This window comes from Paraburkholderia sp. 2C, assembly GCF_054589215.1.
Genome location: NZ_BAAILL010000065.1, coordinates 6,745 through 64,415, shown reverse-complemented (window position 1 = coordinate 64,415; position 57,671 = coordinate 6,745). Strand labels below are relative to the sequence as shown.

The window sequence follows — 57,671 nt, the reverse complement described above, 5'->3', positions numbered from 1 at the left end:
CAGACGTGCGATAGGAGCGACGTGTGCGAGCGTCAGCGCGCTCAGTGAGTAAAAGGGCGAACCCAGATGCCGCAAGAGAAGCGAGGAGAACCGTGGGGGCTTGGCAGGCGGCGACTCATCGAGCGCGTCTCGAAGCTCGCCTAGATAGTGGCGGCGATGATCAAGCACATCTCGCTGCAATCGTTCCCGGTCGGCGCCGTCGAACAACAACAGAGCGTTCTTTGCCAGCACATGCAACAAGGCAACGTAGATATGATCGCCCAGCGTGGCCTCGCGCCCGAGTCCGCGCAGTTCCCTCGCAGCGAGGAGTAGCAACTGCCGGAATACATCATTCTCGATCTCGCGCGGAATGTCTCTCGCCAGCCGCGCCGCCTTCTGCCGCCCGTCGGAGAACAGAAGCGACTTTCGTCCGCCGTTGGGGGAACTGTCCGTCTTCGGATGCGTGATTGGCTGTAGCTCGACCTGCGTGCGGACCAACTGCGCGAACGGTGCTTCGCCCTTCGTCGCCAAGTCCATGATCTTGGTCGATCCAGCTCGCCAGCGGCGCGTGCAAACGGGACATTCACAATTGAAAGACAGCGCCTGCTGTCCTGAAATCGTCACCGCCCCGTCGGGCCGAAGCAGCGCGAGATATTGGCCAAGCTCCGCTTTGGCCGGGGGCGCCGGGACTAGTCTTCCGGTGGACTTATGGAGCCATACGTGAGCGCCCTCCATGCGCCCATGCGTCCCGGCGGCGCGGCGCTCGACCTCCACGAGGAAATGCGCTTCCATCAACCCGCCCGTTCCCCACAGACCACTAGAAGGCTGATGCCAAAGGAACATTCCGGACTGGTCCTGAATGTAACCTCGAATGAATGCCGCGCCGCAATCGCGATGCGTCAGCACTTCGTAGACCCTGGCCCCACACTCGCATTTGAGCATCGGCTCGGCATAGAGCTTTCCGAGCGTTCCGGAGGGAATCGAAGGATCTCTCGCGCTACAGTTCGCATCGGTGCAGGCATAGATACCTGCGATGCCACGGAAGAACAGGTGCGAGCGCACGGGCGCGAACACTCGTCCGCTATCCCGCTCTTTTGCGAACGACATGAGCGCCAGCGTTGCCTCCATCGCCGCCTCGGCATCGGGCGCTCCGGGAAAGGCCAAGGCCGCAACGGCCCGTAGCTTCTGCGGATGAGCCGTCACTAAATTCGCAACAAGTGATGCCGGGCCAAACGACTGGAGCCATTCGTAGACGGCTTGCCGAAGCGCTACCTGCTCGTCTCCCGCAGCCTTCATCGCTTCTTGGCCCAGCGCTTCTAGCAGCGAGGCGAACCCTTGTATCGCTTTGCCCGGGTTGATCGCGGAATCGAGTAGCGCTGCGATATCAAATCGTGCTAAGGCAGCCGCCTCTTGTTGACTCGCAGGCCGTTCCCCTAATTTTTTTAACTGCTCACCCCGGATAAGCGTGAACTGCCGCTGACTAGCACCGAGACCGCTCAAGTCTGCGGCGAAAGACTTCATTCGCGCGACCGCCTCGGCCGACTTGCCAAGGCTTGCGCTGGTCAGGATATACCGCACTCGGTCGCGGCCGACGCCGAGGCGCGCATGAAGCCGCCGCAGGAGATACGCGACCTCGGCGCCCCCCGAGCCGCGATACATGTGGGCCTCGTCGAGCACGACGGTGAAATAATTGAATTTGTCGGCCGCCAGCCACGCCGCTGTCTGATCAAAGATGCTCCGCTCGATCGGCCGCAGTAGCATGTACTCCAGCATCGAATAGTTGGTGATAAGCAGGTCGGGGCAGCGAGCCTGCATCTCGCCGCGCGACAGCATTTCCGAGTCGTTAGTGCCCGTCACAAAGGAGGAGGCGATGAAGCCATCGAGATCCTTGGTCGGCCACTTACCTTCCCGATCAAGCCGTTCCCTGGCATCCGGCGGAAGATCGAGATATGCATGCTGCACAAGTGGCCGGAGACGCGATTGATCACGCGCTCTGCTCGTGACTCCGGGATACGGTGTTCGGCTCGTGTACATTCCGAACGTCGCCCGCCCTGACCGCCGGCCGCGAATGTATTCGGCAACGTCTCGTTGACCCATCAGCCGCCGCAGTCGCGAAAGCTGATCGTTGACCAATGCATTCATCGGATAGAGCAGCAGCGCGCGACAACCTGGATTCAGCCACGATTCCGGCCGCTCGGAAGACTCGGCTGCCAGCGATCCTAGAATCGGCATGAGGAAGCACTCAGTCTTGCCGGAGCCGGTGCCGGTGGCGACGATGATTTCCTCACCGCGACCAAGGAACGATTCGAGCGCATCCGCCTGATGCTTGTAGGGCCGCTCGGGAATGCCCGTTCCGGCGTGTTTGGCCGCGAGTTCAAGCACGCCCTTGGCCGCCGCTGAGATCTGCATCTGGGAGTACGTGCTACCCGTGGCGTAGAACGGTGTCGCCTCGATACGGGGCTCCTGAAACGTGATGCCCTCGGACTCCAGCAGTCGCTTACGCGCCTCGATCAACCCCTCATCCCAAATGTGGTACTGGGCTTCAAGATACCGATGCAACGTCCCCTTCATCCCCTCGAAGACGGCGCGCGCGGAGTAGATTTTCGGTTCACTCATGGTGTGCAGTTTCGCATTTGAGTTCTTGTATCGCTCCCAGGAGAACCGGCAAATTGACCGGCTCGCGGCAAGTCCAGACGCGCCCGAACGATTTGGGATCGGCATCGCAGAGCGCGACCAGCAGGCGCCTCACGTTTCGGGGCGGAGCCAGAGGCAGAGAAATCGATGTTGCGCCGGACACCGCCGTAATCGTCGCGGTCATCGGCTGACGCTGTAAAGCCGCGAACCCGAACTGCAACCGCGCCGCATCCTGAACCGGCGGCCCTTCCAGGAATTCCTTGCCGGCCTCGTACTTTCCAAAGAAATAGCGATAGCGTGTCGCTCCCGTCCGAGCGCGGAAGAGGCCGATGCCACGCCATTCACACGCGGTATCGCTTCCCGGCTCTACCCATGCAGGTTCGCGACGCCGCCCGCTCGCGATCCGCGTACCGAAGACCTGCAGACTGTCGGCAACTAGCGACGACGCCAACTGTTTGAGCGCCGAATCGACGGCGAACTGCGTCCACACGCAGGCATCGCTCCCGTCGCTGCCCCGCCAAGCTTCCAGCGACTGGCGAGGTAACTCCGGCACGTCGGCACGATCCATCACGCGGCCGGCGCCTGCTCGGCGCACGTCAGCAAAGTGTCGCTGCAGCTCGGAAGTTGGCTGTGGGCCCACCAAGAGGCAGCGATCGGAGCCGAGATCGACAGTGCGCACAGGAGTGGGAATCCAGTATCCCCCGCCCAGCGGTTCCGCCTCACGCAGAAACTGCATGGTCCCAAGTGCGTCGGCCATGGTTGCCGCCAAGCCTGCCCGCTCGAACAGGTTATGAAGCGTTGCAACGTGCGTCTCGCTGGCTGCATTCGTTGCGACGAAGCTCGCGGCACATAGCGCGCCGCGAGCGAATTCGAGAGAGTCGACGACCGAAGCTTGCACCTTGATGAGATGAGGTAGCGGAAGAACATGAGACACTTGCGCGCCCTTATGCAAGCCGGAAAGGTAACTGCTCGATCACATCGCTGGCCTGTCCTTGGCGCAGCTTGCCATCGCCCTACCCTCCCCCTTGCCCATGCCTGAATGGGATTGCCAAGCTTTGTCGATTTTCCCATATTTATCCGGTTATGACTAAATTGGGAGCGGAACCGACCTAGGCTGTGTTTAAACTAATTTCGCACGCACCAGCCGACGAACTAGGTTCACCAGATCGCCGCGTACGGGATTCGAAGCGGTTCAGGGTAAAGTAACACCCGAAAACCGGCTCGTTTACAGTTTGCACATAGCCTAGACCCATTGCGGCCGTTTGGGTTTCGTTGAACAACGTTTGCTTCGCAGCGTAAGCCGTCATTTAAGCCGCTAAATGCAGCAGTCCACATCCTGCGGTGTTGTGCGCGGCAATACTGAACGCTTCGAGCGTGTCGCCGATGTAGTGAACGTTCGGCAGCAAAGAGAGCTTCTTTCGAGCCGCATCAATTTGCTCGGATGACAGTGGGCTCTCAGGCGAAACAATCTCAGCGAATTTTTCGATGAGCTGACGGATGTACTTCTTGCTAGACGTGCCAGCGGAGAGGTCCGTGACGACATCGTGAACATCGTCGTTGAAGTGAACGTTGCTGAGAACCGTGATTTCACGACACTGATCACCAAATTCGACAGTGTGCACGAACAGCTTGCCCGCGATGCTGTTGCGGATCGCCTCCAACTTCTCTTCTGTATCCAGCGCACCTGTCTTCTTGAGAGAGAACACTTCCGCGACATCCCATTGCTGGTTTGCCTTACCCTTGGTTTTCACTTGGAAGAAGTGGTAGTCGACCACGCCCGCCACGGTTCTGCGCACGACAAAGTCATCGTGATAATCGCAGTAGACCCGGTCGATCTCCTTGCCGCTCAGGATCTCAAGCGCCGCATAGGCAGCTGCTTGGAACTGCATACGGAACCTTGCAACGGTGTTGCGGCCGACTGTCTCGCGCGGCTTTTTATCATGGATGGCGTCCAAGCGAGTACCCCATAGCCGTCTATGCCGCGCTACGGGAAGTCAAGGCCCGAAGAGCAGGGACTGAACCGGCCAATCGCCATATTGAGATGAGGAATCCAGATATGAATATCCACCAGATTTTTGCTGAAGCCTTCAAGGACTATGGTCCGCCCTTCGATCGCACGCCCTTCTTCGAATTGGAGTCCGCCGGCTTGCAGGAGATTCGCGCGCTGCTACGACACGCGTTGTCTCATCAATGGCGTGCCTATGGCGAGCGCGGGTTGATCCATCTCGACTTCATCCACAACCAGGGATTCAATGCACTGGCAACGAGGAGCAGGGACCACGAACTGATCGCGATCTTCTCCGGAGCCCTGCGAGCGATCTACCAGTTCTGGTTCTCCTTCATGTGTGACCCGCTGGCGATGCCGCATATCGGAGATCCGACCAAGGAGTCGACTGATAAGGCGATCGCTGTGGCGATCCGCGGTGGCGACCTACACCCGACAGCGCTTCAGCATCCTCACGACGAGACCCGATACGTTGCCGCGCAAAACCTGGCGCTCGCCACGTGCTTCGTGCTGGCGAATCATGAGGTCGGGCATATTGCAAGCTGTCATCCACACTACCTCCAGGCCATCAGCCCTCGGCGCGGCGTATATGAGGAGTTGCCTGCCGTGCCCAGGTCGAATCGGGCGCAGAAGCTCAGACAGGCGATGGAGTTGGAGGCGGACGAGTACGCTGGAGGAGTGTCCTTCCAATGCCTGCACTTCATCAAGGGGATGCTGCATGGCGTGGGAAATCTGGACATGGGATACGTCTGGTCGGCAGCATCGACAGCGCTCTTCCTGATGATCCACAAACAATCCGGTCGAGGAATCGAGGAAGCCAGCGCGACCCATCCAGCCCCTGTTGACCGATGGCTCTTGTCGCTGGAGATGCTCCTGAAAAGTGAACGCTGTAAGGCGTTCAATCCCGACACCGCTCAGATCGTTGCTGGCTTCCAGCAGGTCGAGGCGTTCTGGCATCGACACGCTCTCTTGGATGACGGGCAAGCATCGGCAGGCGCCGCAGGCGCTGGGGGAGCTTCACACGCCGGTGCGGAGAGCATCTTGATGAACAGACGCATGTCAGAGGCCGCCGCACGAATCAACGTGACGTTGAAAGGGCTACGGAAGATTGGGCCCACTTTGAACGCCATCGGTGCGTACCGCGTCCAAGCTGCTGCCCGTTACCGCGATGACCATCGCGCGGTCGCGCATGAGGCACTCGTGCAACAACTAAAAAACGGCGCGGTTCGCCGGGAGCCAGCGCCCGCGCAGATGGTCAGCGACCCGGCTGCCGCCGACCCGGCGACGCGGATAGCAGGCGGCTCGTGACAGTGACGCTGCAACAGCGGCATCCAGAGACCGAGCCAAACCAAGTCAACGCCTCACCATCGCTGGCGGCGTCGGGCGATCGGAAACTAAGCGCACCTCACGAGCGGATTTCAAGTGCCGTCCTTTAGTTTGATGATGCCTTTGCACCATCGGTCAAGGAGTTTTGCTAAGCGTTTGAGACTGTGGCAACATCGTCCCAGAAAATAACTCTGCGGCTGGGGGTCTGCTCCACAGGTCGCGACAACGATACCAAGGGGATCGACATGCCTATCGTGTTCGTCCACGGCGTTAACAATCGAGACGGCGATGCTTACCGGGAAAACGAGATGGCGCGGGATGGATTCCTACGCGAGTACCTGGCACCGGCACTCGGGTTGAGTGCCGACAAGCTCACGGTCACCAGCCCTTACTGGGGCGAGTTCGGCGTCAAGTTCGCCTGGAACATGGCGGTGCTCCCGGACTCGTCCACGAAGGTCGCGTCTTTCGGAGTGGACCAGGAAGCCCAGGCTCGTGCCCGGGTGGCCGGCCTGCTCGCTGAATCGAATCAGAGCGGGGATCTCGTCGCGCTGGCCAAGGCGGATCTATTGGCGGCAGTAGATCTGCTCTATGCCTCGGCGATGGCAGGCGCCAAATCGCAGGACGAGGCGCGGTATTTGGCAAAGTCGTACGACCTCGCCAGTGCGTATGCCGAGGCCAACCCTCAGCCGGACTGGCTCGCGGCCGCGGGCCCGAAGAACTTTGCCGACCTGCTCGTGAGCAAGTCCAAGGCTTCCGAGGTCCAGAGCTTCGGCCCCCTGAGCAGGATCCTCGACTCGATCAAGGAAGGCGCATCCCGCTTGGTCAACGCAGCGCCGGACGTCACGACCGGGCTCGCTGGCCGGCTCCTGCGCAAGAAGCTCAACAACGCCGTCACCCGTTTCGCTGGCGACGCATTCGTCTACTTGAACGGCCGCGGCACGGTCGATGCTCCCGGTCCCATCGTCACGACGATACTGAAGACGCTGCAGGACGCTCAGGCCAAGCGCACCGAGGACGACAAGCTCATCGTCGTGGCGCACAGCTTCGGCGGCGAGATCGTCTATGACATCCTGACCTACTTCGACCCGACCCTGAGCATCGACTGCCTGATCACGGTGGGCTCCCAGGTCGGTCTGTTCGAAGAGATGAAGCTCTATAAGGTTAGCGATCCCAAGATCCCGGTCGACCCGAAGACGGACCACGTCGCTCTCCCCAAGGGGATCAAGCGCTGGCTCAACGTGTTCGACAACAATGACGTGCTGAGCTACCAGCTCAAGCCCGTCGTCGACGCCGTGACCGACTTCAGCTACGACACCGGCTTCAGCACATTGGGCGCCCATGGCGGCTACTTCGAGCGCCCGAGCTTCTATAAGCGCATGGCTGCGCGTCTGACGGCTGCCGGTCCCACGCCCGGAGCTGGCGCCCAGTGACGGTCCTGCTGAACACCACGGTAGCCGGCCAAGCCGGCACGCACGTGCTGGCCATTGGTGTCGGGAAGTACCCCCATCTGCTGAACGGAACCGCCAAGCTCGCCGCAGACCCGATGGGGCTTGAGCAGCTGGAGTCCCCGCCGGTCTCGGCCAAGGCGCTGATCGACTGGTTCCTTTCGCCGGTCGCGGGTGCCGGGGTGTTCGAGAACCCGGACGCGCCACTGGCCTCGATCGAAGGCCTCGCGTCCGCCGAGCAGCCAGTGGTCATTGCCACGCCGGATGGCCCGATCACGCTCGCCGAGGCGACGCAGGACGCCATCCAGCAGGCCTTCGAGGACTGGCTGGATCGCCTCAAGAGCCACCGCGACAACGTCGGCATCTTCTATTTCTGCGGCCACGGCGTGATGGTCTCCGACCACTATCTGCTCGCGCAGGAGTTTGGCCACTCCGCGCAGCCCTGGACGAAGGCCTTCAACGTCTCGCTGACCGTCCGCGCCATTGAACGAGAGATCCAAGGGTCGGTCTTCTTCTTCATTGACGCCTGCCGCAACATCCCGCGCGCCTTGGCCATGACGCTCGGGGCGCAGCCGCCACCGCTGCTGCCGGCGGACCTCGGGACGAACGTATCGCGCAAGCATGTCACCGTGATCCATGCGACCGGCGAAGGCCAACTTGCCTTCGCGCCGCCGGGGCCTACGGTGTCCAGGTTCACGTCTGCACTCATCTGCGCGTTGTCGGGCTACTGCGGCACCAAGGACCCGGGCCAGCAGACCTGGACGGTCGACGGCGACAATCTGTCGGTAGCAGTGCGCACCCTGCTCGCGCAGAACGAGCCAGACCAGGCCGATGCCGGCACCAACAAGCAGGTCTCCGAGCAACTGGTCACCGGCCCGGTAGTGCCCCTCATGCGGCGAGCGTTCGTCCCCAAGGTGAAGGTTCGCTTGGACCTCGCGCCGAGCCAGCGACGGGCGCTGTACGAGATGTACCTAAAGTCATCCAAGGGCAACAACCGGGTCGCACAGACGCTGCTGGATCAAGTCTTCAAGGTGGAGCTTCCTCGCGGCATCTACGAGGTCGGCGCGCTGGATCCTGCTGGCGCCCTGCCCCACCTCCTGCACGCCGACGAGGAGTTGGCGCCCCCGATGTACCTGTTCACGATGAAGTCGCAGCCATGAGACACATCATCGTCATCCTAGACTACCCGACTGATGATCGCCTACGCGATCAACACGAGGACCCGGGCGCAGCGCTGCCGATGAAGGTGCTGGACGCCGAAGGTGCCGTGCTGGCTGTCGCAGCCACACGGGTTCGAAATCAGGTCAGGTTGAGCGTCCCCGACGAGGTCGAACTGGCCTTCGTGCGCCTGACTTGGCCGTCCGGGCGTACCGTGACCCAACGCGTAGACATGAGAGTACCCTCGGATTCGGCCTCGGGCGATTACCGCGTGGTCTTTGAGCCTGCGTATGCACCGGCCAATGAATGGTCAGCCTGGGCCATCCCCAAGCTCAACCCGCGCAGTCGTCTTGCCAGTCCGCAAGCAGACCTGGATCTCGGCATGGATGAGTTCTCGAGGGTGTGGTTGCGATTGTGGAAGTTACAGAATGGCGAGTGGATCCGGGTGTCCGTGGAACCTGTGGAGGCACACCGCAGTCGCTCGGCCTGGCAGATGGACCTGCAGTTGGACGCGTCGAATTGGCTGATGCAGATCGGGGGCTCCAAGGTCACTTGGCGCTTCGTCGCACTGCCCGGGAACGGGCGCGCGCGCGTGCTGATCACGCCCAAGGATTCGAGCGACCCGCGCGCGGATGAACTCAAGGTCGTCGTGACCGGCTTCCGCTCCGGGGCGGAGACGCTGCTTGAGTTCCTGTCGCGCGACGCGATCCGGTCGATGAACGCCGTCGCCGATCCGGTGAACGTCGCGCGGGAACTTCTCCGCTCCAAGTTCGACGATCCGGTCGGCGCGGTGACCGCCGCCTACTTCCTGCTGCGGGTCAATGCGGCGGACCAGGTCCCCCTAGCTTGGTTCGAGAACCTGTCGCGCTACTTCCGCTGGCTGCCCGATACCGCCATCGTGCACTGCGCCCGGCTATTGCGCGATGGCCGCCACACGCACACGAAGGAGTTCAACCCGCTCAAGCTCTTGCGAGAGAGCCTGTCCAACGGCTGGCCGGTCTTCACTGAGGGGGTCAGCCTGCTGCAGGAAGCGGCCTCGCTACTCGGCAACTCGCTTCTCGAGGCTGATCCTGTGGCCTTTCACAAGGTCCAGGCGCTCGGTGCAGGCAAAGGCTGGGCGGGCGCGTTCACCAGCTTCTACGGACGGTATCCCGGCGAGCCCGACGTGCTTCGATGGGGCGGCATGCCCCGGGCGCCGCGACGCCGGCAAATCATCCCGCAGTTGGTCAAGTACCGGCTGCCACAGGACGCAACACTGAGCTTCTCGACAGAGTTGTTCCAGGCGTTGCCGCGGCGTCAGATCGAGCGCGCTCGGACCTTGCCTACATTTCCGACGGTTGAGATCCCATCCAGCCGAACGCCTACCGTTCAGATCCCGTCGGCTGGCGAGTTTGCTGAGCTCCCTGCCGCCACGGGCAAGCGCCGGCGGGTGAAGCGTGAGCCAGACGAAGGCGAGTTCCTGCTCGGGAGCGTTGCTAACTAGTCAGGTGCGTCGCGCCACGTCATCCGTGTCGTACAAGCCTTCGAACGCCTTCACCGCCTCGGGGGCGACCATGTCCTTCAGCAACATGTTGGCCGCCAACAGGTCAGCCTCGTACTCCCAGATCAGGCGCAAGCGCACGCTCGGGCCTGCTGCAAGAGCTCCTTGGCAAGACGGCTCGATCACCTGGATGGATAACGCGAAGATGAAACTGCTGCTGGGTGCGACAGGATTGGTGGGGAGCAGAACACTGACGCTCGCGCTTGCCACCGTCCGGGATTCCGTTGCGCTTTTGAAGCAATTGCTTCGATGCGTATGAATGTCTCATGTCGGCGAGACAGCGGGCTAGTGCAGATCTTGACTGAATGACGCAAACGGGTCGGAAAGAGCCGACCACAGGATGCCATTTTCCAACGCTGGACGTCGTCAGACCAGATCGCTCAGAGCTGCGAAAAGGGGGAGATTGTCTACGAGCAGCCGCCTTGGCTACGAACATCGGACGTCGGCAGTTTAGAGCCTCGAGAATTTCGGCAGGATAACGCGTAGCAGCTTTAGAGAACAGGGAGCAAGGCAGAGGACCTCGACTGACGCGCCTTGGTGCACCGCGCATTTCCGTCTGATTTCCGTACGAACTTGCCTAGCGCTAACAGCGCGATACCAACCCCTTGATTTTCATGATATTCTTGGCGCGCCCGGCTGGGATCGAACCAGCAACCCCTGCCTTCGGAGGGCAGTACTCTATCCATTGAGCTACGGGCGCGTATCGGGAGGGGAGAATCTGCGCAGGCGCTGAAACCTGAGACGGAGAGAAACGAAAAAACCAACCAAAACCAGCGCCAGGCAAGTCCGAAAGCATACCTTGTTTCGCATGACCCGTCCACCGCGGCGGCTGCGCGGAGCCTATTCCATCAGCATCAAATTCCCCCCAAACCCACCCCAAATCCCGCAACAAAAGAACCAAAACCAAACCGAATCTGCGGGTAAACGCCTGCTGAACACCCCCGCCCCACGCTCGCCCCCACCGAAACCTTCCGCTTATAATCGACCGTGGCCTGATCAACAATAAAAGTCGTTGCCGTCGCGCTGTACCGCTCACAATACTCACGGGAGACGAGACAAGCATGAGCGAAGCACCACACGGAGCCCCGATCAAAACCCCCGGGCAGCTGATTGCCGCAATCGTCGCCAGCTTTGCCATCCCGATTATCGTCATCGTTCTGCTCGCTCATTACGTCGACAGTTCGACCCGCACCGGCGCCGGTACCGACGGCCTGTCCGACGCGGAAGTGGCCAAGCGCATCGCCCCCATCGCCCAAGTCGAGATCCGCGACGCGAACGCGCCCCGCACCTACAAGACCGGCGAAGAGGTCTACAAGGCCGTGTGCTCGGCCTGTCACGCGTCCGGCGCCGCCGGCGCCCCGAAATTCACCAATACCGCCGACTGGGCGCCGCGTATCTCGCAAGGCTTCGATACGCTCTGGCACACCGCGCTAACTGGCAAGGGCGCCATGCCGCCGCGCGGCGGCACGAGCCCCGACGACTACAGCGACTACGAAATCGGCCTCGCCGTCGCCTACATGGCCAACAATGCCGGCGCTCACTTCGAAGACCCGCCGAAGCCCGCGCCCGGTGCGCCGGCCGCAGCCGCAGCGGGTGCAGCAGCCTCCGGCGCACCCGCCGCCGCCGCTGCGGACCAGGGCGCCGCGCAGGCCGCAGCAGCCGTCGCCGCACTCGCGAGCGTGCCGCAAGCCGCCGCGCCCGCCGCAGGCGGCGCGCAGCAAAGCGCGGATGCGTCGCAGGCCGGCAAGGCGCTGTATCAGCAAGTTTGCCAGGCATGTCACGCGGCCGGCGTGCTCAACGCACCGAAGTTCGGCGATAAAGCCGCTTGGGCGGAGCGCCTGAAAGAACCGATGGAGACCGTCTACAACTACGCGTTGCATGGCAAAGGCGCCATGCCGCCAAAGGGTGGTTCGAATGCGTCCGACGCCGATGTGAAAGCGGCCGTGGACTACATGGTCAGCGCGGCCAAATAAGCATCACAGGCAGCGAGCCCCATAAGCGAGCCGCATAGATAGGTAGGCTGCGAGCTCAAAACAAAAAATCCCTGCGAAGGCCAATCAAAGCCTCGCAGGGATTTTTCATTGAGCGAGCAAGACAGCCACGTCGCGAGCGACCGCGCGCTTCCGCCCCTTCAGCCCTTCTGCAACAACGCCTTCAAACTCGCCAACCTGTCCTTCGGCGTCATCGGCGCTTCGTCTTCGGTGGGTGGCGGCGCATCGTCGAGTCCCATCTCCGGAATAAACCGCGACGCCTCGCACACCACCGTCTCCCGCGCGCGCTTGCGCTTCTTGCACCAGTTCAGATGCAAACTGCGTTGCGCGCGCGTAATCGCGACGTACATCAGCCGGCGTTCTTCCTCGATGCGCGAATCGTCGACGGGCGTATCGTCGTCGCTGCCGCCGCGGTGCGGCATGATCCCTTCCTCGACACCGACGAGAAACACGTGCGGATACTCGAGTCCCTTCGACGCATGCACGGTAGAGAGCCGCACCGCGTCCGGGTCTTCGTCCTTGCCTTCGAGCATCGACATCAGCGCGACCGTCTGAATCAGGCCGAGCAGGTTCTTGCCGGTGTCCGCGAGACCGTCGGCGTTGTCGAAGCCCGTGGCCTCGCCGTCTTCGGTCACGTCAGGCTCGGGCTTCGTGCCCTTGCGCTTTAACCACTCGAGAAACTCGAGCACGTTCTGCCATTTCGACTGCGCCTGCCGCTCGTCGAACGCATCGTACAGATACGCCTCGTAGTGAATCGCCTCCATCATGTCGTCGAGTACCGTGGTGGCCGGGTCTTTATCCGCGCGCTCGGTGAGCCGCTGGATGAAATCGCAGAACATGCGCAGCGGCTCGACTTGCCGCGCCGACAGCCGCGCTTCGATGCCGCCCATATACACCGCCTCGAACAGCGACACCTTCGCCTGCCCCGCGAACGAGCCAAGCGCCTCGAGCGTGGTATTGCCGACCCCGCGCCGCGGCGTGGTGATCGCGCGGATAAAGGCGGGATCGTCGTCGGCGTTCGCGATCAGCCGCAAGTACGCGCAAATATCCTTGATCTCGGCGCGATCGAAAAACGATTGCCCGCCCGACAGCACATACGGAATCCGCTCGCGCCGCAGCACCTGCTCGAAAATGCGCGCCTGAAAATTGCCGCGATACAGAATCGCGTAGTCGCGAAACTGCGTGCGCCGCTCGAACTTGTGCGCGGACAGCCGGAACACGACCGATTCGGCCTCGTGCTCCTCGTCGTTGCACGGCGTGACCGTGATCGAATCGCCCATGCCGTGCTCGGACCACAGCTTCTTTTCGAACAGCTTCGGGTTGTTCGCGATCACGTTGTTCGCGGCCGTCAGAATGCGCACCGTCGAACGGTAGTTCTGCTCGAGCTTGATCACATGCAGCTTCGGGAAATCCTTGCCGAGCTGCGCGAGATTTTCGAGCGTCGCGCCGCGCCAGCCGTAGATCGCCTGATCGTCGTCGCCCACTGCGGTGAACGCGGCGCGCGGGCCGGCGAGTTGCTTCAGCAATTCGTACTGGCACGCGTTCGTGTCCTGGTACTCGTCGATCAGCAAGTAACGCAGCTTGTTCTGCCAGCGGTCGCGCACCGGTTCGTTCTGCGCGAACAGTTCGGCCGGCAGGCGGATCAGATCGTCGAAGTCGACCGCCTGATACGCGTGCAGCGTCGCGACGTAGTTGCGGTAGACGATCGCGGCCTGATGCTCGTCTTCGTTCGCGGCGATTGCCATCGCCTGCTCGGGCATGATCAGCCCGTTCTTCCACAGCGAAATGATCGACTGGATCTTGCGAATGAAGCCCTTGTCGGTCGAGCCGACCTGTTCCTGGATCATCGCGAAGCAGTCGTCCGCATCCATGATCGAGAACTGCGGCTTGAGGCCGACGTGCTCCGCCTCCTGGCGCAGGATCTGCACGCCAAGCGAGTGGAACGTGCAGACGGTCAACTGATTGACCGGCACCTTGCGGCCTTCCTTGCCGGGCGTGGTGAGCGTCTTGCCTTCGAGCAGCTTGCCGACGCGCTCGCGCATTTCCGCGGCGGCCTTGTTCGTGAAGGTGACGGCGGCGATATGGCGCGGCTCGAAGCCCTTCGCTTCGATCAGGTGCGCGATTTTCTGCGTGATCACGCGCGTCTTGCCGCTGCCCGCGCCCGCGAGCACGAGACAGGGACCGTCGAGATAGCGCACCGCTTCGCTTTGCGCGGAGTTAAGGCCTGCGGACATCGTCAGTGGGTGGATTCGGCTAAGGCGAGGGCTGTGGCCGCTGCGGCCGGCCCGGGAACGTGCTGCCGCGAGTGGCACGGGTGGCGCGTGATGCGTTTTTGCCTAGGTTGCCGCTCGCATGGGAGCCGCGATGTTAACACGGATGCGTGTCCCGGCGTGGCGACCGCGGCGGGGAAATTTTGCGACGTATTGGGGTGGGGATCGTTGTATCAATCAGCGCGTTTGCTGCTTGATCAGGCTTGTCTCGAGTGGTTAATCGGCGTGCTGAATCAGGTAATTTTGCGATGAGTTCGGTGATAGGCTGACGCCTCGATGTGAATGCAAAGGATGGCGAATTAATGCATTCCTATTGCAGCGGCATGAGCGGCAGATAAGTCGCATGGTGATCGTCATAACGCTGTGCGTGGACCAGGACAATGTAGAGGGCAAGCTATGAGCGAGCTGAAAACTGAGCGAATCATCCTTACGTCGGAAGCATATGTGCAATGCGTTAGGAGTCTTCTCGTCGAAGTCAGTGGATGGTGTGCAGCCCGTGACCTCACTATCCAAGACGGCGTGGTGAAGCTTAGGGAAGAGGGAATACCTGAATATGAAGCGCCGAGTCTTTATATATCGAAGGACGGAATGTCGAAGGCGAAAATTGTGCCTCGCGGGTTGAACATCCTGGGCGCGCACGGCAGGGTGGACCTCTCCGGCCGGGTCAAAAGGCAACCGCTGCTTTACCGCATTGGGAAAGGCCCAGTATCTTCCGCGCAGAGCGGCACCGAGGGGAGGGCCGGCGCATCTTCACCGCGCTGGCTTTCCGACGTCGAACGGGACGGCTGGTACTGGATGGAGGGCAATATTCTTAGGCCCAAGCTTGTGGATGAAAGTCTGTTTGTCGATCTGCTCACCTATGTTCTCAACCATGACCTTTGATAATCCACTGGATCCCGTCTACAAGGCTTTTCTGGTCGCAAGCGATTGCTTCGGCCTTGGCGAACGCATCATTGAAATCCAGCATGAAGAACTCATTTGCAGCACCCAGTTTCACGGCGTGTCTACCGACGAAACATATGCCGCGCTTGAGGGCGCAGAGGAGCAGGTTGCTGACCTGGCCATTCTGGCGCTGTTCGCCACATTCGAGCGATTCGTCATCGAGCATCTGCAGACGGCGAACCAGTTGCTGGCCACCGGGTATCCGTATCGTTACTCCGCCAGGCTGGCGCAAAAATTTCGGAGCGAAGTCGAGTACTGGAAATTCGACGAGGTTCTTAATCTCTTCAAAGGCGAAGTGGACGCCGATCTTATCGGACAGGTAAAGCAGATCAAGCAATACCGCGATTGGATCGCTCATCAGAATCCAAATAAGGCAACTCCGGGGCGCTTCACACCCGAAAGGGCGTTCGACGTCTTAAGGATGACGGTCGAGCAAATCCGCCTGACTCACACGCCGCCCATGGTGATGGACGCAATCGACACCGCGGAATACGTCTGAACTCAGCAGAAGCTCGTGCCACAATCAACCTGTTGTGCGCCGCCCCCGCCGCGCGCCGTTTTTGCAGGAGCAGGAAGCAGCATGACTTCGCCGTTGAAAGTTGGACTGATGGGTTATGGCTTTGCCGGCGCGACATTTCACGCGCCGGTCATCGAACACAGTGGCCGCGCGCAGCTCGCGGCAATCGCCACGGGCCAGCCGGACAAGGCACGCGCGGACTATCCGAAGGCCACAATCGTGCCGGACCTCGACGCACTGCTTGCGTTGGCCGACATCGAATGCGTCGTGATCGCGACGCCGAACGACACGCACTTCGCGCTCGCAAAGCGCGCGCTCGAAGCGGGTAAGCACGTTGTAGTGGACAAGCCGGTCACCTTGACCGCCGCCGAAGCGCGCACACTCGCGGACCTCGCAACCAGCCGCAAGCGCGTGTTCGCCCCGTTTCACAACCGCCGCTGGGACGGCGACTTCATGACCGTGCGCGCGCTGCTTGAAAGCGGCGAGCTTGGCCGCGTCACCGTCTTCGAGTCGCACTTCGACCGCTTCCGCCCGGGTATCCGTCCGCGCTGGCGCGAAGACGCGACGCGCGGCGGTGGTCTGCTGTTCGATCTCGGCCCGCATTTGATCGATCAGGCGCTTGCGCTATTCGGCGCGCCACAGACGGTCTATGCATCGGTGAAAGCGCATCGCGATCAGGCGACCGCGCCCGACTACGTGCATCTGCTACTCGGCTATCCATCGCACGAAGTGCTGCTGCACGCGAGCGCGCTAACGGCGATTATCGCGCCGCGCTTCACGATCCACGGTACGCGCGGCAGCTATGTGAAGTACGGCCTCGACACACAGGAAGACCAGCTCAAAGCCGGCTTGCGTCCCGGCGACACGGGCTTTGCCGGCGGCAACGAAGCGGGCACACTGCGCGTGCTCGAAGAAGGCGGCGATCAGGAAGTCGAGCGCGCACTGCCGACTCGCGATGGCGCCTACGTCGACTTCTATCGCGCATTGGCCGCATCGATTCAAGACAGCGTGCCGTTCCCGGTCAGCGCGCAGGATGCAGTCGATGTGATGACGGTGATCGAATTGGCCCAGCGCAGTAATGACGAAGGCGTGCGCCTGCCGTTCAGGGCGCGTTAGCCAGGCTGACAATCTGTTTTCGGTCTTGGTTGCGGTTTCCTTGCCAACGCGAAAGCCGCAACCAACAGTTACACAAACGTGACACGTCCGCGTCATCGCAGGCCGCCCATCGCCCGTTGCTTCCCCTTATCGAACAGAACAACCAACCCAATAAGGAGAGCCCTTTATGCAACGCCTCATTCGCGCACTCGGCTGCTGTGTGCTGGTTTCATCGCTGGCGGCTTGCGTCGTGCAGCCGCCGCAAGCCGAGCGTCCTGTCCCCAACCCGCACGAAGTCGCCGTGCAGCGCTTCGATCAGGTCGAAGGACGCATCAACAATATGAGCCGCCATATCGATGCGCGCGTGAATCAGGGCTACTACCCGCCGCCCGTGGGCGCCGATATGCATCGGCGTCTCGACACGATCCGCCACCAGGCGCATGAAATGGCCGCGCGCCGCGACGGCGGCATCTCCGGCGACGAACAACGCACGCTGAACGACGAACTCGATTCGACAGCGATCGCGATCAACCGCTGATTTCCTATCGGCAACGGGGCCGCGCGCGCGAGCCCACGCTGCGGCGCACAATCTGCATGCGCCGCGCGCGGCATTCGCATACCGCGCGCCTGACCGCGTGCAAACGCACGACCCCAACCTTCAATTGACAAGCGAAAAACCGTCGCGTACATTCGCCGCACGCGTCGGGAGAGCGCGCTGGCCGCATTGCAACACGCCATGCAAGCCGCGCCGCCGAAGGGGCACACCCGCAAACTCTCAGGCAAAAGGACCGACCGCGTCGAAGAATCCGTCTGACAATCGTTGGCCTATTCAGCCGACACTACCAGGCACCGGTTCTTCGCACTCTGGAGAGCGGCAGTAGCGTGCAGTGCACGCAGGCTGCCCACCGAAGGGGCGCGCGCTTACCGTGGCAACCAACGTCAGGTTGCCGTCAACGTCGGCGCAATCTCTCAGGTATCGAGGACAGAGGGGGCATGCAGGCACCACTCGTCGGCCATCGGGCCGCGAGGTTGCGCAGCATGGCTCCGAATCTGTCGAATACCCTGAGGCCGCGCCCCGATGACCGAACTGAAACGCACCCCGCTCAACGCCACGCATCGCGCGCTCAATGCCCGCATGGTCGACTTTGGCGGCTGGGACATGCCCGTCAACTACGGCTCGCAGATCGAAGAGCACAAGGCCGTGCGCACCGACGCCGGCATGTTCGACGTGTCGCATATGTGCGCCGTCGATCTGAGCGGCCCGCGCACCCGTGAATTCCTCGCTTACGCGCTCGCGAACAATGTCGGCAAGCTGCAAACGGCTGGCCGCGCACTGTACTCCTGCCTGCTGAACCCCGAAGGCGGCGTGATTGACGATCTGATCGTCTATTTCTTCGACGAAACCCACTTTCGTATTGTCGTCAACGCGGCGACCGCCGAAAAAGACATCGCGTGGTTCAACCAGCTCAATGCGGACCGCGGCTTCGGCGTGACGATCGCGCCGCGCCGCGATCTCGCGATCGTTGCCGTGCAAGGCCCGCGGGCGCGCGAAAAAGTCTGGCAAACGGTGCCGGCCGCGCGCGCCGCGACCGAGGCGCTGAAGCCGTTCAATGCGGCGCGTGTGAATGGCACGCCGTTCGGCGACCTCACCGTGGCACGCACCGGTTACACCGGCGAAGACGGCTTCGAAATCATTGCGCCGGCTTCGCATGTCGAAGCGCTGTGGAACGCGCTGCAGGCGCAGGGCGTGCGCCCGGCCGGCCTCGGTGCGCGCGATACGCTGCGCCTCGAAGCCGGCATGAACCTGTACGGCCAGGATATGGACGACGCCGTCTCGCCGCTCGACGCCGGCCTTGCCTGGACGGTCGACCTGAGCGCGCCGCGCGACTTCGTCGGCCGCGCGCCGCTGGAGGCGAAAGGCGCGCAGCAAGCCTTCGTCGGCCTGATCCTGCAGAAGGAAAACGGCAAGGCCGCGGGCGTGCTGCGCGCGCATCAGAAAGTCGACACGCCGCACGGCGCAGGCGAGATCACGAGCGGCACGTTCTCGCCGACCATGCAGGAGTCGATCGCCTTCGCGCGCGTGCCGAAAGGCGTGCAGCCGGGCGATGTCGTGCATGTGCACATCCGCGACAGAGCGTTTCCCGCAAGCGTGGTAAAACTGCCGTTCGTACGCAACGGCAAGGTGCTCGTCAGTTGAACGGCGGTCCGGCCATCGACGACGCGTAGTCCAGTCCGTCGCGTGCGTTCCCCCGTTCACATCTAACCGCATCAATGGCGCAATCAACCGCACAGGAGTTTCCGATGAGCATCCCGGCCGATCTGAAATACACCGAATCGCACGAATGGGTCCGCACCGAAGCGGACGGCACGCTGACGGTCGGTATTACCGACCACGCGCAGGAAGCGCTCGGCGACATCGTCTTCTTTGAAGTGCAGCAACTGGGCAAGACGGTCGCAGCCGGCGACACGGTCGCCGTCATCGAATCGGTCAAGGCCGCTTCCGATATCTATGCGCCGGTTTCGGGCGAGATCATCGCGATGAACCAGGCCGTGGTCGACACGCCGGATTCGGTGAACAGCGCGCCGTATGAAAACTGGCTCTTCAAGGTCAAGCCGACCGCGGGCGCCGCGCAAGACCGGCTGATGGACGCTGCCGCTTACGGCAAGTCGATCGGCGAGTAACTTTCAACAACAGGCGCGGCGGGCCGAAGCCCACCCCTCGCCGCACACGCCGCGCCAGCAGGAATTTTCAATGAAGCTCGAACACCCGGACCGTCTGATGAACCGCACCCCTCTCTCGCTCGCTGCGCTCGAAGTGCACGATGCCTTTGCCGAACGGCACATCGGCCCCGATGCCGCCGATCAGCAGGCGATGCTCGACGCGCTCGGCTTCGCCTCGCGCGCCGCGTTGATCGATGCGGTGATTCCGAAGGCGATCCGGCGTGCCGACGCGCTGCCGCTCGGCCCGTTCGCGGAGCCGAAGAGCGAAGCGGAAGCGCTTGCCGCGTTGCGCGCGCTCGCGGACAAGAACCAGGTGTTCCGCTCGTATATCGGGCAGGGCTACTACAACGCGCACACGCCGGCCGTGATTCTGCGCAACGTGATGGAAAACCCGGCGTGGTACACCGCGTACACGCCGTATCAGCCGGAAATCTCGCAAGGCCGCCTCGAAGCACTGCTCAACTATCAGCAGATGATCGTCGACCTGACGGGCCTCGCGATCTCGAACGCGTCGCTGCTCGACGAAGCGACAGCCGCCGCCGAAGCGATGACGCTGCTGCAGCGCGTCGGCAAGTCGCAGTCGAACCTGTTCTACGTCGCCGATGACGTCCTGCCGCAAACCATCGAAGTGGTGAAGACGCGCGCGACGCCGGTCGGCATCGAAGTGAAGGTGGGCCCGGCTGCGGATGCCGCGAAGGCGAACGCATTCGGCGTGCTGTTGCAGTACCCGGGCGCGAACGGCGACGTGTGCGACTACCGCGCACTCGCCGATGCCGTGCATGCAGCCGGCGGCCACGTGATCGCCGCCGCCGACCTGCTCGCGCTGACCGTGTTGACGCCGCCCGCTGAATGGGGCGCGGACGTCGCCGTCGGCAACTCGCAGCGCTTCGGCGTGCCGGTCGGCTTCGGCGGCCCGCACGCCGCGTATCTCGCGGTGCGCGACGAATTCAAGCGGCAGATGCCGGGACGGCTCGTGGGCGTGACCGTCGATGCGCAGGGCAATCCGGCGCTGCGTCTCGCGCTGCAAACGCGCGAGCAGCATATCCGCCGCGAAAAGGCGACCTCGAATGTGTGCACGGCGCAGGCGCTGCTCGCGATCATGGCGAGCATGTACGCCGTGTATCACGGCCCGCGCGGCCTGAAGACGATCGCGCTGCGCGTGAACCGCATGGCTGCGTTGCTGGCCGCCGGCGCCAAGCACCTCGGCTACACGCTCGTCAACACCACTTTCTTCGATACGCTGACCTTCGAAACCGGCGCGCGCACGCAAGCGCTGCACGACGCGGCGACGGGCAAGCGCATCAATCTGCGCCACGTCAGCGACACGCGCGTCGGCCTCTCGCTCGACGAAACGACGACGCGCGCGGACCTCGCCGATCTGCTCGCGGCCTTCGCGCAAGCGGCCTTCGCCGATAACGTGCCGACCATCGACGAACTCGACGCGCAGCTTGGCGCCTCGAATACGTTCCCGGCGTCGCTCGAGCGCACGAGCGCGTATCTCACGCATCACGTGTTCAACCGCCATCATTCGGAAACGGAAATGCTGCGCTATCTGCGCAGCCTGTCGGATAAGGACCTCGCGCTCGACCGCTCGATGATCCCGCTCGGCTCGTGCACGATGAAGCTCAATGCGACGTCGGAGATGCTGCCGGTCACGTGGCCCGAGTTCGGCCAGATCCACCCGTTCGCGCCGGCCGAGCAGACGGTCGGCTACCGCGAAATGATCGATCAGCTCGAACAGATGCTGGTCGCCGCGACCGGCTATGCGGCCGTGTCGCTGCAGCCGAATGCGGGCTCGCAAGGCGAGTACGCGGGCCTGTTGATCATTCACGCGTACCACGCGTCGCGCGGCGAAGGACATCGCAACGTCTGCCTGATTCCGGCGTCCGCGCACGGCACGAACCCGGCGTCGGCGCAGATGGCGGGCATGCAGGTCGTGGTCGTCGCGTGCGATACGCAGGGCAACGTCGATATCGAAGACCTGAAGAAGAAGGCCGCGCAGCACGCTGAAAAGCTCGCCGCGATCATGATCACGTATCCGTCGACGCATGGCGTGTTCGAGCAGAACGTGCGCGAGATCTGCGAGATCGTGCATGCGCATGGCGGCCAGGTGTATGTGGACGGCGCGAATATGAACGCGATGGTCGGTTTGAGCGCGCCGGGCCAGTTCGGCGGCGATGTCTCGCACCTGAACCTGCACAAGACGTTCTGCATTCCGCACGGCGGCGGCGGGCCTGGCGTCGGGCCGGTCGCGGTTGGCGCGCACCTCGCGCAGTTCCTGCCGAACCAGACGTCGACGGGTTACGAACGCGATGCGCACGGTATCGGCGCGGTGTCGGCGGCGCCGTACGGCTCGGCGTCCATTTTGCCGATCTCGTGGATGTATATCGCGATGATGGGCGCGGCCAATCTCACCGCCGCCAGCGAGACGGCGATCCTGAACGCGAACTACGTCGCGAACAAGCTCGCGCCGCACTATCCGGTGCTGTACGCGGGTCCGGGCGGGCTTGTCGCGCACGAGTGCATTCTCGACCTGCGGCCGATCAAGGACACGAGCGGCATCTCGGTCGACGACGTCGCGAAGCGTCTGATGGACTACGGCTTCCACGCGCCGACGATGAGCTTCCCGGTGCCGGGCACGCTGATGGTCGAGCCGACCGAGTCGGAGTCGAAGGAAGAGCTCGACCGCTTTATCGAAGCGATGATCGCGATTCGCGACGAAATCCGCGCCGTCGAGGAGGGCCGTGCCGATCGCGAGGACAATCCGCTGAAGCACGCGCCGCACACGGCGGCGGCGGTGGTGGCGGATGACTGGAAGCACGCGTATTCGCGGGAGGCGGCTGCTTATCCGCTGCCGACGCTGATCGCGAACAAGTACTGGCCGCCGGTCGGCCGCGCCGATAACGCGTACGGCGACCGCAATCTGTTTTGCTCGTGCGTGCCGGTGGCGGATTACGAGTAAGCGTTAAGGCTTGTTTTCGCCGGCGACTGCACGCGCCTTGATCTGGCGTGCCGTTCCGGCGGCGGTGAGTTGCGGTAGCGGGTGACGTTACAGTTGAAGTCAGCGCGTTTCGATCGGATCAGACCGGATCAACGCGCCGGAAGAAAAGCGTGCCACGTCTCGACAAAACGCTCTTCGGCACGCACGTCACCGCGAGCCATTGCGGAAGCCAGTTCGCAAAACCGCGCCATCTCTGCGACACCGGGATAGCGATTCTGCAGCGCCGCCCCTATCTGGGCGAAGCATTGCGCCGCCTGCGGCGGCTGCAATTTATGCAGACGCTTGGCGGCGAGGGCTAATGCAATCCACGCCAGCAGCCCGCATTTGAAGTCGTGGCTGGCGGTCTGCTGCGTCGTTTGCGTCGGGCTGGTGCGGAAATAACCGAGCGCTTCGTTCAGGTAACCGAGTGGCTTTTTCAGGCTAGCGGACAGGAAGAAGCCAATATCCCCGAGACCTTCGAACGAAATACCTTCCATGCGCGGCTCTGCCAGCAAGCCTGCGACCTCATCACTGAACACGGCGTTCGATAGTTCGCCAAACCAGTTGTTGCATTGAGGAATCGTGGTGGCGAATACGAGATCCGACTCGAGCGACAACATGCGATGCGGGTGCTGTGCAACCGCATCGGGGCGCGGCAATTGCGCGACCGGCTGCCCCGACTCGATGGCCGTCCAGCGCTTGCTGATCGTGCAATCGAACTGGCCCGTCGCATGCATCGTCGTGTGCCGTTCGTAGAAGTCCGGGTAGATCACGTCGTCGTCCAGCAGGAAATGGACGAGCGGCGTCGCACCGTTCCACGCTTTCAGCAGATGACGGATATTGGCGAACGCACCCTTACGCGGGCCGTCGATCACCTCGATGTTCATCGCCTGCGTGGCGGATTTGAGCGGCTCGCTGCGCAGCGCAGCCTTGAACGCGCCGTTCGGGCTGTCGTCCGAGATGATGATCCGCGCCGGCTTGACCGTCTGATGATGCAGCGCGGTCAGCAGCTCGTTTAGATACTTGGGCTTGAACGCCGGAATAACGGTGGTGATTTTCATGGAAGATTCTGGATCGCACTAACGGTTGCGGAAAAAGCGAAGCGGTCAGGCGAAATGCTCGAGTACGCTGGTAGTTACGGCTTCGATGTCGGATGCGTCGAGATACGGCGCCATCGGCAGGCTCAGCACGCGATCCTGCAGATGCTCTGCAATCGGCAACGCCGGCCACGCTTCGTTCGCATAGGCTTGCTGACGATGACAGGCCGTCGGGTAATGCACCAGCGTGCCAATTCCTTTTGCGCCCAGATGCGCCTGCAGCGCGGCGCGATCGCCTGTTCTCACGACGTAGAGATGCCACACGGGATCGGCGCCTTCCAGTACATGCGGCAATTCCAGCGGCGCGTGCCCGAGCGCCTCCGTATAGGCAGCAGCCACTGCGGCACGTTGTGCGTTCTCGGCATCCAGATGACGCAGCTTCACGCGCAAGATAGCGGACTGCATCTCGTCGAGCCGCGAATTCACGCCCGCCATTTCATGCCGGTATTTCACGCTCGATCCGTAGTTGCGCAGCTTGCGCAGCGTCGCGGCGAGTGCATCGTCGTTCGTGGTGATGGCGCCGCCGTCGCCCAGCGCGCCGAGATTCTTGCCCGGGTAAAAGCTGAAGCCCGCCGCGTCGCCGAGGCCGCCGGTGCGCCGGCCGCGATAGCGCGCACCGTGCGCCTGCGCGGCATCTTCGATCACACGCAGTCCGTGCCGGCGCGCAATTGCGTTGATCGGCTCCATGTCGGCCGGCTGGCCGTACAGATGCACCGGCATGATGGCGCGCGTGCGCGGTGTAATGGCGGCTTCGATCAGCGTCGGATCGATGTTGCAGGTGCGCTCGTCCGGTTCCACGGGCACGACGCGCGCGCCTGCCTGGCTCACGGCGAGCCATGTCGCGATAAACGTGTTGGATGGCACGATCACTTCGTCGCCGGCGCCGATCCCGTACGCGCGCAAGATCAGGTGCAGCGCGTCGAGGCCGTTGGCGACGCCAATGCAATGCGCGACGCCGCAGTAGGCGGCGAACTCGCGCTCGAAGGCCGATGTTTCGTCGCCGAGCACATACCAGCCGGATTGGAGCACCCGGTCGATCGCTTCGCGAATCGCCGCATCATGCGGCGCATTGACCCGTTTGAGATTGAGAAAATCGATTGTCATGGCAAGGCGTCAGGTGTGTGCTGGACGATCAGGCCGTCACGATCTCTTTGCGTCGCGCGAGCGACAGAAACTCGTTGTGATCGCGAATGTAGTCAGCCGGGTCGTAGACTTCCGATGCCAGCACCATGCACACGCCGCCCGACGAGAAGTTGTCGAGCGTGCGCCACATCATCGGGCAGATATAGAGGCCGTAGTACGAGCGGTTCAGATGAAAGCGCCGCTGACGGTCGCCGTCGTCGAGCACGATGTCGAAGCTGCCCGACATCGCCACCACGAACTGGTGCAGTTTCCTGTGCGCGTGCGCGCCGCGATCCGAGCCGCCCGGAACGTCGTACAGGTAGTACACGCGACGGATATCGAATGGAATGTGATTGCCGCCTTCGACGAAAGTCAGATTGCCGCGCGGGTCGGTAATCTTGGGCAGCTCAACGATTCGACAATCATTCAGCGGCATCCCCACTCCCCTTTAGATTCAATTCGTAGAATTCATGGACCACGCCGCCGGCGCCGAACTCGTTCTTGAAACGGATCAGCCCTTCGTTAAGAGTGTGTCCCTGGTCTTCCGTGCTGATGCCGAAATCGAAAAAGCGTTTGCCGGCCAGCCGGCTTTGTTCGATCGCCGCTTCGAACACGAGGTCCAGCGCGTTGACCTCGTAGCCTGTTTCGCTGGACGCAATGTACTGTGCGTGCGCCACCGTGCCGGACAGGAACAGCACAATGCCTGCTTCAACCTTGCCGTCGAGCAGCGCCGCGACAAGCCGGATATGCTCGGGAAACCGTCCGGAGAGCAGCGCGATTTCGTCGAGCGTGTGGACGGGGCGCGCGTCGTGCTTGCGTTGCAGGTTGCCGGTGAGCACCTGCCACAGCGCCGCGGCATGCTCGCCGCCTGCCACGACTTCGACACCGGCACGGCGCGCTTTCTTCTGACCGCGCGTGCGGCGCTCGCTGATCGCGAGTCGATGCTGCAGGTCGATACAGCTCGACAGATCGCAGCGATAACGACGCGCGCCGAGGCGAAACAGCGCGTACAGGTCTTCCTGCGCGGGCGCGCTGTGGTAAATGTGCGGGACGGCCTTGTATTGCAGCCTCGCGTAGCCGCTCGCATCCCATAACACTGCGGCGCTTTGCAGCGCGTCCAGCATGGCCGGTCCGCGCAGACGTCCTTGATGCAGTACGCCGCCATACGTGATGCCGGGATGCGACACGATCACGTCGCGCTGACCCGGATGCTGTGCGGCGGGCATCAGGCCAAGCAGCGCGCCGTCGTCGTCTTCGATCAGGACTGAGCGGTCCGCAAAACGGTCGCCGTGATACGACAGAAAGCGGCGCGTATGCAGAAAGGTCGCGCCGTAGCAGCGCGCGCAAAACGCGTCCCATTGCTCCGTCGCGTCCGGATGGAAATAGCGTGCTTGCACTACGGCTCGACCTGTTCGGCAATGCCGAAGCCCGTGCCGCCGAAATCGTTGCCGTCATAGAGCAGCCAGGTTTTGCCGGCGGTCTGGATATCGATGCCAAATGCAACGGACTCTGCATCCCAGCCATCGTCGGATACGGTGAGTCCGATCTGATCGTCACGGCGCTGCCATTGCAGGCCGTCGGGCGACTCGGCGTAGCCCATCACATAACGCGTAGGATGGCGATTGCGGATTGAATAGAACATACGGTAGCCATCCGGTCCCTGGCGCACCACGGGCCGTCCGAAACCGTGTTCTTTGGCAAGGTCTACCGGCAACACGAGACGTCCCTGAGACGGCCAGTGAATGCCGTCCTCCGACTCGCCGTAGCGAATGTCGTACACGGGCATGCTCTTATCGCCGATCTGCTCCCACGAACCGCCCGCGATGTACCACATGCGAAAACGTCCCGCGTCCTCCGTTACCCACGGACCGCAGCGGAAATGCTCCTCCCCCGGCGACCGCTCCAGTACCGGCGTCGTCTGCACGCGCTGAAACGTCGCGCCGTTGTCCTCGCTCACCGCCAGTCCGGTCAGCAGCCGGTAACGAATGTGGTGACACAGCTCGAAGCCCACGTAATACATCAGCAGCCGGCCGTCCGACGCGCGCAGCACGCTGGTCTGGAATACGCCGTTGTCGTCGAACGCACCCGGTGCGCCGACATCCAGCACCGGCTCTTCGCTGTACCGGATCACCTTGCGCGGGTCCTGCGGATCGAGATCGACATAGCCCACGCGGCCCACGTTATGCTCGTCGCGGCATTGCACGTAGACGCGCAGGGTGTGCTCGTCGAGCCAGATCGGCGTCGGGCTGGTTGCGTGACTGCGCGCCCACCATTGGGAACCGGACGGCTTCCACACCACGCCATGTTTGAGCCACTTCATGCGGGTACTCTGAACATGCGGTTGGCCGAGACGGCGGCGGCCTCGGCATGCTCGGCCTTGAACAACGCACCGGGTTCGGTGTTCTTCATGATGACCGTGTTGGGGCCGAGCCAGTTGTCTCTGGCCAGGGTGAGATTGTTGGCGAGCGTCGCGTTGACGCCCAGAAAGCTGTTTTCGCCGACATCGCAGAAGCCCGCAACGACGACTTGCGACGAGATGAACACGTTGTCGCGCACCACGCTGTGGTGGCCGATGTGATTGCCGCTCCACAGCACGACGTTGTTGCCGATCTTCACGAACGGCTGAACCGTGTTGTCCTCGAAGATGAACACATGCTCGCCGAGCGACACGTTGCGCCACACGAACGCGCGCGAACTGACATACGATGCCAGCGCGAAGCCCTTCTCACGTGCCGTGTTGGCGAGCCGCGTGCGCAGCCGGTTCAATTGCGTGTAAGCGGTGGCCACATACACATGATGATTCGCCGGCGAAAACTGCTGCTCGAGCGTTTCAAACGGCACCACGGGCAAGCCATGCAGCTCGGTCCGCTTCAGATACGGCTGCTCGACCGAATGCGCCACCACCTGGTACTCGGAATCGTGGTCGAAGTATTCGCGCGCGATTTCCGCGAAGGCAGAATCGCCGACAATCACCAGTTTCTTCTTTCCCATGGCGGGTCCTAATGGTCATTGTTGAAAGTATCCGCGAGATCGCCGTCCGGCAAGCCGCGGAATAACCGGCAGAACACGGGTCAATTTGGCGCTTGAGCGCCCGGGCAACGACTGCCGGCCGGCGGGCACGGCCCCGCAACCCGCGCGGCAGCGTGTCGGGAACAGGCTGCGGCGGCCCGCGCGAGCGCGGTTTTTTACGCGCCTTTGACTGCCATTCCCGTACAAGACCAGATAACATTCCACCCCGGACAGGGCCAAAGGAGTTTTGCATGATGCGGCAGTGGAAAGCGATCACGAGGCATGCGCCGGAGCCATCGCAGACAAGGCCAGTCGGCGCCGCCGTCGTCGTCCTGATGGTATGCAGCGCCGTGCTGCTGCCGGCGCGGCAAGCTCGCGCCGCGATGAATTTCTGTGCAGCGCCCGCGTTGCAGACCAGTGAGCGGACCAATGCCGATCCCGGCGTCAAGGCGCTCGTTGCGAATGTGCAGGCCCATCTGAACGACTCGCCGCGCGCGCTGCCGAAATTGCACACCGAAGGCACGCTGCCGCACGAAGGCATCTACGACCAGAGCAAGGCGGCCGAGCAGGATCTCGAATTGCTGCGCGACGCGGCGCTCGCCTGGCGCGCGACGGGCGACGAGCGCTATCTGAAGTACGTCGACCGCGTGCTCTACGCATGGGTAACAACCTACCAGCCGAGCTTCAACCCGATCGACGAATCGCCGTTCGACGGGCTGATTCTCGCCTACGACATGACCGCGAGCGCGCTGCCTGTCAAAACGCGCAATGCGGCCATGGCGTTCCTGACGAAACTGGGGAATGGCTATATCGCGCAGATCGATGCGCAGCCGCGGCCACTCACCGGCACCTTTCGTAACAATTGGCAGAGCCACCGCGTGAAGCTGGTTTCGATGGCGGCTTTTACGCTCGATAACCGCAAGATGATCGATGCGGCGCAGCGTCTCTTTGTCGAGCATATCAACGACAACATCGCGCCGGATGGCTCGACCGTCGACTTCGCCGAGCGCGATGCGCTGCACTACGTGACATACGACCTGCAGCCGCTCGTGATCGCGGCGCTCGCCGCGCGCCGGCACAACCGCAACTGGTTGCCGCAGCGCGCGCCGAGCGGCGCGACGCTGGCCGCGGCGCTGGCATGGCTCACGCCGTACGCGACAGGCGCGAAAACACACGACGAATTCGTGCATTCGCAGGTGCCGTTCGATGCGAAACGCCGCGATGCGGGGATGCCCGGCTTTACGGGACCGTGGAACCCGAAGGACGCGGCGGAGCTGTTTCACCTCGCCGCGCGGCTCGACGGCAAATACACGCCGATCGCGCTGAAACTGGCGCCGACGCCGCCCGCGTGGCTCGCGGTGTGTCTGCCGTTGCCGGCGCGGGCGCAATAGCGGGCGCGGCAATCGCACGTTCATGGCGCGATAAATGCCTCGTACTTGAAGAGGCAGAAGGTGTAAAAGAAGTTAAAGCAGTTGCAGGTCGCCACCCGCGACCACTGCGGCGGGACGCTCACAAGGCCAACCGCCACGGCATCACTCATCGCATCGCAGGAGCAGACATGGCAGTCAGCGTATTCGACCTCTTCAAAATCGGGATCGGTCCGTCCAGTTCGCATACCGTCGGCCCGATGCGTGCCGCGCTGATGTTTGCTCAAGGGCTGGAGCGCGACGGCCTGCTTGAATCCACGGCATCGGTGAAGGTCGATCTGTACGGATCGCTGGGCGCGACCGGCAAGGGCCACGGCACCGATCGCGGCGTCATGCTCGGCTTGCTCGGCGATGCGCCCGACACCGTCGACCCGCAAACCATCGGCGAACGCCTCGACGCGATCCGCACCTCGCGCACGCTCGCACTGCTCGGCAAGCACGACGTGCCGTTCGTGCCGAAAGATCAGATTTCGTTTTATCGTCAGGCGCTGCCCGAGCATCCGAACGGGCTCAAGCTGCGCGCGTTCGATGCGCAAGGCGGTACGCTGCGCGAGTCGACGTATCTGTCGGTCGGCGGCGGCTTCGTCGTCACGGCGGGCGCACCCAATACGAAGGTGCTGGCCGCCGTCGACGAGCGCACGCATCCATTCAGCACCGGCAACGATCTGCTCGAGATGTGCCAATCGACGGGCAAGTCGATCGCGCAGTTGATGTGGGAAAACGAGCGCGCATGGCATACCGACGAGGAAACGCGCGCTGGCCTGCTGAAGATCTGGGACGTGATGCAATCGTGTGTCGCGCGCGGCTGCGGCATCGGCAATCCCGATGCGGATGGCACGCTGCCCGGCCCGTTCCAGGTGAAGCGCCGCGCGCCCCAGCTTTATCGCGCGCTTGCCAATAACCCGGAGCGGGCGCTGCAGGATCCGCTGTCGATGATCGACTGGATCAATCTGTACGCGATCGCGGTCAACGAAGAAAATGCCGCGGGCGGCCGCGTCGTCACGGCGCCGACCAATGGCGCGGCCGGCATTATCCCGGCCGTGCTGCATTACTACACGCGCTTTATGCCCGGCGCGAACCAGCAGGGCGTCATCGATTTTCTGATGACGGCCGCGGCGATCGGCATTCTGTACAAGCTCAATGCGTCGATCTCGGGCGCGGAAGTGGGGTGCCAGGGTGAGGTGGGCGTCGCATGTTCGATGGCGGCGGGCGCGCTGGCCGCGGTGATGGGCGGCACGCCGTCGCAGGTCGAGAACGCGGCCGAGATCGGCATGGAGCACAACCTCGGGCTGACCTGCGATCCGGTCGGCGGCATGGTGCAGATTCCGTGCATCGAACGCAATGCGATGGCCTCGGTGAAGGCGGTCAACGCGGCGCGCATGGCGCTGCGCGGCGACGGCAGCCATTACGTGTCGCTCGACTCCGTCATCAAGACGATGCGCGAAACCGGCGCCGATATGAAAACGAAATACAAGGAAACGTCGCGCGGCGGGCTTGCGGTGAACATCATCGAGTGCTGAACTGATGGCTGCAGGGTGGCGTCGTTCCCGACAACAACATTCGGAGACTCATCGCAATGCCTCAGTCGAACCCTTCCGCCGATTCTTCCACTACGACGACCGGCGCGCGGCTCGTCGTCGATGCGCTGCTTACGCATGGCGTCGAACGTGTCTTTTGCGTGCCGGGTGAGAGCTTTCTGGCCGTGCTCGATTCGCTGCACGACGAGACGGAACGTATCCAGACGATCGTCTGCCGGCATGAAGCCGCTGCCGCGAATATGGCCGAGGCGGTCGGCAAGCTGACGGGACGGCCGGGCGTCGCGATCGTCACGCGTGGGCCGGGCGCGACGCACGCGTCGATCGGCGTGCACACCGCGTTTCAGGATTCGACGCCGATGATTCTGCTGATCGGCCAATGCGCGCGCGCGCATCTCGACCGTGAGGCTTTCCAGGAAATCGACTACCGCCGCATGTTCGGTCAGATGGCGAAATGGGTCGCGCAGATCGACGACGCGCGGCGCATTCCCGAATACCTGAGCCATGCGTTCCACACGGCGACGTCAGGCCGGCCGGGACCGGTGGTGCTCGCGTTGCCCGAAGACGTACTGAGCGATGCGTGTGCCAGCGTGCCCGGTGCGCCAGCCTATCAGCGTGTCGCGGCGGCGCCATCGCCCGCTCAGCTCGAGCGGCTGAAGTCGCTGCTCGACGGCGCGCAACGGCCCATGGTCATCGCGGGCGGCAGCGGCTGGACACCCGATGCGTACGCGGATTTGCGCCGCTTTATCGAAAACTGGCAGCTGCCGATTGGCCTTGCCTTCCGCTTCCAGGACACCTTCGACAACGAGCACGCGAACTACGCGGGCGATGTCGGCCTCGGCATCAATCCCGCGCTCGCGCAACGCATTCGCGAGGCCGACGCGCTGATCGTGGTGGGGCCGCGGCTCGGCGAATCGACGACGGGCGGCTATACGCTGCTCGACATCCCGAAGACGAAGCAGACGCTCGTGCACGTGCATCAGGGCGCGGACGAATTGGGACGCGTGTATGCGGCGGACTTGCCGATCGTATCGGGCATGCCGGAGATCGCGTCCGCGCTCGCTGCGCTGCGTCCCGCCGCCGCGCAGCCGGCATGGCGCGGCGCAGCCGAAGAAGCGCACCGCGCGTATCTCGAATGGCGCAAGCCGCGCGCGATGCCCGGCGACGTGCAGCTTGGCGAGATCGTGCAGCAGCTGCGTGCGCGCTTGCCCGAAGATGCGATCGTCACGAATGGCGCCGGCAACTATGCAATCTGGTTGCACCGTCACTTTGCGTATCGGCATTTCCGCTCGCAACTGGCGCCGACGAGTGGCGCGATGGGTTATGGCGTGCCGGCGGCGGTCGCGGCGAAGTCGATGTATCCGCAACGAATGGTGGTGGCGTTCGCGGGCGACGGCTGCTTCATGATGTCGAGCCACGAACTCGCGACAGCGATGCAGTATGAGTTGCCGGTGATTTTTATCGTCGTGAACAACGGCCATTACGGCACGATACGCATGCATCAGGAGCGGCATTATCCGAACCGCGTGCACGGCACGGGTTTGACGAATCCCGATTTCGCCGCATTCGCAAAGTCGTTCGGCGCGCATGGCGAGACGGTTTCGCGCACGGAAGCGTTCATGCCTGCGTTCGAGCGCGCCGTTGCGGCGAAGCGGCCTGCATTGATCGAAATTCGGATGCCGAAGGAAGCGAGTACGCCAGGCGCGACGCTCGAGCAGATCCGCGAGCAGGGCAGGAAGCGGCGCGGCGAGTGACCGGGCGGGGAAATCGGCGAGAACCGCGGGAAGGTGCGGGGCAAACCGGAAGGGAAACTGCGCGGACTCAGGGACCGGAGTTAAACTCCATCGCGATAAAGTGCCAATCATGGCCGGCCTCAACTTTCATCAAACTGAGACCACTTTCAGGTGTTATTCGGCCATTCGGCTCTACGGGCGTCACCGATAATCGCGAGATTTAGTCTGCCGCTCGTGCGCATTTGCAGGCTGAACAGAACGGAGGGTAGTTCCGATGGTTCAAGGGTCGAACGACGACATCCCGCGCGTCGGCGGGTCGAAGGCGCTCAACGATGTCGACGTCCGCTGGCAGCAACTCGAAGTGACGGGCGCCGCCCGCGCGGCGCTGCTCGGCAGCGCGCCGTGCGTGCTGTGGTTCACGGGCTTGTCCGGAGCGGGCAAGTCCACCATCGCGAATCTCGTCGAAAAGCAGTTGCATGCGCTTGGCAAGCCGACCTATCTACTCGATGGCGACAACGTGCGGCACGGCCTGAACCGCGATCTCGGCTTCACCGACGCCGATCGCGCGGAGAATGTGCGCCGTGTGGCCGAGGTCGCGCGGCTCATGGCCGATGCCGGCCTGATCGTGCTCGTGTCGCTGATTTCGCCGTTTCGCGCGGAACGGCGGATGGCGCGCGAACTGATGAAGCCGGGCGAATTCATCGAGATCTTTGTCGATACGCCGCTTGAAGTGGCGGAGGCGCGCGATCCGAAGGGCTTGTACAAGAAGGCGCGGCGCGGCGAACTGAAGAATTTCACGGCGATCGATTCACCGTACGAGGTGCCTGAAAAGCCTGAAATTCGTGTCGAGACGGCACAGTGCGATCCGGCGACGTCGGCATCGCAGGTGCTGGCCGCGCTGCAGCAGGCGTGGCAGAACGAGTCACCGCAACCGACGGGCGCGGCGGCGAAAGGCGGTACGCCGGATGAGTATGCGGGTTCGCCGATCGTCGCCGCGGCAATGGCGGCGAAGAAGGCCGCGGCAAAGAACGCCGCATCGGAATACGCCGATTCGCCGATCGTCGCCGCGGCGATGGCAGCGAAGAAGGCGGCGGCAAGCAACACCGCGGCAAGCAGTGCCACCCACTCGCAACCGGCCGCCCCCAGGCTGCACACCCGCACGATCTTCTCTTTCGTCGTCGATGCCGAGCCGCGTTTCGCGCACGAGGGCTATCACCTCGCGCGCTCGCTGATCCAGCACAGCTGCAATCAGCCCGCCGACATCAACGTGCAGTTCACGCGCGAAGTCGATGCGCAAACGCGCGACCTGTTCCGCGAGCTCGGCTGTACGCTCCACGACATCGAGCGCTTCGGCGATGGCCGTTATTGCAACAAGATCGCGCAACTGGCCAACCTGCATCGCTTCGACTTCGACCATGTCGTGCTGCTCGATACCGACATGATCGCTGTCGCGGACATTCGTCCGTTCCTCGGCGTCGAGGCGGTCGTGGCGAAAGTCGCCGATGTCGCGGAGCCGTCGCTCGACGTGCTCAAGGAAATCGCACGTGCGGCCGGCATGCACAATCTCCCGCCGGTCGGCACCGCCGATATCGAGTATGTCGCGACATTCTCCGGGCATTGCAACGCCGGTTTCTTCGGCATTCCGAAAGCGCTCGCGGAGATTGTCGACCGCTCGTGGCGCTATCGGGCGCAGTGGCTCATCGAGCACGACGAGCCGCTCAAGCGCAGCGGCACGCTGCACCGCATCGACCAGGTGTCGATGTGGCTCGCGATCGTGATGGACCGCATTCCGTATCGCGCCGCGCCGTCGAACGTGAACTACTACGTGCATACGGACGGCGAACATCGATATGTCGACGCCAACGCGGGCATCGCGCTGATCCGCTACGACGAGGCGAAGCTGAACGCGCTCGGCAAGCTCGAGCCGCAAGCGCTGCACAATCCGCTCGAGCGTCGCGCGATTGAAGCGGCGAACCGGCAGATCGGCGAAGGTGTCGAAAACGCCGCGCTCAGGAATGTGCGCATCGCGCAGTCATGAACATGCGCTTCCGCTAGCGCTGTCACGCACAAGCGCACAAGCGAGCAATAACGAAAACGCCGTCTGCGATCGATATCGCAGACGGCGTTTCTGTTTCTCGCAGACCCGTCGACGGCCAGCCGACAGGCCACTAACAGACGGTCGGCAACCAACCGCTCTTACTGCGCGGCGACCTTGCCTGAGGCTTCCTGCTCTCGCGCATCGGTCATCGTCGCCGCTTGCGCAAGCTCCGACGCATCGAACGTCTGCGCCGGCTTGCCGTCGCACCACCTGCGCCACATCACACGCAGCGCCTGCGTGAAACCTGTCGCGATCAGTTCGGGGTTGAACATCGGCGACGCTTCGCAGCGCGCGCGCATGCCCGAGCGCAGCGAAGCAAGCGCCGCCACATCGCTCGCAAGGGCGACGGCCCGTTTCACGTAATCGTCGACGCCGTCGGCGACGAACGAGTCGAGTCCGACGTGCGACAGCGCGGTCACGCCGCTGCGGCTCGGCACCGTACGGCCCGGCATCGTCAGGGTCGGCACGCCCATCCACAAGGCCTGCATCGTGGTCGTGAGGCCGGTGAACGGGAACGTGTCGAGCAGGATGTCGACGTGATAATGCTGCTGCAGATAGACGGCCACCGACGAGCGCGGCTTGAAGTCGAGCCGTTCGCGTCCGATACCCGCATCTGCGAACCAGCCGATCAGTTCTTCGGGCACGCTGTCCTTCGGCATCGAGCCGACCATCATGCGCGATCCCGGCACGGCGTGCAGCACCTTCGCCCACAACTCGATCACGTCGCGCCGCAGCTTTTCGATACGGTTGAAGCTGCCGAACGTCACATGGCCGTTGCGCAGCGCGGGCAGCCCGTTCACCGGCGGGCAGAGCGTTTCGTGCCTGAACGGCGCCACTGCCGGCAGGTAGACGATCTTCTCGGTGAAGCGGCTGCGGAATTCCTCGGACGGCACCCAGAACCGGTCGGCCAGAAAGTAGTCGACGGCGCTCAGGCCGGTCGTGCCCGGATAGCCGATCCAGCTGGCCTGCACCGGCGCGGGCTTGTGCGCCATCACGAGCAGCCGGTTGTTGGCCGTGTGGCCCGCCAGATCGATCAGGATATCGATGCCGTCGGCGCGAATCTGCTCGGCTGCGGCGTCGTTGTGCGTCCCGAAGATGTGGTGCCAATGCGCGAAGTGCTGCCGCAGCCGGTCGGTCACCTGGTCTTCGCCGGGCGTATTCGAGTAGGCATGCAGAATCAGGCTGCGGTCGTTCGCGAGCCGCTCGAGCACCGGTTCGAGGAAGTTGGCGACCGCATGGCCGCGGAAGTCGCCCGAGATAAAGCCCACATGCAGCGGCCGGTTCGGGTCTTTGCGGTTGCGATGCGGTTTCCAGTGCTTTTTCAGCGGTTTTTCGAAGTGCTCGCCATAACGGACGTGTTCGGCGAAGAGTTCTTCCGGTTCCACGTTTTCGACGTGGGACAGACAGAAGTTCAGATTTTCGAAGGCCGTGTTGTGCGCGGGGTCCAGTTCCAGTGCGCGGCGGAATACGGTCGCGGCTTCCGCATGCCGGCCTTGCTGCAGCAGAATCGCGCCGAGCGTGACCTGCGTGCCGGACGCATCGGGAGAGGTCGCGGCCGATTTGCGCGCGCATTGCTCCGCCTCGTTCAGGCGGCCTTGCGTCAGGAGCACGATGCCCATGATGCGCTGTCCGTCGGGGTTGTCAGGCTCGATGTCGAGCATCGCCTGGCAGCGCGCTTCGGCATCCGGAAGCATGTTCTTCGCCATCAGAAGACTCACGAGCGCCTGCAGAACTTCGACGTCGAGCGGCGCCAGCTCGCTCGCTTTTTGCAGCGCGCCGAACGCGTCGTCGTATTTCGCGAGCCGGTAACTGCCGCAGCCGAGCACCTTCCAGCCGAGCGGCAGCGACGGAAACCGCTCGGTCAGCGACCGGCCGGCGGCGACGGCTTCGTCGAGCCGTCCCTTGTTGAAGTGCGCGATTGCCGTGTCGACCTCACGTTGCGACGGCATCGCTCCGCCGGCGGCCCCGGGCTGCGGCGCGCGAGGCGCGCGCGGGGTCGACGCCGTTGCCAGCGCCAGTGCCGATACGGCCGCATCGTTCTGCGCGGGTGCGACGATGCCGATGCCGTTCTGCGGCGGCTCGGTGATGGGCGCCGGCTTGATCTGCAGGTTCTGCGCGGAGATCGTCGTCATCAGGTTGATGATCGCGTCCACGGCGGGACCGGTCATGCCGCGTTGCTGGCCCATTTCGAGCGCCGCCCAGGCGGCCTGTGTCTGGCCCGATTGCAGCAACGCATCGATGTAGTTCATCCAGTACTGCGGCTGATGCGGATTGATGCCGATCGCGTGCTCGAGCAGCGGGACCGCCGTGTCGGGCTGGTGCAGGCGGATGAGCACGACGGCGAGCTTGTGCAGTCCGTCCGGGTATTGCGGGTAAAAGTCGACGACGATCCGGTAGAGCCGCTCGGCTTCCTGGTACTGCCCGGCCTGGTCGAGTACGCGCGCGTTGCGCATCGCCGTCGCGGCGTTCAGATGGTTGCGCAACGGCTCGTCTTGCGGCATCAGCCGCACCGCGTGCTCAAGCGGGACGAACGCGCCATCGAGATCGCTGCGCCGCAGCGCTGCGTGCGCGAGCGTTTTCCAGCCGAAACCGTGTTGCGGCAGCAGGCGCACCATCTGCTGCGCGAGCGCTTCGGCACCCGCGTGATCGCCTTTCGCGGTCAGCAGGGCGATCGTTTCGACGAATTCGACAGCGAGGACGTCGGCTTCGGCGGCGGTCGACGCGCCGTTCGCTGGCGTTGCGCTTATGTCGTTCGGGGCGCTCGTGACGTGACTGGCCGCATCGCCGATCGCTTCGGCTGCGTGGATCCCGGTCACGAAACCCGCGCTCGCCGGCGCGGCGCGCGGGTGGCCGGCGTTCCGTACGCGTGCCGCTTCATCGGGTTGGCCCGCTGCTTCGAGCGCATCGGCATAGTCGCGCCGGAACTCGGCGCGCTGCGGGCTGGCGTCGACCGCCGCCTTCAGGAAGGGCAACCCCATCGTGTGCTGCTCGAGCTGCACCGCGAGCATGCCGAGATGATGATTCGCCTCCGGATGATCGGGCTGCGCTCGCAGGATCGAGCGGTACAGCCGTTCCGCTTCCGCGAAAGCTTCCGTCTGATGATGTTGCACGGCCTGCTGCAGGGTGGCGTCGAGTGTCATGGGTTCTGTTCCGGGCGTGGGGCATCGAACGTCAGGGCGATATGCCTGAGCGCGCAGTGCCCCATTTACAAGTCTAGAGACTTGGGCCCCGGACGATCCGGCGAGCAGATGCGGGATTCCCCCGTTTTTCGGCGCGTAGGGGCGCATATCGGCCAACCCCGGGCCAACGCCGGGCCAACCCCGGGCCAACCCCGGGCCAACCCCGGGCCAACCCCGGGCCAACCCCGGGCCAACCCCGGGCCAACCCCGGGCCAACCCCGGGCCAACCCCGCGCACCGGTCGACTCCGCTCGATCCGACCCGCGTGCCCATAAAAAAAGCCCGCTTGAAGCGGGCTTGAGCTGAACGAGCACGCCTTGAAACCGGCGCGTTATTCTTATCGATATTCGGTCGGCATCTTGCGGCGATGCCGTCAAAGCATGCCAATGCGCGTGTACGCGTTGGCAGCCTGCACGCCGCGGACGGCGGTGCCGTATTCCGTTTCGAGTTCTTCGCGCGATGTTTTCGCGCGGGAACGCAGCGTTTCGATCGATGCCTGCACGCGGCGCAGCGCCTGCAGCGCGGCGGGCGAGGTTGGCAGCGTCAGCGATTCGAGTAGCGGCGTGCGCCGCTCCATCAGACGGGCGACGCGCGGCCAGTCGGAAATCGCCGCAGCTTCCTCGATCATCTGCGTCAGCCCGACGACTCGCTCGAGCAATTGATTCTGGTCCATGGCCTTGCGTACTCCTCGTTGAGTGAACCGCCGCTTATCTGCCGCCCGCTGACTGCATGTTTGCGCTTACTTGCTGTTCTGCGCCAGCGCGCCATTACTGTTGCTGCCGCCGAACAGCGCCGTCAGGTAGTTCTGGTTCGATTGCGCCTGCGCCATCAGCGTGTTGAGCGCGGTGAACTGGTCGTTGTACTGCGACGTCAGTTGCGCGGCGAAATCGTCCAGATCGTCCTGCTGTTTCCCGAGTGCGGTGATGTCGGCAGTGAGCGCGTTCGTGCGCAGCGTGATGATACCTTTATCGTCCGACGTGTACGCGTTTATCACGGAATTCAGCTGCTGCGCGATACCGTTCGTATCGTTGAACAGCGCGCTGATGATCGACGGATTGGTCGAGAGCACGTTGTCGAGCGTCGGCAGGTTCGGATCGGCGTCCATCTGCAGCTCCGCGAACGGCAGGCCGCCCGTGTTCAACTGGAACGAAATGCCGAGCGACGAGAGCGTGCCCTGCAAGCCGCCGCTCGACACCTTGCCGCCCACGATGCTGCCGAGGGCCGCGCCGATCTGGTTGATCATTTCGTCGCCGAGCAGCTGGCCGCCGCTGCCTTGTACGCCCGCGGTGCCCGGCGCGGCAAGCGAGTTCAACTGGTCGATCACCGCGTTGTAGGCCGAGACGAACGAAGACACGTCGCCTTCGACCGAGCTGTCGTCCGATGCGATGGTGAGCGTTTGCTTGCCGATCGTTTTGTCGTTGTTGGGATCGAGCGTCAACGTCACGCCGGGCAGCGCGCCGGTAATCGTGTTTGTCGAACTCGTGACGAGCTGGTTGTTGATGTTCAGTTCGGCATCTTGCGCGGCCGTGTTCTGCGACCAGAAATTGCCGGCCGAGCTGATGGCCGACGAGCCATCCGGAGCAGTCGAGTCGGTGGTGGTCGACGACGTCACCGCGAGTTGCGACAGCGGGCCGCTCGTCGCGCTCGAAGCGACGCTAATTCGGTTCGATGCGCCGGTCGTCGTGGACTGCAGCGTGATCGACTGGCCGTTTGCGCCCGTGATGACGGTTGCCTTGATGCCGGGGTTGTCGGATGCCGAATTGATCGCGTCCGCAATCTGCTGCAGGCTGTCGTTCGACGTATCGACGTTGATCTGGAACGACTTCGAGCTGGAGTCGTTGCCCAGCGAAAAGGTCAAGGTGCCCGAGCCCATCGCGGCCGCGTCGGCGTTCGAGAACGTACCGGAGCTGATCGACTGCGCCTGTGCGACCTGCTTCACGTCGATCGTATAGTTGCCGGTCGCCGCGCCGTCGCCCGCTTTCGCCGTAATCCCTTCGCCGCTCATCGTCGCGCTGAACGACGCGAGCGCGTTGCCGTTCAGAAACGGCGCCATGGCCGACTGCAGGCCGGACATGGCAGCCGACAGCGTCGCAAGCCCCGTGATCTGGGTCTTGTCGCTGGTCACCTGCGTCAGGATGTTGGCCGCCGGGCCCGCGGTCTTCGCCTTGACCAGCGCGGACACGAGCGAGTTGACGTCGAGGCTGCTGTTGCCGGTCGAGCCTGAGATCAGCGACTGGGCGGCTGATTGAACGGCGGCGGCGGCGGCTGCCGCGGCGGCGGCGGCCGTGGAGTTAACGGGTGAAGTCATCTGAAAGGCTCCATGCGGCCCCGTCGGGCCGGCTTATGTGCAACGATCCGGGTCTGCGGCGCGGGTCGCCGCCTTGTACTGCTTCGTTCGGGTGTTGTTTGCTTCGTCAGCGTCGCAACGACCTGACGATCGGCTTGCGCGACGATTGCGCGGGCTTGCGTCACGCCGGTGTTCGAAACGGGGCTTCGCCCGTCAAGACGCGCCCGCGGATGAGCCGTACTGCATGAATTGCCGGCTCACCCGCGTGCGTTAGTGCGTGCTGCTGTTCGCTACAAAATGCTTTCTACTTCCCTTCGATTCGCTGAGAGCGAATCTTACTGCAGAAGCTTCAGCACTTGCTGCGGCTGCGAGTTCGCTTGCGCGAGCACCGAGATACCGGCTTGCTGCAGCACTTGCGCCTTGCTCAGGTTTGCCGTTTCCTGTGCGAAGTCGGCGTCCGTGATTTGCGACTGGGCGCTCGACAGGTCGGTCGACTCGTTCTGCTGCGATTGCGAAATCGCGGAGAAGCGGTTCTGTGCTGCGCCGAGCGCCGCCTGGATGTTGGCGATTGCGGCGAGTGCGTTGTCGATCGAGTTCAGCGCGTTGTTCGCACCTTCCGTCGAGCTGATGTCGATCTGCGACACAGCCGTCGGCACGTTCAGCGTGTTGATGTTCGCGAGCGCGGAGCCCGTCGGCTGCACGCCAGCGGCGGACGAACCGATCGTGCTGGTCGGTGCCGTGCCGGCAAACGAGACGGCGCCGGTCGTGCTAACGGTCAGCAGGCCTGCCTGCGCGCTCGACGAGAGTGCCTTGCCGTGCTGGTCGACGAACTTCAGACCGCCCTTGCCGTCCGACTCGACCGTCACCGAGGTGATCGTGTTCGTGTCGCCTGCAGGCGCATCCTTACCCGTGGTCGAATCGATGTTGATGCCCGAGATCACGCCGAAGACCGTGCCGTCGGTTGCCGTGGCGGCGCCGGCACTGGCCGCGGCCGAGATCGCTGCGAGTTCGGTTGTCGGCTGGAGCGCGCTGGCGCTGCCGAGCGACAGCGACGAGACGCCGTTGGTCGTCGTCGTCGTGAACAGGGCTGCCGATGCCGCCGTCGAGATCGAGTTGCCGTTCTGGTCGGTGAACGTGAAGCCGCCGTTGCCGTCCGAAACGATGTTGATCGACGTGATCGTGCCTGCGCCCGACGTTTCCGCGCCACTCGAGTTGAGGTTCAGGTTCGTGATCGTGCCGAGCACGTTGCCCTTCTGCACGAAGCCGCCGCCGAGCGATGCTGCCGAGACGCCCTGGCTCAGATCGAGCGAAACCGTCTGACCGACGTTCGCGCCAACTTGCACGTTGATCACGCCAGCCTGGCCGTTCAGCAGGCCAATGCCGTTGAACTGCGTTTGCGAAGCGATACGGTTCACTTCCGAGATCTGCTGCGTCACTTCCTGCTGCAGAGCTTGCTGGTTGGCCGTCGTCAGCGTGCCGCCTGCTGCTTCGCCAGCCAGCGAGCGGATACGCTGCAGGCTCGCCGTGATCTGCGCGAGGCCCGTGCTGGCCGTTTGCACCAGCGACACGCCGTTGTTCGCGTTCGACACGCCCTGGTTCAGGCCGTTGATCTGCGTTTGGAGCGAGGTGGAAATGGCGAGGCCAGCTGCGTCGTCTGCCGCGCTGTTGATGCGCTTGCCCGACGACAGACGCGTGATGGCTTGCGACAGGGCGCTGCCGGAACCGTTCAGGTTTTCCTGAGCGACCAGCGACGGAATATTGCTGTTAATAGAAAGAGACATGTGGTTCTCCGTAGAGGCGTTAGTCTTGAAACATGGCAACGTTGAGATCGGCGGAAGCACTCGTTCATTGCTGGCCGCCTCAGTGAAGGTTGACGGCGTTGAGAAAAAAAACTTGAGGGAGCGAACAGGATTGCGCGTATTTATTGGAGAGCCGCGTCAGCCAAGGCTTTCCGGGCCCTTCTTGCTCCTTGGGCCGAAAATCTTTGTGATTCAGATGCTTGGAATCGGGCGCCAAACTTGTAAGAATTGGTTAATTGCGGGGTCCGCACCGGTCGAAAGATGACTGCGTTACGACCTGTTCAAGTCATGTCGCGGCGATCGGCAGCAGAGAATGGGCGCGGTGTCCTTGCGATTCGGGCTTTGATGCAGGATGCATCGTCGCGCGCATCAGGTGCGATGCGGACGGCCGTGGACGGCCGCGATCGGCCGCCGTCCGTCCGCTCCGCTCTGTCCGCAAGTCTTTGAACGGGCGGAAAAATGGCTGGTTCGCTGCCCAAAACCCTGATATGATCGCGGATTGGATTGAGATCGTCCTATGGGCGACGGCGAGTTCCACCTGCGGTGACTGGGTACGCAACTTCCACCGGCGGTGAACTTTCCCACCTCTTTTCCGGCCTCCGGGCCGCTTCGCAAGCTGTTTGTCCCGTTCCGGCCGTGTGGCTGTGAATCCAGCGGGGCATCCCACCGGAGCGCCGGCGCGTGAGCCGCCTTATCTCACGTAGTTGAAACCGTATCAATGATCGAGTTAGGAACTCCATGACGACCATTTTTTTGAAGGAAAACGAGCCGTTTGAAGTGGCGATCCGCCGCTTTCGCCGCGCAATCGAAAAGAACGGCCTGATCGCCGAGCTGCGCGAGCGTCAGTCGTACGAAAAGCCGACGGCCGTGCGTAAGCGCAAGAAGGCAGCTGCGGTCAAGCGCCTGCACAAGCGCCTGCGCAGCCAGATGCTGCCGAAGAAGCTCCACTAAGAAAGTGGCGGCTCAACCCCGGCGATAAGACCTGCTCATCAAGCTGGTCATCAGGCGCGCGCGGGGTTCAGATTCAGAAGCGGGGCGAACTTCGGTTCACTCCGCTTTTTCTTTGCCTGTCTCTTTTGTCGTTTTCCGGCTGCGGCGCTTCTTGCCGAGCGCTGCGCATTTCGCGTGAAATGCGCAGTCCGCCTGATGGTCGTTCACCATGCCGACCGCCTGCATGAACGCATAACAGATCGTCGTGCCGACGAATTTGCAGCCGTACGCTTTCAGGCCCTTGCTGAGCGCGTCGGAGACGTCGGTCGACGCGGGCGCGTGCTGGTACGACTTCCACGCGTTCTGTATCGGCGTCTCGTCGACGAACGACCAGATGAAGTTCGCGAGCGACCCATGTTCGTTGCGAATCTGCTGGACCGCACGCGCGTTGGCGACAGTCGATTCGAGCTTGCCGCGATTGCGGACAATCGACGCGTCGAGCATCAGCGTATCGATCTGCTTCGGCGTGAAGCGGGCGACCGCATCGATATCGAAGTTCTTGAATGCGCGGCGGTAACCTTCGCGCTTGTTCAGAATGGTGGACCACGACAAGCCGGCCTGCGCGCCCTCGAGCACCAGCATCTCGAACAGATGACGATCGTCGCGGGACGGGACACCCCACTCGCTGTCGTGATAGTGTGCGAGTGCTTCGCTTGTTGCCCAGGTGCAGCGTGGCGTCTCGCGCTGTGTCATGTTGCGGCTCCGGCGTGGTGAATGTGTCGAACGGGTGAAGAAAGGCTTTGCAAGCATAGCCGATCGACATCGGTTCGCAAGCTGGCCGTCCGGCCGATGGGCGGATGGGCAGATGGGCAGATGGGCCGACGGCCGATCGTCGGATGGCCGATCGTCGATGGCCAAGGCGCCGCGGCATCGTGGCGCGATGGCGGGCGTCCGCGTTCAGGCCGCCGCATCACTCTCAATGAACATTATCGATGGATACGCACTTCTATCTGATTGGCGTCGATGGTGGCGGCACCGGCACGCGCGTCGTGCTCGGCGATGCGCAGGGGCGCGAGCTCGCCATCGCGACGAGCGGCCCGTCGGGCCTCGCACTCGGCGTCGAGCGCGCGTGGCAGTCGATCGAAGCGGCGAGCGCCGATGCGTTTGCGCGCGCCGGACTCGCGCTTGACTGGTCGCGTTGCGTGGTGGGCTGCGGACTGGCCGGCGTGAACAATCGCGACTGGCTTGCCGCGTTCCGCGAGCGGGCGCCTGCGGTGGCCGGGCTCGCCGTCGAAAGCGACGCCTACACAACCTTGCTCGGCGCGCATGGCGGCGCGCCCGGTGTCGTCGTCGCGATCGGCACCGGCAGCATCGCCGCGGCGCTCGATCAGTCGGGCGTCTGCCGGATTGCCGGCGGCTACGGCTATCCGACCGCGGACGAAGCGGGCGGCGCATGGTTCGGGCTGCGCATCATCGTGCATGCGCAACGCGCGCTCGACGGCCGCGCGCCGCTCGACGATCTCGCGCGCGCGCTGCTCGAGAAGGTCGGCGCGCAGGATCGCGACAGCCTCGTCGTCTGGCTTTGCGCCGCGAATACGACCGCGTATGCCAGCCTCGCGCCGGTCGTGCTCGCGCATCGCGAGCATCCGGTCGCAGCGCGGCTCCTCGCCGAAGCCGGTCAGCAGATCGAACAGCTGGCGGACGCGCTCGATCCCGATCACGCATTGCCTGTCGCACTGTGCGGTGGCTTGTCCGTCCCGCTGCGCGAGTTCGTGCCCGCCCGCTTGCAGGCGCGTTTGCGCGCGCCGCTGTCCGACTCGGCGCACGGCGCGCTGCAGCTTGCGCAACGCGAAGCGGCGAAGGTATTCTCCGCGGGAGCATGACCGAAGGGCCGGCGACGATAAAATACGAACTCCGAAAGTCGTCTGCCGCCCACACTTATGTATAGCGTCATCGCCACCGATCTCGACGGCACACTGCTCAACGCCAACCATCAGGTCGATCCGTTCACGGTCTCGACCTTGCGCAGCCTCGAGGCCCAGGGGCTGCATTTCATCATTGCGACCGGGCGCCATTATTCCGATGTGGCCGGCATTCGCGACGTACTCGGCATTCATCCTTATCTGGTCACGTCGAACGGTGCGCGCATTCATGCGCCCAACGGCGCGATGATGCACGCGCAGAACCTGATGCCCGCCACGGTCAGGCGTCTGGTGCAACCGGAAATCACGGGCGCGCATGGACGGGTGATCGCGAATCTGTTCGCGGACGAGCAGTGGTTTATCGACCGCGATGCGCCGCATCTGCTGCGCTATCACCAGGATTCAGGTTTTGCGTATGAAGTCGTCGATCTCAATGCGCACGATGGCCGCGATATCGCAAAGGTGCTCTATATCGGCGAGCCCGACGATCTTGCCGCGGTGTCGGCCAATCTCGAGCGCGAGTTCGGCGCGTCGCTCTACGTCACGTATTCGATGCCGGATTGTCTCGAAGTGATGGCGCCGAATGTGTCGAAGGGACGCGCGCTGCAAGTCGTGCTGAACCGTCTCGATATCGATGCCGCGCGCTGCGTCGCATTCGGCGACAACATGAACGACATCGATCTGCTCGAAACAGCGGGTCATCCGTTCATGATGAACAACGCGAACCGCGATCTGATCGCGAGGCTGCCGTCAGTGCCGCGTATCGGCAATAACTTCGAGGCGGGCGTGGCGCATCATTTGCGCAAGCTGTTCGAACTGCCCGATGAAGTGATGCCTGCGCTGAGGTAATGCTCCGGCGTGATGCCCTCGTGGATCACGCTCCGGAGGGCATCGAGGAATATAAGCGCGGGCGCCGTCCATGCGCCCGCGATCGATGGCCCGGTTAGTTGTGCAATGAGCCGCGCGTTACCGGGTACGCGGCCCGCTAATCGCGCCAGTTGCCCCAGGTACGGCCGTGGTCCCAGCTGCGGTGATTATGATCCCGGTATTCCCAGCGATGATCGTCGCCGCGGTTCCAGTCGTGACGATCCCGGTCCCAGCCGCGATCCCAGTGCTGGTAGTAGACCGGCTGCGGCGCTGCATAGACAGGCGCCGGTGTGCCCAGCGAAATCCCGATGCCGACATTGCCGTGCGCCTGCGCGACCCCGCATGCGCCGGCCGCGAGACCCGCTGCGATGAGCAGATGAGTGACGATGCGCTTCATGTTGATTCCTCCCGCCAGTCGATTGGAGTGAGCGCTTTAGCGCTGACTCGGGTCCCATGCCACCACGTTGCACCATGCAATGCAGTCGGCACGACGCGACATCCTTGTCGCACAGGTTCAATCTACGCACTCCATTCGCCGCGTACTGCGACAGGATGTTACGGAGTGCAAGCGCGGCTTGGCCATTCAGCGCGCGTGCGTAAAGCGCACCGCAAGCTACAAAGCACCTGACCGGCGGGGCCTGCGGGCCCAATTGGGGCGCGCGAGACAGGCCGCGCACAGCAATCGCCGTAAGCCAGCCTTACATCTGTGCCACGCGATTAATCGTCGAGGCTCCCCATCCAATGCAAAGCCGCCCGGAATCGCGAGATGCTTTGCAGGACGAAGCGTGCAACGAATCACACAAAAACTGGTCGCGCAACGCGCCTAACGGGAACGCACGAATTTGCCGATATATCCGGATTGGAGTGCATTCGAACAGACGCATTTGGAATACGGATGTCAACTTTTGTTAATTCCGCACTTCGCGGCCCCTTATTCTTCGTAAAATTTGCAGCTCATTTAACCGTTTCTTTCGTAAAAATTATCATAGGATTTCGCGTAAAATGATAATGGTCCGTTGCGGACTTTATTAAACGACGCTAATCTCCGAACCGACGGGGTTGAACAAAAAGGGAGGCCGAAATGTCGCAATATGCTGATTTGAAGAGCCAGATCGCCAAGCTGCAAGCTCAGGCGGAGGAAGCCCGCCGTATCGAAGTGGGCAATGTGATTGCCGAGATTCAACGTCAGATAGCCGAGTATGGTCTGACGCCGCAAGATCTGGGCTTTGCCGCCGCCGCACGGCGCGGGCGTCCGCCGAAGAAGGCGCCGCTGCCGCCCAAATACCGCGATCCGAAAACCGGCAGTACATGGAGCGGGCGCGGCAAGCCGCCGAAATGGATTGCCGGCAAGAGCCGCGACCGCTTCCTGATCGGTGAGGCGTAATCAAAGTGTATGGATATTGCGTAACCGTTCGTGGTCTGATCCATACGCGGTTGCGCAATTGCAGTCCCGCCTGTACTGAAATCTGACTCAAGTTCGAGTCAATTCGGCGGGTCTATTCAGAATTGGCTGCGAACGGGTCGAAGCACTCTAATGCGTTCTGAAAGCCGATCCAAATGCTTCGGGCAAACCGTTTGCCCGAAAATCCGACCGGCTGCCGAGTGAGCTATACAGGGCTATAGCCAGGCTATAGCCGGCTTCGAAGCAAGGCAATAAAAAAGCCGCCTTCCAAAGGCGGCTTTTGCATGCCATGCACACTTCTAGCTCAATATGAAGGTGCGCAAACGTTTTACATCGGTTAATTCGCCGGAAGCGGACGCTCCATGCGTTCTCGGAAAACCGAACCCAACTCCGGGAAAACGCTTATTGCCGGGCGAACCAGGTCAAACCAAAAACGAAATCGAACCGAACGTGCCAGCCGCATGGCGCCGACGGTTCAAGCCCCCGGCGCCACGCGCTGCGTTTCCAGATGACGCCCGATCAGCCGGCGGCGGCCACGCGGCGCAGAATCGGCCGACGCTGGGCTTCGATCAGCGTCATATAGCCGTCGACATAGTTTTGCGCCATCGTCTTCGCGCTGAAGCGCTTTTCGAACTGCGCGCGGATTTCTTCGCGCGACAACTCGTCAATGCGCTGGAGCGCGGCCACGGCGCCCTGCACGTCTTCTACGATATATCCCGTCACGCCGTGATCGATCACCTCAGGCACCGAACCGCGGTTGAATGCGATGACTGGCGTACCGCACGCCATCGACTCGATCATCACGAGGCCGAACGGTTCGCTCCAGTCGATCGGGAACAGCAACGCCTTCGCGCCGGACAGAAACTCGGGCTTCTGCGCCTCGTTGATCTCGCCGATGAATTCGACATTCGCCTGCGACAGCAGCGGCTCGATTTCCGCCTTGAAGTAGTCCATATCGACCTTGTCGACCTTCGCGGCGATCTTCAGCGGCAGACCCGTCTGCGCGGCGATCCGGATGGCCGTGTCGACGCGCTTTTCCGGGCAGATCCGGCCGAGGAAGGCCAGGTACTCGGGCTTGCGATCGGCGCGCGGCGTGAGCAACTGATCGGGCAGGCCGTGGTAGATCGTGTTGAGCCAGTTCGCCTGCGGCAGCGGCTGGCGCTGCGAGTCAGAGATCGAGATGACCGGCGCATCGCCGAACGTATCGAACATCGGCTGCAGTTCCGGCAGATCGAGCCGGCCGTGCAGCGTGGTCACGAACGGCGTGTCCATCTGCGAAAAAAGCGGGAACGGCAGATAGTCGAGGTGGAAGTGCAGCACGTCGAATTCGTGTGCCATGCGGCGCACGCGTTCGAGCAGCAGCATGTGCGGCGCCATCGCGTCGCGGATCGTCGGATCGAGGCGCAGCGCGCGCGGCCAGGCGGCCTCGAGCTTCGCGGACGTCACGGAATCGCCGCTCGCGAAGAGCGTCACGTCGTGGCCCAGGTCGACCAGTGCCTCGGTGAGATAGGACACGACTCGCTCGGTGCCGCCGTAGAACTTCGGAGGAACGGCTTCGTAAAGCGGCGCGATTTGTGCGATTCGCATTGTATGAACTCCTGTTCAAAGGGCTATTTCGCACGGCGGCGCAAAAGCGCAGCGGAAGGCGAATGCCGGTCGGACGGATGGGCGGCGCTCAGGCGGACCTGGATGAAGCTTGGGTGCGCTCGCCCGATGGCGGCCTCGAAGCCGAATCGGGTTATCCCTTAAGGCTCATTATCGGTATCCAGCGCGATAATTCGACCTATTTTTCAAACGCTTAATGTTGTTACAGCGGGAAACGAACGTCGTTGCAATTGTCACGATCGAGCGTCGATCCTTGCGCGACAAGGCTCCGCAGCCGCCCGACATGATCGGCGAGGCGGCCCGCCCATGGCAAGAGGCGCGTTCGCCGTTACACGGCGATTGTTGCGGCAGCATGAAATCGCCCTATAATTCGCTCGCCGCTTTCCCCGCGCCGGCCAGTCGGCCCGCCAAATAAATATCCCCGAAGCATTCGAAGTTGAGTCCCTGTTTTTGTAGGAAAAATTCCTACAGCATTAATGGACGATTCCGTCGTCCAGACGGGCGAATGTCCGCTTTTCGTGCGAAACGGCTAGGGACACAATGCATCAACGGTCATCACACTGCCGATCGTGTCCCCTGAAAAAACCCAGCGGACGCGAAAGAGCAAACGATTTCGTGCAGGCCAGACAAGACCAGTCAAGACCAATCAGGCTTCAATCAGGATTCGAATTCGGGGGAATCATGAGCGCTACCGTCGCCCGTAGTGACATGCTCAATGAGATCAAGGAAGTGAACCTGTCGTATCTGTTGCTCGCGCAACGTCTTTTGCGCGAGGACAAGCCGATGGGCATGTTCCGGATGGGAATCTCGGAGCAGCTCGCCGACGTGCTCGTCAATCTGACGCTTGCGCAGACCGTGAAGCTGTCGGCGTCGAACCAGTTGCTGTGCCGTTTCCGCTTCGACGACCACGCGATCCTTTCTTCGCTCGCCGACAAGGGCAAGCCGACTTCCGTGAGTCAGGCGCACTCGGCGATTCTGATGGCGGGCCAGCCGGTGGAGCAGATCGGCTGATGCGCCGCGCCGCGCTGCAGGTGTGCACACACTTCGCCGCCTCGCGCGGCGTGAGCGCGACGAGCCGGCCGGCCACGGCTGCCGCTCGCGCCGCCGGTTTCGATCAGATGGAGTACAGCGCGCATGGCCACTAAGAGCGTTGTGCTCGAGGTGCGCGAAATCACGCTGGCGATCGAGCTGATCGAGCTGGGCGCGCGGCTGCAACTGCTCGAGGCCGAAACGAGCCTCTCGCGCGACCGCCTCATCAAGCTGTACAAGGAATTGAAGGGCGAATCGCCGCCCAAGGGCATGCTGCCGTTCTCGACCGACTGGTTCATGACGTGGCAGCCGAACATCCACTCGTCGCTGTTCTACAACATTTACCGCTTCATGTCGGCGCGCGGCGGCTGCGAGACGATCCAATCGATCGTCAAGGGCTACCGGCTGTATCGCGAGCACGTGCAGATGCACGGCGAGGAGCCCGTGCTGAGCCTGACGCGCGCCTGGACGCTCGTGCGTTTTTTCGATTCCGGCATGCTGCAGCTGACGCCGTGCACGCGCTGCGGCGGACATTTCGTCGCGCACGCGCACGATCCGCGCGCGGGTTTCGTCTGCGGATTGTGCCAGCCGCCTTCGCGGGCCGGAAAGACCCGCAAGGCCGCCGACGAACGGGCCCGCGCGGCGGTTTGATCTTCCCGCAAAGCGCCGCCGCCCCAAGGTTTACACGGGGGGCGGCAGATGGCTTTTCCGTCAAAGGTTTTTCGTTTCCCTGCCGTAAACCCAATTAACGACGATCTCCGTCGCCTAATTTGGGGGCTCCGCGGTGCTGATTTTCCTGGGAACACTCGTGACGCTGCTGTCCGTCTTCGGCGGCTACGTGCTGGAGGGCGGCCACCTGGCTGCGCTTCTGCAGCCCGTCGAAGTGCTGATGATTGTCGGCGCGGGCGTCGGAGCTTTCATTCTCGGCAACGGGATGAAGACGATCAAGGCGACCGTCCGCGTGATCCCGACGCTGTTCAAGGGCTCGAAGTACAACAAGGACGTCTACATGGAGCTGATGGCGCTCCTGTACGTGCTGCTCGCCAAGGCGCGCAAGGAAGGCACGCTGACCCTCGAAGCCGATATCGACGATCCGGAGAAAAGCCCGATCTTCACCCAATACCCGAAGATTCTGGCGGACCGTCACATTGTCGAATTCCTGACCGACTACCTGCGGCTCATGGTGGGCGGCAACATGAACGCTTTCGAAATCGAAAGCCTGATGGACGAAGAGATCGAAACGCATCACGCGGAAGGCGAAGCGCCGAGCCACGCGCTCGCGAAGATCGGCGACGCGATGCCGGCCTTCGGTATCGTCGCGGCGGTGATGGGCGTGGTGCACACCATGGCGTCCGCCGACAAGCCGCCCGCGATTCTGGGCCAGATGATCGCGCAGGCGCTGGTCGGCACGTTCCTCGGCATTCTGCTGTCGTACGGCCTGATCGGGCCGCTCGCGAGCGTCGCGGAACAGCGCGTGACCGAGTCGACGAAGATGTTCCAGTGCATCAAGGTCACGATTCTCGCGAGCCTGAACGGCTATGCGCCCGCGATCGCGGTCGAGTTCGGCCGCAAGGTGCTGTTTTCGACCGAGCGCCCGTCGTTCGCGGAGCTCGAAGAGCACGTGCGGCGCGTGAAAGCGAAGTAAGGCAGAGCAGGCGGAGCAGCCGAAATGAGCAAGGATAAGGATCGCGCGATCGTCGTCAAACGCTCGGCGCCGAACAAGAAGGGCCACCACGGCGGGGCATGGAAGCTCGCGTACGCGGATTTCATGACCGCGATGATGGCGTTCTTCCTGCTGATGTGGCTGTTGAGCTCGGCCTCCACCGTGCAGCTGAAGGGTATTGCCGACTACTTCAACCAGCCGCTGAAAATCACCTTGTGGGGCGGCGACCGCAGCTCGACCGACTCGAGCGTGATTCGCGCGGGCGGCCGCGACGTGTCGACCGACCGCCAGGGCGTGATGCGCCAGACCGACGGACAGACGCGCAACGGCACGCATTCGGTCGCGCATAACGACGACGAGGCGGCCGCGCTGAGCCAGGGCCAGCTCGAGCGGCGCGAACAGGTGCGTCTGCACGACCTGCAGGTCAAGCTGATGGCCGCGATCCAGGCGAACCCGGTGCTGCGCCAGTTCAAGCAGCAGATCCGCATCGACTCGACGCTGCAGGGCTTGCGCATCGAGATCGTCGATTCGCAGAAGCGGCCGATGTTCGCGACCGCGAAGGACGAAGTCGAGCCGTATATGCGCGACATCCTGCGCGAGATCGGCAAGACCCTGAACGACGTGCCGAACCGCATCGTCGTGCAGGGCCACACCGATGCCGTGCCGTACGCGGGCGGCGAGAAAGGCTACAGCAACTGGGAGCTGTCCGCGGACCGCGCGAGCGCGTCGCGGCGCGAGCTGATCGCGGGCGGCATGGACGAATCGAAGGTGCTGCGCGTGATCGGCCTCGCGTCGACGCAGAACCTGAACAAGGCCGATCCGCTCGATCCGGAAAACCGGCGCATCAGCATCATCGTGCTCAACAAGAAGTCCGAGGAGCAGATGAACCAGGACGACACCACCACCACCACGCTGTCGGACGACGCGGGCGGTTCGGCATCGTTCTCGCCGCCGCTCGTGCAGAAGATCGGCCAGGCGACGGCGGGCGGCCCGGCGCCGGCCGCGCGGGCGCCGGGTGTGGTGGTGCCGGACGTTGCGGCGCCGGGCATCACGACGCCGCAGCCGGCCCCTGTCACGCCCGCAGCAGGACAGATCAAGTAAACCAACATTCGAGACGCAGCGAGGTTTTCATGATCAGGCACATTCTCGCGATCGACGATTCAGCCGCCATGCGGGAGATTCTCTCCGCGACGCTGACGACCGCCGGTTACGACGTGACGGTCGCGAAAGATGGAGATGAAGGACTGGAGCACGCGCTCGCGATGGCGTTCGATCTCGTGCTGACCGATCAGCACATGCCGGGCAAGACCGGCGTCGACCTGATCGCACTGCTGCGCGCGAACCCCGCCTACGAGGCGACGCCGATCCTGTTGCTGACAACGGAATCCGGCGAGCCATTCAAGGAAGCGGCGCGCGCGGCGGGCGCAACGGGCTGGATCGAGAAACCGCTCGATCCGGATATGTTGACCGAACTCGTTTCGACGCTCGATGCGCCCGCTTGAACCTGACCCGACCTGAAGCACCGTCACGCAGCAAATGACAACCAGGCAGCAACGAGCCCAGCAGACAGAAATATTCGCGGTGAACCAGGCATGACACTCGATATCACACAGTTCTATCAGACGTTCTTCGACGAAGCGGATGAACTGCTCGCGCAGATGGAGCAGTTGCTGCTCAATCTGAACGTCGGCCAACCCGACCCGGAAGATCTCGCTGCGATTTTTCGCGCGGCGCATTCGATCAAGGGCGGCGCCGCGACGTTCGGCTTTACCGCGCTGACGGAGACGACGCACATCCTCGAATCGCTGCTCGATCGCGCGCGCAACAACGAACTCGTGCTGCGCAAGGACATGATCGACACGTTCCTCGAAACGAAGGACGTGCTGTCCGGGCAGCTCGCCGACTATCGCGCGAGCCAGGAACCCGACGCGGCGGTGGCCGCGGCGATCTGCGCGAAGCTCGAGCGGCTCAACGCGGAGAACCGCTTCGGTGCGGACACGTCGGCAGCGGCGGCGCCGGCCGAAGCGCCCGCACCCGCTGCGCCAACGATTGCGCCGGCCACCGCGCAAGCGCCTGCGGGCTCGCCGCCCGAACATGTCATCGATCAGGCCTTCGACGCGGCGAATGAGCGTCACGGCATCGATGCCGGAGCATCGGCAACAACCGCAACAACCGCAACACCGGCAACGAGCGGCGCAGCAGACGCCGCCGGGCCGCATCTGAAAATTACGCTACGGGGCGTGGGAGAGAAGGACGAGGCGCTGCTCGCTGAGGAGCTGGGCAACCTCGGTCAGATCGTCGGACAGGTGAAGACAGGCAGCGATCTGACGCTGTGGCTCGAAACCGATGTGCCGTCCGACGACATCGTCGCGGTGCTGTGCTTCGTGATCGACGAGAGCCAGATCTCGGTCGGCCGCGGCCGCGCGCCCGACGGCGACGGGCAGGCGGAAGCAGGCGCACCGGCGGCGCCGGCCGCGCCAGCGGTCGAGGCCGCGCCGCAAGCGGCGGCACCAGCGGCGGCACAGGCGGCCGCAGCGCCGGCTGCTCAACCTGCGGCCGCCGCGGCTACACCCGCGCCGGCGGCAAGCGCAACGCCGGCGCCGGCCGCACCGGCAACCGCGGTCGCGCCAGGCACCCCCGCAGCCGCACCGGCCGCCGCGTCGCAGCAGGCCAACCCGGCCGGCGACGGCGACCGCAAGGCCCGTCCGGCCGCGGCCGCGAGCGCGGAGGGCAGCTCGATTCGCGTCGGCGTCGAGAAGGTGGACCAGCTGATCAACCTCGTCGGCGAACTCGTGATCACGCAGGCGATGCTCGCGGAAACGACGAGCACCTTCGATCCGGCCTTGCACGACCGCCTTTACAACGGCATGGCGCAGCTCGAGCGCAACGCGCGCGACCTGCAGGAAGCGGTGATGTCGATCCGCATGATGCCGATGGACTACGTCTTCAGCCGCTTCCCGCGTCTCGTGCGCGATCTCGCGGCGAAGCTCGGCAAGGAAGTCGAACTCGTCACCTTCGGTCAGGCGACCGAACTCGACAAGAGCCTTATCGAGCGCATCATCGACCCGCTCACGCACCTCGTGCGCAACAGTCTCGATCACGGCATCGAAACCGTTGAAACGCGGCGCGCAGCGGGCAAGGACGGCACGGGGCAGCTCGTGCTGTCGGCCGCGCATCACGGCGGCAATATCGTGATCGAAGTCAGCGACGACGGCGCCGGCCTGCGCCGCGACAAGATTCTTGCGAAGGCGATGAAGCAGGGCATGTCGGTCAGCGAATCGATGACCGACGAAGAAGTGTGGAACCTGATCTTCCTGCCGGGCTTCTCGACCGCCGAACAGGTCACCGACGTGTCGGGCCGCGGGGTCGGCATGGACGTCGTGAAGCGCAACATCCAGTCGATGGGCGGTCACGTCGAAATCACGTCGCACGCGGGCAAGGGCAGCACCACGCGCATCGTGTTGCCGCTTACGCTCGCGATTCTCGACGGCATGTCGGTGAAGGTCGGCAACGAGATCTTCATCCTGCCGCTGAACTTCGTGATGGAGTCGCTGCAGCCGCGCGCCGAAGATATCTACACGGTCGCGAACGGCGAGCGGGTGGTGCGCGTGCGCGGCGAATACCTGCCGCTCGTCGCGTTGCACGAAGTGTTCACCGTCGACGGCGCGCGCACCGATCCGACGCAGGGCATCGTCACGATCATGGAAACCGAAGGCCGTCGTTTCGCGATGCTGATCGACGAACTGGTCGGCCAGCAGCAGGTGGTCGTGAAGAACCTCGAAACGAACTACCGGAAGGTGCACGGCATTTCCGCCGCGACGATTCTCGGCGACGGCAGCGTCGCGCTGATTGTCGATGTGGCGGCATTGAACCGCGAGACGCGTGCCGCGCACGGCGCGCTCGCGATGGCCTGACCGGTCGATCGGCACATCAATCGATCAACAGACAAACCAACTCATACCCAACCCTTTGGGGGCTAACGTGGCAGACATTCAATCGATCAACCCGGCCCTGGGCGGCGCAGTGAGCCGTCGCGATGCAGCGCAGGCCGACGCCGGCGGCCAGGAGTTCCTCGTCTTCACGCTCGGCGCCGAGGAATACGGCATCGATATTCTGAAGGTGCAGGAAATCCGCGGCTACGACAGCGTCACGCGCATCGCGAACGCGCCCGACTTCATCAAGGGCGTGATCAATCTGCGCGGCATCATCGTGCCGATCGTCGACATGCGCATCAAGTTCCATCTGGGCCGCGTCGAATACGACCATCAGACGGTCGTGATCATCCTGAACGTTGCGCATCGCGTGGTCGGCATGGTGGTCGACGGCGTGTCCGACGTGCTGACGCTGACGGCCGATCAGATCATGCCCGCGCCGGAATTCGGCGCGACGCTGACGACCGAATACCTGACGGGCCTCGGCACCGTCGACGGCCGCATGCTGATCCTGATGGACATCGAAAAGCTGATGACGAGCCGCGAAATGGAGCTGATCGAGGCGGTCAGTCTCTAAAGGCAAGGGCGAGCAGGAGAACGACATATGAACCGATGGTCGATTCGCGCGGCGCTGACCGTGGTCGGCGCCGTGCTCGTGCTGCTGACGGTAGCGGTCGGCGCGCTCGGGCTGTTTTCGCTGACGCGCGCCACCAGCGCCCTCGACGAAATCGCGAACGGCGATCTGACGGCGACGCGCGCACTGAGCGATACGTCGACCTATCTGCTGCGCGGCCGCGTTTCGCTCGACCGGGCGAGCGGCCTGCTCAGCGACGGCGAGCTCGATCAGGCGAAGGTGGCGATCGATCGCGCGCAGGAACTGTTCAACAAATCGAACGAAGCGTGGCAGACGTTTGCGTCGCTGCAGAAGAGCGGCATCGATCAGGCGCTGATCGACGAGGCCGTTGCGCGCCGCGCGTCGCTGCTGCACGAGGGCGTCGAGCCTGAAATCACGGCGCTGCGCGAGGTCGACCTGACCACCTACCGCAAGCTCGCAAACACGAAGATCAGCCCGATGTTCGTCGCGTTCGACAACGCGGCGGCACCGATCGTCAAGGCGCTGCAGGAAAGCGCCAACCGGCAGCAGCAGGACGCCGCGCACTATATCGCGACGATGAAGGTGCTGATCGGCACGGGCGTGGCGGTCGCGCTGCTGATGATGATCGTCGTGCGCGTCGTGATGAGCCGCATGATCTCGAAGCCGCTCGACGAAGCGATCGAATGCTTCGAGCGGATTGCGACCGGCGACCTCACGCAGACCGTGCGCAATACGAGCCGCAATGAAATGGGGCGGCTCTTCGCGGCGATCCGCAAGATGCAGGAGGGCGTGGTCACGCTCGTGAAGTCGGTGCACTCGAGCACGGAATCGATCGACACGGGCGCGCGCGAAATCGCGATGGGCAACACCGATCTGTCGCAGCGTACCGAACAGCAGGCCGCATCGCTGCAGGAAACCGCGTCGAGCATGGAGCAGCTGACCGGCACCGTGCGGCAGAACGCCGAGAACGCGCGCCAGGCGAGCCAGCTCGCGGTCAACGCCTCTGAAATCGCCACGCGCGGCGGCGAAGTGGTGAGCGAAGTGGTCGTCACGATGCGCGATATCGCGGCCAGCTCGAACAAGGTCGTCGACATCATCGGCGTGATCGAAGGCATCGCGTTCCAGACCAACATTCTCGCGCTCAACGCAGCCGTCGAAGCGGCGCGCGCGGGCGAGCAGGGCCGCGGCTTCGCGGTCGTGGCCGGCGAAGTGCGCAGCCTCGCGCAGCGCAGCGCGAGCGCGGCGAAGGAAATCAAGGAGATGATCGGCGACTCGGCCGCCAAGGTGCAGGGCGGCTCGGAACTCGTCGGCCGTGCGGGCACGACGATGGAAGAGATCCTGCAGGCCGTGCGCCGCGTGACCGACATCATGGGCGAGATCAGCGCCGCGTCCGAAGAGCAGTCGGGCGGCATCGAGCAGGTCAATCGCGCGGTGAGCCAGATGGACGACGTGACGCAGCAGAATGCGGCGCTCGTCGAGCAGGCGGCCGCCGCGGCCGCATCGCTCGAGGAACAGACGCGGCAGCTGCGCGGCGTGGTCGGCGGTTGGCGCGTGTCGGCCGACGGCTCGTCGGATTTCGCGAGCTTTGCGGCCGCGCCGTCGCGCACGCCGGTGCGCCCGCAGGCGGCGGCGCCCGCGGTTCAGGCGAAACCGGTTGCATCCGCAACGAAGCCGGTGAAGCCCGCTTATATTGGCACAAGCGTCGGCGCTGGCGCGGGCGCGGACGCCACGGAAAGCGTCGCGCCGAAGCATGATGCAGCAAAACACGACACCGCAAAACACGACGCCGCAAAGCCGGCCGTACCGCAGCGCGACGCGCCCGCGGCCCGCCGCGAGCC

The 57,671-nt window shown here is 63.4% G+C and carries 46 protein-coding genes, 1 tRNA gene, 1 pseudogene and 2 riboswitches (1 of these 50 running past the window's edge); of the genes and pseudogenes, 29 read left to right on the top strand and 19 right to left on the bottom strand.

What is annotated here, in order from left to right; translation table 11 throughout:
* The 3 genes from ACYPXD_RS29205 to ACYPXD_RS29195 all read right to left on the bottom strand — a co-directional run.
* On the bottom strand, positions 1-2,595 hold the 5' end (the start) of the coding sequence (locus ACYPXD_RS29205; RefSeq protein ID WP_459719939.1) for a DEAD/DEAH box helicase. Its footprint begins 2,664 nt before the window's first position; only the first 2,595 of its 5,259 coding nucleotides appear in the window; the start codon lies at positions 2,593-2,595; its stop codon lies beyond the left edge, outside the window.
* Positions 2,588-3,547, bottom strand: coding sequence for a hypothetical protein (locus ACYPXD_RS29200; protein ID WP_459719936.1), 960 nt, complete (start codon positions 3,545-3,547; stop codon positions 2,588-2,590). The genes ACYPXD_RS29205 and ACYPXD_RS29200 overlap by 8 nt, the downstream gene beginning before the upstream one ends.
* Before the next feature lie 373 nt (positions 3,548-3,920).
* Positions 3,921-4,568: a dsDNA nuclease domain-containing protein gene (locus tag ACYPXD_RS29195; protein ID WP_459719933.1), complete on the bottom strand. Its 648-nt coding sequence runs from the start codon at positions 4,566-4,568 to the stop codon at positions 3,921-3,923.
* Between the two features lie 101 nt (positions 4,569-4,669).
* Here ACYPXD_RS29195 and ACYPXD_RS29190 point away from each other — a divergent pair, with 101 nt between their 5' ends.
* The 4 genes from ACYPXD_RS29190 (at position 4,670) to ACYPXD_RS29175 (ending at position 10,030) form a co-directional block, all read left to right on the top strand.
* Entirely contained in the window at positions 4,670-5,926 is a 1,257-nt protein-coding gene (locus tag ACYPXD_RS29190; RefSeq protein ID WP_459719930.1) for a hypothetical protein, read from the top strand.
* 263 nt (positions 5,927-6,189) lie between these two features.
* A complete protein-coding gene (locus tag ACYPXD_RS29185; protein ID WP_459719927.1) occupies positions 6,190-7,374 on the top strand; it encodes a hypothetical protein in 1,185 nt (394 codons plus the stop codon).
* On the top strand, positions 7,371-8,549 hold the full coding sequence (locus tag ACYPXD_RS29180) for a caspase family protein (protein ID WP_459719924.1): 1,179 nt from the start codon (positions 7,371-7,373) through the stop codon (positions 8,547-8,549). The genes ACYPXD_RS29185 and ACYPXD_RS29180 overlap by 4 nt, the downstream gene beginning before the upstream one ends.
* Positions 8,546-10,030, top strand: a complete 1,485-nt coding sequence (locus ACYPXD_RS29175) for a hypothetical protein (RefSeq protein WP_459719922.1) — start codon at positions 8,546-8,548, stop codon at positions 10,028-10,030. The genes ACYPXD_RS29180 and ACYPXD_RS29175 overlap by 4 nt, the downstream gene beginning before the upstream one ends.
* Here ACYPXD_RS29175 and ACYPXD_RS29170 read toward each other — a convergent pair whose 3' ends face one another.
* The gene (locus ACYPXD_RS29170) at positions 10,031-10,297 is read right to left on the bottom strand and encodes a hypothetical protein (protein ID WP_459719919.1); all 267 of its coding nucleotides are present in this window, start codon (positions 10,295-10,297) and stop codon (positions 10,031-10,033) included.
* Positions 10,298-10,711: 414 nt separating this feature from the next.
* Positions 10,712-10,787: transfer RNA gene (locus ACYPXD_RS29165), tRNA-Arg, on the bottom strand.
* 361 nt (positions 10,788-11,148) lie between these two features.
* On the opposite strand from ACYPXD_RS29165, the gene ACYPXD_RS29160 reads away from it, so the two are divergent.
* The gene (locus tag ACYPXD_RS29160) at positions 11,149-12,060 is read left to right on the top strand and encodes a c-type cytochrome (protein WP_459719916.1); all 912 of its coding nucleotides are present in this window, start codon (positions 11,149-11,151) and stop codon (positions 12,058-12,060) included.
* 158 nt (positions 12,061-12,218) lie between these two features.
* Here the strand turns inward: ACYPXD_RS29160 and ACYPXD_RS29155 are convergent, their stop codons facing one another.
* The gene (locus ACYPXD_RS29155; RefSeq protein ID WP_459719913.1) at positions 12,219-14,312 is read right to left on the bottom strand and encodes a UvrD-helicase domain-containing protein; all 2,094 of its coding nucleotides are present in this window, start codon (positions 14,310-14,312) and stop codon (positions 12,219-12,221) included.
* 432 nt (positions 14,313-14,744) lie between these two features.
* Between ACYPXD_RS29155 and ACYPXD_RS29150 the strand changes: the two genes are divergently transcribed.
* From ACYPXD_RS29150 to gcvP, 7 genes are all read left to right on the top strand, one after another.
* On the top strand, positions 14,745-15,230 hold the full coding sequence (locus tag ACYPXD_RS29150; RefSeq protein WP_459719910.1) for a hypothetical protein: 486 nt from the start codon (positions 14,745-14,747) through the stop codon (positions 15,228-15,230).
* Positions 15,220-15,789 (top strand): hypothetical protein, encoded by a 570-nt coding sequence (locus tag ACYPXD_RS29145; protein WP_459719907.1) that lies wholly within the window; start codon positions 15,220-15,222, stop codon positions 15,787-15,789. The genes ACYPXD_RS29150 and ACYPXD_RS29145 overlap by 11 nt, the downstream gene beginning before the upstream one ends.
* Positions 15,790-15,870: 81 nt before the next feature.
* The gene (locus ACYPXD_RS29140) at positions 15,871-16,923 is read left to right on the top strand and encodes an oxidoreductase (RefSeq protein ID WP_459719904.1); all 1,053 of its coding nucleotides are present in this window, start codon (positions 15,871-15,873) and stop codon (positions 16,921-16,923) included.
* A gap of 166 nt (positions 16,924-17,089) precedes the next feature.
* Positions 17,090-17,440 (top strand): hypothetical protein, encoded by a 351-nt coding sequence (locus ACYPXD_RS29135; RefSeq protein WP_459719901.1) that lies wholly within the window; start codon positions 17,090-17,092, stop codon positions 17,438-17,440.
* A 155-nt stretch (positions 17,441-17,595) separates the two neighbouring features.
* Positions 17,596-17,703, top strand: a riboswitch (glycine riboswitch).
* A gap of 53 nt (positions 17,704-17,756) precedes the next feature.
* Positions 17,757-17,898, top strand: a riboswitch (glycine riboswitch).
* 82 nt (positions 17,899-17,980) lie between these two features.
* Positions 17,981-19,099, top strand: coding sequence for a glycine cleavage system aminomethyltransferase GcvT (gene gcvT, locus ACYPXD_RS29130; RefSeq protein WP_459719897.1), 1,119 nt, complete (start codon positions 17,981-17,983; stop codon positions 19,097-19,099).
* Between the two features lie 104 nt (positions 19,100-19,203).
* Positions 19,204-19,584: a glycine cleavage system protein GcvH gene (gene gcvH, locus ACYPXD_RS29125; RefSeq protein WP_459719894.1), complete on the top strand. Its 381-nt coding sequence runs from the start codon at positions 19,204-19,206 to the stop codon at positions 19,582-19,584.
* 70 nt (positions 19,585-19,654) lie between these two features.
* Positions 19,655-22,585 carry an aminomethyl-transferring glycine dehydrogenase gene (gcvP, locus tag ACYPXD_RS29120; RefSeq protein WP_459719891.1) on the top strand — a complete coding sequence of 977 codons (2,931 nt, stop codon included), beginning with the start codon at positions 19,655-19,657 and terminating at the stop codon, positions 22,583-22,585.
* Positions 22,586-22,713: 128 nt separating this feature from the next.
* Here the strand turns inward: gcvP and ACYPXD_RS29115 are convergent, their stop codons facing one another.
* From ACYPXD_RS29115 to ACYPXD_RS29090, 6 genes are read right to left on the bottom strand one after another with little or no spacing between them, the layout of a single operon-like run.
* Positions 22,714-23,664, bottom strand: a complete 951-nt coding sequence (locus ACYPXD_RS29115; protein WP_459719888.1) for a glycosyltransferase family 2 protein — start codon at positions 23,662-23,664, stop codon at positions 22,714-22,716.
* A 45-nt stretch (positions 23,665-23,709) separates the two neighbouring features.
* On the bottom strand, positions 23,710-24,804 hold the full coding sequence (locus ACYPXD_RS29110; protein ID WP_459719885.1) for a DegT/DnrJ/EryC1/StrS family aminotransferase: 1,095 nt from the start codon (positions 24,802-24,804) through the stop codon (positions 23,710-23,712).
* A gap of 28 nt (positions 24,805-24,832) precedes the next feature.
* The gene (locus tag ACYPXD_RS29105; RefSeq protein ID WP_459719882.1) at positions 24,833-25,258 is read right to left on the bottom strand and encodes a sugar 3,4-ketoisomerase; all 426 of its coding nucleotides are present in this window, start codon (positions 25,256-25,258) and stop codon (positions 24,833-24,835) included.
* Entirely contained in the window at positions 25,245-26,219 is a 975-nt protein-coding gene (locus ACYPXD_RS29100; protein WP_459719879.1) for a GNAT family N-acetyltransferase, read from the bottom strand. The genes ACYPXD_RS29105 and ACYPXD_RS29100 overlap by 14 nt, the downstream gene beginning before the upstream one ends.
* Complete coding sequence (locus ACYPXD_RS29095; protein WP_459719875.1) at positions 26,219-27,142, bottom strand: glycoside hydrolase family protein; 924 nt, start codon at positions 27,140-27,142, stop codon at positions 26,219-26,221. The genes ACYPXD_RS29100 and ACYPXD_RS29095 overlap by 1 nt, the downstream gene beginning before the upstream one ends.
* Positions 27,139-27,813, bottom strand: coding sequence for an acetyltransferase (locus ACYPXD_RS29090; protein ID WP_459719869.1), 675 nt, complete (start codon positions 27,811-27,813; stop codon positions 27,139-27,141). Before ACYPXD_RS29090 ends, ACYPXD_RS29095 begins: the two co-directional genes overlap by 4 nt.
* Positions 27,814-28,166: 353 nt before the next feature.
* Here ACYPXD_RS29090 and ACYPXD_RS29085 point away from each other — a divergent pair, with 353 nt between their 5' ends.
* The 4 genes and pseudogenes from ACYPXD_RS29085 to cysC all read left to right on the top strand — a co-directional run.
* Positions 28,167-29,222 carry an alginate lyase family protein gene (locus tag ACYPXD_RS29085; protein ID WP_459720903.1) on the top strand — a complete coding sequence of 352 codons (1,056 nt, stop codon included), beginning with the start codon at positions 28,167-28,169 and terminating at the stop codon, positions 29,220-29,222.
* A gap of 167 nt (positions 29,223-29,389) precedes the next feature.
* A complete protein-coding gene (locus tag ACYPXD_RS29080) occupies positions 29,390-30,778 on the top strand; it encodes an L-serine ammonia-lyase (RefSeq protein ID WP_459719866.1) in 1,389 nt (462 codons plus the stop codon).
* A 56-nt stretch (positions 30,779-30,834) separates the two neighbouring features.
* Positions 30,835-32,547, top strand: a complete 1,713-nt coding sequence (locus ACYPXD_RS29075; protein WP_459719863.1) for a thiamine pyrophosphate-binding protein — start codon at positions 30,835-30,837, stop codon at positions 32,545-32,547.
* A gap of 316 nt (positions 32,548-32,863) precedes the next feature.
* A pseudogene (cysC, locus tag ACYPXD_RS29070) lies at positions 32,864-33,427 on the top strand (adenylyl-sulfate kinase); the annotation flags it as partial.
* Positions 33,428-34,722: 1,295 nt separating this feature from the next.
* Here the strand turns inward: cysC and ACYPXD_RS29065 are convergent.
* The 4 genes from ACYPXD_RS29065 to ACYPXD_RS29050 all read right to left on the bottom strand — a co-directional run bounded on the left by ACYPXD_RS29065 (position 34,723) and on the right by ACYPXD_RS29050 (position 41,870).
* Positions 34,723-37,764, bottom strand: coding sequence for a tetratricopeptide repeat protein (locus tag ACYPXD_RS29065; protein ID WP_459719860.1), 3,042 nt, complete (start codon positions 37,762-37,764; stop codon positions 34,723-34,725).
* Between the two features lie 411 nt (positions 37,765-38,175).
* On the bottom strand, positions 38,176-38,475 hold the full coding sequence (locus ACYPXD_RS29060; RefSeq protein WP_459719856.1) for a flagellar protein FliT: 300 nt from the start codon (positions 38,473-38,475) through the stop codon (positions 38,176-38,178).
* Positions 38,476-38,541: 66 nt separating this feature from the next.
* Positions 38,542-40,110, bottom strand: coding sequence for a flagellar filament capping protein FliD (gene fliD / locus ACYPXD_RS29055; protein ID WP_459719852.1), 1,569 nt, complete (start codon positions 40,108-40,110; stop codon positions 38,542-38,544).
* 314 nt (positions 40,111-40,424) lie between these two features.
* On the bottom strand, positions 40,425-41,870 hold the full coding sequence (locus ACYPXD_RS29050; RefSeq protein WP_459719849.1) for a flagellin N-terminal helical domain-containing protein: 1,446 nt from the start codon (positions 41,868-41,870) through the stop codon (positions 40,425-40,427).
* A gap of 756 nt (positions 41,871-42,626) precedes the next feature.
* Here ACYPXD_RS29050 and rpsU point away from each other — a divergent pair.
* Positions 42,627-42,839 (top strand): 30S ribosomal protein S21, encoded by a 213-nt coding sequence (rpsU, locus tag ACYPXD_RS29045; protein WP_075155305.1) that lies wholly within the window; start codon positions 42,627-42,629, stop codon positions 42,837-42,839.
* Positions 42,840-42,935: 96 nt separating this feature from the next.
* Here the strand turns inward: rpsU and ACYPXD_RS29040 are convergent, their stop codons facing one another.
* A complete protein-coding gene (locus tag ACYPXD_RS29040; RefSeq protein ID WP_459719844.1) occupies positions 42,936-43,571 on the bottom strand; it encodes a DNA-3-methyladenine glycosylase I in 636 nt (211 codons plus the stop codon).
* 239 nt (positions 43,572-43,810) lie between these two features.
* Here ACYPXD_RS29040 and ACYPXD_RS29035 point away from each other — a divergent pair, with 239 nt between their 5' ends.
* Both ACYPXD_RS29035 and ACYPXD_RS29030 read left to right on the top strand, forming a co-directional pair.
* Entirely contained in the window at positions 43,811-44,701 is an 891-nt protein-coding gene (locus ACYPXD_RS29035; protein WP_459719841.1) for a glucosamine kinase nucleotide-binding domain-containing protein, read from the top strand.
* A gap of 57 nt (positions 44,702-44,758) precedes the next feature.
* Positions 44,759-45,589, top strand: coding sequence for a Cof-type HAD-IIB family hydrolase (locus ACYPXD_RS29030; RefSeq protein WP_459719838.1), 831 nt, complete (start codon positions 44,759-44,761; stop codon positions 45,587-45,589).
* 136 nt (positions 45,590-45,725) lie between these two features.
* Here ACYPXD_RS29030 and ACYPXD_RS29025 read toward each other — a convergent pair whose 3' ends face one another.
* Positions 45,726-46,004, bottom strand: a complete 279-nt coding sequence (locus tag ACYPXD_RS29025; protein ID WP_459719835.1) for a PXPV repeat protein — start codon at positions 46,002-46,004, stop codon at positions 45,726-45,728.
* A gap of 684 nt (positions 46,005-46,688) precedes the next feature.
* On the opposite strand from ACYPXD_RS29025, the gene ACYPXD_RS29020 reads away from it, so the two are divergent.
* Positions 46,689-46,991: an H-NS histone family protein gene (locus ACYPXD_RS29020; protein ID WP_459719832.1), complete on the top strand. Its 303-nt coding sequence runs from the start codon at positions 46,689-46,691 to the stop codon at positions 46,989-46,991.
* A gap of 537 nt (positions 46,992-47,528) precedes the next feature.
* On the opposite strand, the gene ACYPXD_RS29015 is transcribed toward ACYPXD_RS29020, so the two are convergent.
* Complete coding sequence (locus tag ACYPXD_RS29015) at positions 47,529-48,596, bottom strand: glycosyltransferase family 4 protein (protein ID WP_459719830.1); 1,068 nt, start codon at positions 48,594-48,596, stop codon at positions 47,529-47,531.
* Here ACYPXD_RS29015 and ACYPXD_RS29010 point away from each other — a divergent pair.
* From ACYPXD_RS29010 to ACYPXD_RS28970, 9 genes are all read left to right on the top strand, one after another.
* Positions 48,596-48,811, top strand: coding sequence for a hypothetical protein (locus tag ACYPXD_RS29010; protein ID WP_459719827.1), 216 nt, complete (start codon positions 48,596-48,598; stop codon positions 48,809-48,811). The genes ACYPXD_RS29015 and ACYPXD_RS29010 overlap by 1 nt on opposite strands.
* A 484-nt stretch (positions 48,812-49,295) precedes the next feature.
* Positions 49,296-49,625, top strand: a complete 330-nt coding sequence (gene flhD / locus ACYPXD_RS29005; RefSeq protein WP_459719824.1) for a flagellar transcriptional regulator FlhD — start codon at positions 49,296-49,298, stop codon at positions 49,623-49,625.
* Positions 49,626-49,748: 123 nt separating this feature from the next.
* Complete coding sequence (gene flhC / locus ACYPXD_RS29000; protein ID WP_459719821.1) at positions 49,749-50,294, top strand: flagellar transcriptional regulator FlhC; 546 nt, start codon at positions 49,749-49,751, stop codon at positions 50,292-50,294.
* Between the two features lie 133 nt (positions 50,295-50,427).
* Positions 50,428-51,288: a flagellar motor stator protein MotA gene (gene motA, locus ACYPXD_RS28995; RefSeq protein ID WP_219798558.1), complete on the top strand. Its 861-nt coding sequence runs from the start codon at positions 50,428-50,430 to the stop codon at positions 51,286-51,288.
* A gap of 24 nt (positions 51,289-51,312) precedes the next feature.
* On the top strand, positions 51,313-52,407 hold the full coding sequence (gene motB / locus ACYPXD_RS28990; RefSeq protein ID WP_459719817.1) for a flagellar motor protein MotB: 1,095 nt from the start codon (positions 51,313-51,315) through the stop codon (positions 52,405-52,407).
* 29 nt (positions 52,408-52,436) lie between these two features.
* Complete coding sequence (locus ACYPXD_RS28985; RefSeq protein WP_219798560.1) at positions 52,437-52,808, top strand: response regulator; 372 nt, start codon at positions 52,437-52,439, stop codon at positions 52,806-52,808.
* A 90-nt stretch (positions 52,809-52,898) separates the two neighbouring features.
* Positions 52,899-55,220, top strand: a complete 2,322-nt coding sequence (gene cheA, locus ACYPXD_RS28980; RefSeq protein WP_459719814.1) for a chemotaxis protein CheA — start codon at positions 52,899-52,901, stop codon at positions 55,218-55,220.
* A 67-nt stretch (positions 55,221-55,287) separates the two neighbouring features.
* Positions 55,288-55,815, top strand: a complete 528-nt coding sequence (cheW, locus tag ACYPXD_RS28975; RefSeq protein ID WP_075155294.1) for a chemotaxis protein CheW — start codon at positions 55,288-55,290, stop codon at positions 55,813-55,815.
* 27 nt (positions 55,816-55,842) lie between these two features.
* Positions 55,843-57,671 (top strand): methyl-accepting chemotaxis protein (locus ACYPXD_RS28970; RefSeq protein WP_459719810.1); only part of this gene is annotated, 1,829 nt, incomplete at its 3' end.

Bases quoted from the DNA above. Each gene is read 5' to 3' on its own strand.
- ACYPXD_RS29190 (WP_459719930.1), top strand. From the start codon at position 4,670: ATGAATATCCACCAGATTTTTGCTGAAGCCTTCAAGGACTATGGTCCG.
- ACYPXD_RS29185 (WP_459719927.1), top strand. From the start codon at position 6,190: ATGCCTATCGTGTTCGTCCACGGCGTTAACAATCGAGACGGCGATGCT.
- ACYPXD_RS29175 (WP_459719922.1), top strand. From the start codon at position 8,546: ATGAGACACATCATCGTCATCCTAGACTACCCGACTGATGATCGCCTA.
- ACYPXD_RS29160 (WP_459719916.1), top strand. From the start codon at position 11,149: ATGAGCGAAGCACCACACGGAGCCCCGATCAAAACCCCCGGGCAGCTG.
- ACYPXD_RS29155 (WP_459719913.1), bottom strand. From the start codon at position 14,312: ATGTCCGCAGGCCTTAACTCCGCGCAAAGCGAAGCGGTGCGCTATCTC.
- ACYPXD_RS29150 (WP_459719910.1), top strand. From the start codon at position 14,745: ATGAGCGAGCTGAAAACTGAGCGAATCATCCTTACGTCGGAAGCATAT.
- ACYPXD_RS29145 (WP_459719907.1), top strand. From the start codon at position 15,220: ATGACCTTTGATAATCCACTGGATCCCGTCTACAAGGCTTTTCTGGTC.
- ACYPXD_RS29140 (WP_459719904.1), top strand. From the start codon at position 15,871: ATGACTTCGCCGTTGAAAGTTGGACTGATGGGTTATGGCTTTGCCGGC.
- ACYPXD_RS29135 (WP_459719901.1), top strand. From the start codon at position 17,090: ATGCAACGCCTCATTCGCGCACTCGGCTGCTGTGTGCTGGTTTCATCG.
- gcvT (WP_459719897.1), top strand. From the start codon at position 17,981: ATGACCGAACTGAAACGCACCCCGCTCAACGCCACGCATCGCGCGCTC.
- gcvH (WP_459719894.1), top strand. From the start codon at position 19,204: ATGAGCATCCCGGCCGATCTGAAATACACCGAATCGCACGAATGGGTC.
- gcvP (WP_459719891.1), top strand. From the start codon at position 19,655: ATGAAGCTCGAACACCCGGACCGTCTGATGAACCGCACCCCTCTCTCG.
- ACYPXD_RS29115 (WP_459719888.1), bottom strand. From the start codon at position 23,664: ATGAAAATCACCACCGTTATTCCGGCGTTCAAGCCCAAGTATCTAAAC.
- ACYPXD_RS29110 (WP_459719885.1), bottom strand. From the start codon at position 24,804: ATGACAATCGATTTTCTCAATCTCAAACGGGTCAATGCGCCGCATGAT.
- ACYPXD_RS29105 (WP_459719882.1), bottom strand. From the start codon at position 25,258: ATGCCGCTGAATGATTGTCGAATCGTTGAGCTGCCCAAGATTACCGAC.
- ACYPXD_RS29095 (WP_459719875.1), bottom strand. From the start codon at position 27,142: ATGAAGTGGCTCAAACATGGCGTGGTGTGGAAGCCGTCCGGTTCCCAA.
- ACYPXD_RS29090 (WP_459719869.1), bottom strand. From the start codon at position 27,813: ATGGGAAAGAAGAAACTGGTGATTGTCGGCGATTCTGCCTTCGCGGAA.
- ACYPXD_RS29085 (WP_459720903.1), top strand. From the start codon at position 28,167: ATGGTATGCAGCGCCGTGCTGCTGCCGGCGCGGCAAGCTCGCGCCGCG.
- ACYPXD_RS29080 (WP_459719866.1), top strand. From the start codon at position 29,390: ATGGCAGTCAGCGTATTCGACCTCTTCAAAATCGGGATCGGTCCGTCC.
- ACYPXD_RS29075 (WP_459719863.1), top strand. From the start codon at position 30,835: ATGCCTCAGTCGAACCCTTCCGCCGATTCTTCCACTACGACGACCGGC.
- ACYPXD_RS29065 (WP_459719860.1), bottom strand. From the start codon at position 37,764: ATGACACTCGACGCCACCCTGCAGCAGGCCGTGCAACATCATCAGACG.
- ACYPXD_RS29060 (WP_459719856.1), bottom strand. From the start codon at position 38,475: ATGGACCAGAATCAATTGCTCGAGCGAGTCGTCGGGCTGACGCAGATG.
- fliD (WP_459719852.1), bottom strand. From the start codon at position 40,110: ATGACTTCACCCGTTAACTCCACGGCCGCCGCCGCCGCGGCAGCCGCC.
- ACYPXD_RS29050 (WP_459719849.1), bottom strand. From the start codon at position 41,870: ATGTCTCTTTCTATTAACAGCAATATTCCGTCGCTGGTCGCTCAGGAA.
- rpsU (WP_075155305.1), top strand. From the start codon at position 42,627: ATGACGACCATTTTTTTGAAGGAAAACGAGCCGTTTGAAGTGGCGATC.
- ACYPXD_RS29040 (WP_459719844.1), bottom strand. From the start codon at position 43,571: ATGACACAGCGCGAGACGCCACGCTGCACCTGGGCAACAAGCGAAGCA.
- ACYPXD_RS29035 (WP_459719841.1), top strand. From the start codon at position 43,811: ATGGATACGCACTTCTATCTGATTGGCGTCGATGGTGGCGGCACCGGC.
- ACYPXD_RS29030 (WP_459719838.1), top strand. From the start codon at position 44,759: ATGTATAGCGTCATCGCCACCGATCTCGACGGCACACTGCTCAACGCC.
- ACYPXD_RS29025 (WP_459719835.1), bottom strand. From the start codon at position 46,004: ATGAAGCGCATCGTCACTCATCTGCTCATCGCAGCGGGTCTCGCGGCC.
- ACYPXD_RS29020 (WP_459719832.1), top strand. From the start codon at position 46,689: ATGTCGCAATATGCTGATTTGAAGAGCCAGATCGCCAAGCTGCAAGCT.
- ACYPXD_RS29015 (WP_459719830.1), bottom strand. From the start codon at position 48,596: ATGCGAATCGCACAAATCGCGCCGCTTTACGAAGCCGTTCCTCCGAAG.
- flhD (WP_459719824.1), top strand. From the start codon at position 49,296: ATGAGCGCTACCGTCGCCCGTAGTGACATGCTCAATGAGATCAAGGAA.
- flhC (WP_459719821.1), top strand. From the start codon at position 49,749: ATGGCCACTAAGAGCGTTGTGCTCGAGGTGCGCGAAATCACGCTGGCG.
- motB (WP_459719817.1), top strand. From the start codon at position 51,313: ATGAGCAAGGATAAGGATCGCGCGATCGTCGTCAAACGCTCGGCGCCG.
- ACYPXD_RS28985 (WP_219798560.1), top strand. From the start codon at position 52,437: ATGATCAGGCACATTCTCGCGATCGACGATTCAGCCGCCATGCGGGAG.
- cheA (WP_459719814.1), top strand. From the start codon at position 52,899: ATGACACTCGATATCACACAGTTCTATCAGACGTTCTTCGACGAAGCG.